Source organism: Saccharothrix sp. BKS2, assembly GCF_047689505.1.
GTDB classification, from domain to species: domain Bacteria; phylum Actinomycetota; class Actinomycetes; order Mycobacteriales; family Pseudonocardiaceae; genus Actinosynnema; species Actinosynnema lopnurensis.
The window spans coordinates 171604-228932 of the sequence record NZ_JAUQOL010000010.1 but is presented as its reverse complement, the minus strand read 5'-3'; the positions used below and the strand labels follow the sequence as shown (position 1 = coordinate 228932).

The 57329-nt window shown below is 74.5% G+C and carries 49 protein-coding genes and 1 pseudogene (1 of these 50 running past the window's edge); 24 read left to right on the top strand and 26 right to left on the bottom strand.

Translation table 11 applies throughout. The annotated features are described in order from the left end of the window. Window positions 1-39 precede the first annotated feature (39 nt). Window positions 40-810 (top strand): helix-turn-helix transcriptional regulator, encoded by a 771-nt coding sequence (locus Q5530_RS22645; protein WP_380633113.1) that lies wholly within the window; start codon window positions 40-42, stop codon window positions 808-810. Here Q5530_RS22645 and Q5530_RS22640 read toward each other — a convergent pair. The 5 genes from Q5530_RS22640 to Q5530_RS22620 form a co-directional block, all read right to left on the bottom strand. Then, window positions 737-1354 carry a hypothetical protein gene (locus Q5530_RS22640; RefSeq protein WP_415364777.1) on the bottom strand — a complete coding sequence of 206 codons (618 nt, stop codon included), beginning with the start codon at window positions 1352-1354 and terminating at the stop codon, window positions 737-739. The two genes, Q5530_RS22645 and Q5530_RS22640, sit on opposite strands and share 74 nt — an antisense overlap. A gap of 29 nt (window positions 1355-1383) precedes the next feature. Next, complete coding sequence (locus Q5530_RS22635) at window positions 1384-2064, bottom strand: hypothetical protein (RefSeq protein WP_415364776.1); 681 nt, start codon at window positions 2062-2064, stop codon at window positions 1384-1386. Beyond that, window positions 2057-2323 (bottom strand): WXG100 family type VII secretion target, encoded by a 267-nt coding sequence (locus Q5530_RS22630; protein WP_415364775.1) that lies wholly within the window; start codon window positions 2321-2323, stop codon window positions 2057-2059. Before Q5530_RS22630 ends, Q5530_RS22635 begins: the two co-directional genes overlap by 8 nt. A gap of 292 nt (window positions 2324-2615) precedes the next feature. Further along, on the bottom strand, window positions 2616-3839 hold the full coding sequence (locus tag Q5530_RS22625; protein ID WP_415364774.1) for a PPE domain-containing protein: 1224 nt from the start codon (window positions 3837-3839) through the stop codon (window positions 2616-2618). Then, window positions 3836-4300, bottom strand: a complete 465-nt coding sequence (locus Q5530_RS22620) for a hypothetical protein (RefSeq protein ID WP_380633103.1) — start codon at window positions 4298-4300, stop codon at window positions 3836-3838. Before Q5530_RS22620 ends, Q5530_RS22625 begins: the two co-directional genes overlap by 4 nt. 133 nt (window positions 4301-4433) lie before the next feature. Here Q5530_RS22620 and Q5530_RS22615 point away from each other — a divergent pair, with 133 nt between their 5' ends. From Q5530_RS22615 to Q5530_RS22605, 3 genes are all read left to right on the top strand, one after another. After that, entirely contained in the window at window positions 4434-5015 is a 582-nt protein-coding gene (locus Q5530_RS22615; RefSeq protein ID WP_415364773.1) for a uridine kinase family protein, read from the top strand. A 28-nt stretch (window positions 5016-5043) separates the two neighbouring features. After that, window positions 5044-5463, top strand: a complete 420-nt coding sequence (locus Q5530_RS22610) for an SRPBCC family protein (protein WP_415364772.1) — start codon at window positions 5044-5046, stop codon at window positions 5461-5463. Window positions 5464-5830: 367 nt separating this feature from the next. After that, a complete protein-coding gene (locus Q5530_RS22605; protein WP_415364771.1) occupies window positions 5831-6943 on the top strand; it encodes a lytic polysaccharide monooxygenase auxiliary activity family 9 protein in 1113 nt (370 codons plus the stop codon). A gap of 173 nt (window positions 6944-7116) precedes the next feature. Here the strand turns inward: Q5530_RS22605 and Q5530_RS22600 are convergent, their stop codons facing one another. Continuing rightward, the gene (locus Q5530_RS22600; RefSeq protein ID WP_415364770.1) at window positions 7117-7965 is read right to left on the bottom strand and encodes an SDR family oxidoreductase; all 849 of its coding nucleotides are present in this window, start codon (window positions 7963-7965) and stop codon (window positions 7117-7119) included. 196 nt (window positions 7966-8161) lie between these two features. On the opposite strand from Q5530_RS22600, the gene Q5530_RS22595 reads away from it, so the two are divergent. From Q5530_RS22595 to Q5530_RS22565, 7 genes are all read left to right on the top strand, one after another. Continuing rightward, window positions 8162-10657 carry a DEAD/DEAH box helicase gene (locus Q5530_RS22595; protein ID WP_415364769.1) on the top strand — a complete coding sequence of 832 codons (2496 nt, stop codon included), beginning with the start codon at window positions 8162-8164 and terminating at the stop codon, window positions 10655-10657. Between the two features lie 46 nt (window positions 10658-10703). Beyond that, a complete protein-coding gene (locus Q5530_RS22590) occupies window positions 10704-13718 on the top strand; it encodes a BTAD domain-containing putative transcriptional regulator (protein WP_415364768.1) in 3015 nt (1004 codons plus the stop codon). Window positions 13719-14040: 322 nt separating this feature from the next. Continuing rightward, window positions 14041-14349, top strand: a complete 309-nt coding sequence (locus Q5530_RS22585; RefSeq protein WP_415364767.1) for a hypothetical protein — start codon at window positions 14041-14043, stop codon at window positions 14347-14349. Window positions 14350-14385: 36 nt separating this feature from the next. Further along, the gene (locus tag Q5530_RS22580) at window positions 14386-15228 is read left to right on the top strand and encodes a LytR/AlgR family response regulator transcription factor (RefSeq protein ID WP_415364766.1); all 843 of its coding nucleotides are present in this window, start codon (window positions 14386-14388) and stop codon (window positions 15226-15228) included. Beyond that, window positions 15225-15608 carry a DUF485 domain-containing protein gene (locus tag Q5530_RS22575; RefSeq protein ID WP_415364765.1) on the top strand — a complete coding sequence of 128 codons (384 nt, stop codon included), beginning with the start codon at window positions 15225-15227 and terminating at the stop codon, window positions 15606-15608. The genes Q5530_RS22580 and Q5530_RS22575 overlap by 4 nt, the downstream gene beginning before the upstream one ends. Then, window positions 15605-17323, top strand: a complete 1719-nt coding sequence (locus tag Q5530_RS22570; RefSeq protein WP_380633090.1) for a cation acetate symporter — start codon at window positions 15605-15607, stop codon at window positions 17321-17323. Before Q5530_RS22575 ends, Q5530_RS22570 begins: the two co-directional genes overlap by 4 nt. After that, window positions 17320-18492, top strand: coding sequence for a histidine kinase (locus tag Q5530_RS22565; protein ID WP_415364764.1), 1173 nt, complete (start codon window positions 17320-17322; stop codon window positions 18490-18492). The genes Q5530_RS22570 and Q5530_RS22565 overlap by 4 nt, the downstream gene beginning before the upstream one ends. Before the next feature lie 15 nt (window positions 18493-18507). Here Q5530_RS22565 and Q5530_RS22560 read toward each other — a convergent pair whose 3' ends face one another. The 3 genes and pseudogenes from Q5530_RS22560 to Q5530_RS22550 all read right to left on the bottom strand — a co-directional run. Then, the gene (locus Q5530_RS22560; RefSeq protein WP_415364763.1) at window positions 18508-19305 is read right to left on the bottom strand and encodes an alpha/beta fold hydrolase; all 798 of its coding nucleotides are present in this window, start codon (window positions 19303-19305) and stop codon (window positions 18508-18510) included. A 163-nt stretch (window positions 19306-19468) separates the two neighbouring features. Next, window positions 19469-19720: a hypothetical protein gene (locus Q5530_RS22555; RefSeq protein WP_415364762.1), complete on the bottom strand. Its 252-nt coding sequence runs from the start codon at window positions 19718-19720 to the stop codon at window positions 19469-19471. Between the two features lie 97 nt (window positions 19721-19817). Then, window positions 19818-20159: pseudogene (locus tag Q5530_RS22550) on the bottom strand (transposase); the annotation flags it as partial. A gap of 415 nt (window positions 20160-20574) precedes the next feature. Here Q5530_RS22550 and Q5530_RS22545 point away from each other — a divergent pair. From Q5530_RS22545 to Q5530_RS22530, 4 genes are read left to right on the top strand one after another with little or no spacing between them, the layout of a single operon-like run. Beyond that, window positions 20575-21420: a metallophosphoesterase family protein gene (locus Q5530_RS22545; RefSeq protein WP_415364761.1), complete on the top strand. Its 846-nt coding sequence runs from the start codon at window positions 20575-20577 to the stop codon at window positions 21418-21420. Next, window positions 21417-22076: a 4'-phosphopantetheinyl transferase family protein gene (locus Q5530_RS22540; RefSeq protein WP_415364760.1), complete on the top strand. Its 660-nt coding sequence runs from the start codon at window positions 21417-21419 to the stop codon at window positions 22074-22076. The genes Q5530_RS22545 and Q5530_RS22540 overlap by 4 nt, the downstream gene beginning before the upstream one ends. Window positions 22077-22098: 22 nt before the next feature. After that, a complete protein-coding gene (locus tag Q5530_RS22535) occupies window positions 22099-23577 on the top strand; it encodes a glutamate-cysteine ligase family protein (RefSeq protein WP_415364759.1) in 1479 nt (492 codons plus the stop codon). Window positions 23578-23618: 41 nt separating this feature from the next. Further along, complete coding sequence (locus Q5530_RS22530) at window positions 23619-24155, top strand: hypothetical protein (protein WP_415364758.1); 537 nt, start codon at window positions 23619-23621, stop codon at window positions 24153-24155. Between the two features lie 39 nt (window positions 24156-24194). On the opposite strand, the gene Q5530_RS22525 is transcribed toward Q5530_RS22530, so the two are convergent. From Q5530_RS22525 to Q5530_RS22515, 3 genes are all read right to left on the bottom strand, one after another. After that, entirely contained in the window at window positions 24195-25748 is a 1554-nt protein-coding gene (locus tag Q5530_RS22525) for a cellulase family glycosylhydrolase (RefSeq protein ID WP_415364757.1), read from the bottom strand. 150 nt (window positions 25749-25898) lie between these two features. Then, entirely contained in the window at window positions 25899-26306 is a 408-nt protein-coding gene (locus Q5530_RS22520) for a hypothetical protein (RefSeq protein WP_415364756.1), read from the bottom strand. A gap of 4 nt (window positions 26307-26310) precedes the next feature. After that, window positions 26311-26859 (bottom strand): TetR/AcrR family transcriptional regulator, encoded by a 549-nt coding sequence (locus Q5530_RS22515; RefSeq protein WP_415364755.1) that lies wholly within the window; start codon window positions 26857-26859, stop codon window positions 26311-26313. Window positions 26860-26904: 45 nt separating this feature from the next. Between Q5530_RS22515 and Q5530_RS22510 the strand changes: the two genes are divergently transcribed. Further along, entirely contained in the window at window positions 26905-28518 is a 1614-nt protein-coding gene (locus Q5530_RS22510) for an AMP-dependent synthetase/ligase (protein WP_415364754.1), read from the top strand. On the opposite strand, the gene Q5530_RS22505 is transcribed toward Q5530_RS22510, so the two are convergent. The 9 genes from Q5530_RS22505 to Q5530_RS22465 all read right to left on the bottom strand — a co-directional run bounded on the left by Q5530_RS22505 (window position 28482) and on the right by Q5530_RS22465 (window position 37721). Beyond that, window positions 28482-29267, bottom strand: a complete 786-nt coding sequence (locus tag Q5530_RS22505; RefSeq protein WP_415364753.1) for a DUF998 domain-containing protein — start codon at window positions 29265-29267, stop codon at window positions 28482-28484. The genes Q5530_RS22510 and Q5530_RS22505 overlap by 37 nt on opposite strands. 40 nt (window positions 29268-29307) lie before the next feature. After that, window positions 29308-29889 carry a DUF305 domain-containing protein gene (locus Q5530_RS22500; RefSeq protein WP_380633070.1) on the bottom strand — a complete coding sequence of 194 codons (582 nt, stop codon included), beginning with the start codon at window positions 29887-29889 and terminating at the stop codon, window positions 29308-29310. A 37-nt stretch (window positions 29890-29926) separates the two neighbouring features. Beyond that, window positions 29927-30940 carry a LacI family DNA-binding transcriptional regulator gene (locus Q5530_RS22495; RefSeq protein WP_380633068.1) on the bottom strand — a complete coding sequence of 338 codons (1014 nt, stop codon included), beginning with the start codon at window positions 30938-30940 and terminating at the stop codon, window positions 29927-29929. A gap of 56 nt (window positions 30941-30996) precedes the next feature. Next, window positions 30997-32700, bottom strand: a complete 1704-nt coding sequence (locus Q5530_RS22490; protein WP_415364752.1) for a discoidin domain-containing protein — start codon at window positions 32698-32700, stop codon at window positions 30997-30999. Beyond that, on the bottom strand, window positions 32697-33509 hold the full coding sequence (locus Q5530_RS22485; RefSeq protein ID WP_415364751.1) for a DUF1996 domain-containing protein: 813 nt from the start codon (window positions 33507-33509) through the stop codon (window positions 32697-32699). The genes Q5530_RS22490 and Q5530_RS22485 overlap by 4 nt, the downstream gene beginning before the upstream one ends. Window positions 33510-33849: 340 nt before the next feature. Then, window positions 33850-34428 carry an isopentenyl-diphosphate Delta-isomerase gene (gene idi, locus Q5530_RS22480; protein ID WP_380633064.1) on the bottom strand — a complete coding sequence of 193 codons (579 nt, stop codon included), beginning with the start codon at window positions 34426-34428 and terminating at the stop codon, window positions 33850-33852. 24 nt (window positions 34429-34452) lie between these two features. After that, a complete protein-coding gene (locus tag Q5530_RS22475; protein WP_415364750.1) occupies window positions 34453-35805 on the bottom strand; it encodes a class I adenylate-forming enzyme family protein in 1353 nt (450 codons plus the stop codon). 6 nt (window positions 35806-35811) lie between these two features. Beyond that, window positions 35812-36885 carry a 3-dehydroquinate synthase II family protein gene (locus Q5530_RS22470; protein ID WP_415364749.1) on the bottom strand — a complete coding sequence of 358 codons (1074 nt, stop codon included), beginning with the start codon at window positions 36883-36885 and terminating at the stop codon, window positions 35812-35814. A gap of 38 nt (window positions 36886-36923) precedes the next feature. Further along, window positions 36924-37721 carry a 2-amino-3,7-dideoxy-D-threo-hept-6-ulosonate synthase gene (locus tag Q5530_RS22465; protein WP_380633060.1) on the bottom strand — a complete coding sequence of 266 codons (798 nt, stop codon included), beginning with the start codon at window positions 37719-37721 and terminating at the stop codon, window positions 36924-36926. Between the two features lie 211 nt (window positions 37722-37932). Between Q5530_RS22465 and Q5530_RS22460 the strand changes: the two genes are divergently transcribed. Further along, window positions 37933-38886 (top strand): LysR family transcriptional regulator, encoded by a 954-nt coding sequence (locus Q5530_RS22460; RefSeq protein ID WP_380633363.1) that lies wholly within the window; start codon window positions 37933-37935, stop codon window positions 38884-38886. A gap of 62 nt (window positions 38887-38948) precedes the next feature. Here the strand turns inward: Q5530_RS22460 and Q5530_RS22455 are convergent, their stop codons facing one another. Next, window positions 38949-39371, bottom strand: coding sequence for a hypothetical protein (locus tag Q5530_RS22455; protein ID WP_415364748.1), 423 nt, complete (start codon window positions 39369-39371; stop codon window positions 38949-38951). Next, window positions 39368-40747, bottom strand: coding sequence for a hypothetical protein (locus Q5530_RS22450; protein WP_415364747.1), 1380 nt, complete (start codon window positions 40745-40747; stop codon window positions 39368-39370). The genes Q5530_RS22455 and Q5530_RS22450 overlap by 4 nt, the downstream gene beginning before the upstream one ends. A gap of 76 nt (window positions 40748-40823) precedes the next feature. Here Q5530_RS22450 and Q5530_RS22445 point away from each other — a divergent pair, with 76 nt between their 5' ends. The 3 genes from Q5530_RS22445 to Q5530_RS22435 all read left to right on the top strand — a co-directional run bounded on the left by Q5530_RS22445 (window position 40824) and on the right by Q5530_RS22435 (window position 45695). Continuing rightward, on the top strand, window positions 40824-42245 hold the full coding sequence (locus tag Q5530_RS22445) for an SDR family NAD(P)-dependent oxidoreductase (RefSeq protein WP_415364746.1): 1422 nt from the start codon (window positions 40824-40826) through the stop codon (window positions 42243-42245). Between the two features lie 235 nt (window positions 42246-42480). Further along, the gene (locus Q5530_RS22440) at window positions 42481-43434 is read left to right on the top strand and encodes a hypothetical protein (RefSeq protein ID WP_415364745.1); all 954 of its coding nucleotides are present in this window, start codon (window positions 42481-42483) and stop codon (window positions 43432-43434) included. Next, entirely contained in the window at window positions 43431-45695 is a 2265-nt protein-coding gene (locus Q5530_RS22435) for a hypothetical protein (protein ID WP_415364744.1), read from the top strand. Before Q5530_RS22440 ends, Q5530_RS22435 begins: the two co-directional genes overlap by 4 nt. Window positions 45696-45866: 171 nt before the next feature. Here the strand turns inward: Q5530_RS22435 and Q5530_RS22430 are convergent, their stop codons facing one another. The 3 genes from Q5530_RS22430 to fxsA form a co-directional block, all read right to left on the bottom strand. Continuing rightward, window positions 45867-46829, bottom strand: coding sequence for a hypothetical protein (locus Q5530_RS22430; protein ID WP_415364743.1), 963 nt, complete (start codon window positions 46827-46829; stop codon window positions 45867-45869). 50 nt (window positions 46830-46879) lie between these two features. Next, window positions 46880-50791, bottom strand: a complete 3912-nt coding sequence (gene fxsT / locus Q5530_RS22425; RefSeq protein WP_415364742.1) for an FxSxx-COOH system tetratricopeptide repeat protein — start codon at window positions 50789-50791, stop codon at window positions 46880-46882. Window positions 50792-50890: 99 nt separating this feature from the next. Next, entirely contained in the window at window positions 50891-51058 is a 168-nt protein-coding gene (gene fxsA, locus Q5530_RS22420; RefSeq protein ID WP_415364741.1) for an FxSxx-COOH cyclophane-containing RiPP peptide, read from the bottom strand. Window positions 51059-51246: 188 nt separating this feature from the next. On the opposite strand from fxsA, the gene Q5530_RS22415 reads away from it, so the two are divergent. The 4 genes from Q5530_RS22415 to Q5530_RS22400 all read left to right on the top strand — a co-directional run. Beyond that, window positions 51247-52368 carry an FxsB family cyclophane-forming radical SAM/SPASM peptide maturase gene (locus Q5530_RS22415; protein ID WP_380633046.1) on the top strand — a complete coding sequence of 374 codons (1122 nt, stop codon included), beginning with the start codon at window positions 51247-51249 and terminating at the stop codon, window positions 52366-52368. Further along, the gene (locus tag Q5530_RS22410; RefSeq protein WP_415364740.1) at window positions 52365-53570 is read left to right on the top strand and encodes an aKG-HExxH-type peptide beta-hydroxylase; all 1206 of its coding nucleotides are present in this window, start codon (window positions 52365-52367) and stop codon (window positions 53568-53570) included. Before Q5530_RS22415 ends, Q5530_RS22410 begins: the two co-directional genes overlap by 4 nt. A gap of 227 nt (window positions 53571-53797) precedes the next feature. Continuing rightward, a complete protein-coding gene (locus Q5530_RS22405) occupies window positions 53798-57256 on the top strand; it encodes a TM0106 family RecB-like putative nuclease (RefSeq protein ID WP_415364739.1) in 3459 nt (1152 codons plus the stop codon). A gap of 71 nt (window positions 57257-57327) precedes the next feature. Next, window positions 57328-57329, top strand: partial view of a snapalysin family zinc-dependent metalloprotease gene (locus Q5530_RS22400; protein ID WP_380633042.1) — a 2-nt sliver only. 544 nt of this gene lie beyond the right edge of the window; a 2-nt sliver of its 546-nt coding sequence is all that appears in the window; only part of the start codon is in view: it crosses the right edge, with 2 bases visible at window positions 57328-57329; the stop codon falls past the right edge of the window.

The window sequence follows — 57329 nt, the reverse complement described above, 5'->3', positions numbered from 1 at the left end:
CGCTGCCCCGAACTCGTGCGGACGGGAGGGGCGACACCGGTGGCTAGGCTGCCGGGCGTGGACGTCGAGGGCGGTTTCCTGACGGTGCGGGCCTCGGGCGCCGCCGCCGCCAAAGCCGCGCTCAACGGGGGTGCGTCGGCGCCCGAGCACCTCCAGCTGCTGCTGCGCTGCACCGTGCCCAAGGGGGTGCCGGCGACCGGGACCGCGCTTCGGTTTCCCGATTGCTCGCTGCACGTGCTGCCGGTGGGCGTGGTGATGCTGACCGTCGCGGAGACCCGGTTGACCATCGGGTTCGGGGAGCTCAAGCCGCTGATGTTCCAGCCGGTGCCGGTGGACGCGGCGCTGCGGTCGGTGTTCTCGGGCGCGGTGGCGCACGTGCTGGCCGCCGCGCACGTGCTGGACCCGCACGGCATGGCGCACCACCTGCTGGGGCTGGCGGAGCTGGTGCTGCGCAGCGCCCTGCGGGCGGAGCTGGACCGGGTCGACTCGCCGGCGGCGCGGCGGCGCGAGGCGCTGGAGTACATGCGCGAGCACCTGGCCGACCCGACCCTGGGCGCGGACCGGATCGCGGAGGCGCTGTTCATCTCGCGCCGGCGGCTCTACCAGCTGTTCGACGACGGGCAGGGCGTGTCCGAGCGCATCCGGGGCCTGCGGATCGACCGGGCCAAGGCGCTGCTGGCGGACCCGGCGAAGGCCGCGCGCGGGATCGGGGAGATCGCCAGGGACTGCGGGTTCGTCAGCGCCGCGCACTTCTCCCGGACGTTCCGCCAGGTGGTCGGCCGGACGCCGAGCGAGTTCCGGGGACGGTGACGCCGAGGCCGGTGACGTCGGTGTCGGTGTCGGTGAGGTCGGTGCCGGAGAGGTCGGTGCCGGAGAGGTCGGGGGCGTCGAACTCCACCCCGGACACGAACCGGCCCGCCACCCCCGCGACGTCGAGCCAGCCGCGGCCGCTCGGCGAGTGCAGGGTGAACACGGCGACGCGCGGGTGGTGGGGGTCGGTCACCACGACCTGGAGCTGCGCGCCGGGCCCGGTCACCGGGATGCGCTCGACGATCACCACCGGGTAGCCGGTGGCGGTCTCGCCCCTGGTCACCTCGCGGATCGCCGGCCCGTCGAGGTGGAAGGCGGGCTCGTCGGGTCCGGCGGGCCGGTCCACCGGCACCACGCCCGCCATCAGCAGCGCCGGGTCAGCGTCCGGGTGCTCGACCACGGCCAGCAGGCCCGCGCCGTGCCGGTGCGCCAGCTCCGCCGCCTGCGTCGCGGACACCTCCAGGCCGGGGTCGCGGGAGCCCTTGAGCCTGCGCAGCACCGCCAGCAGCTCGGCGGCGGTGCGTTCGGGGGTGCCTAGTGCCACCGGGGTCACCCCCGGCACGGGAGCCAGTCTCACCCGAGGCTCGCCCGGAACGCCGCCGCCGCGCCCGCGGAGGGCGCCGGTCGAGGTGGGCCGAGCAGCACGGACGCCAGCTCGGCGGTGAGGGAGGAGAAGCCGGTCAGGGCGTCCGCGACGACGGTCTGGGTGTCCCCGACAGCGGTCCGGGTGCCCGCGACGGCGGTCTGGGGTTCCTCGGCGCGCAGCCGCTCGGCGACCCGCCGGGCCTCCGCGCGGTGGTCCCGCGCGAGCGTCCGGGCCTCGTCGAGCACCTCGTCCAGCCTGGCGCTCAGCTCGTCGTGCCGGGCCACGGCCTCCTGGTGGGCCGCGGCGTGGGAGGGGGTGAAGCGGGCCAGGGCGCCGGTGTGGTCGACCTCGTCGGCGGCGTCGGCCAGCTCGCGCCGCAACCGCACCGCGCGCCGGTCCAGCTCCTCCGCGCGGCGCTGGTTGCCCAGCAGCGTGGTGGCCCAGTCGTCGAGCACCTCGGCCGCCGCCCGCATCGCGCGCCGCACCGCCGTCAGCTCCGACACCACCGCCTCCAACCGGGTCCTGAACCCGTCCGCCGCCGCACCCGTCCACCCCTCCGGCGGCGGTCCGGGGTCGGCGAAGGCCGCCGCGCACCGCTCGCTCGCCGCCGCCACCGCGCCCGCGTGGCCGGGGGTCGGGTCGAACCCCAGGCCGCGGTAGTCAGTCATGACGCCACTCGTCCGCTTCGCGGTAGCTGTCGCCCGCCGCGCGCAGCCCGTCCGCCACCACGTCCAACCCGACACCGCGCAACACCCTCGCCCACTCGGCCACGAGGTGGTCGACCGCCTCGGTGATGCCCTCGGGACCGAGGTCGCCGACCGGATCTTCCAGGGAGGAGGCCGCGGCGCGCACCTCGTCCGCGGTCTCGTCGAGCCGGGCGGCGAAGGCGGTCAGGGTGTCCGGGTCGACCCGGTAGCCGTCGCTCATCCCCGACCGGGCCGGGGATGGGTGGGAGCGGGGGAAACGCGGGTGGGGAGGGCGCGGGTGGAGGGGGTGCGGACGAGGAGGGCGCGGACGAGGAGGGCGCGGCCGGTGGAGTGCTCGCCGGCAGGCTGCCGGCGAGCGAGGTGCCGGCGGGTGGGGTGCCCGCCGGTGGAGTACCCGGCAGGGCGCCCACCGGGCGGGTGAGAGGTGGCGGGACACCGGCCGGCGGGGCGCCCGCCGCCGGCACCGCCCCGGTCACCGGGGCCCGGCCGGTCGCCGAGCCGCTCCAGGTCCCTCATTCGCCGAGCACCGGCGGGTAGGCGGGCGGCAGGTCGTCCAGCAGGTCCAGGCCCAGGTCGTAGCGGTTGCGGTGCTCGCTGTCCTCGGCCCGGTTGGCCGGGGCCATCGGCGGGTGCATGCCGAAACCCTGGGGGCCGCCCGCGCCGGTGACCGGCCCGAAGCCGCCGCGGGCCGCCGCGCCGCCGGGCACCGCGCCGAGCACGCCGGACATGGTGCCGGAGCCCACGGGGCCGAACCCGGCCGCCCCACCCGGACCACCACCGCCGGGACCACCGCCGCCGGCCGCGCCGCCGCCCGTGGGGCCGAACGAGCCGTAGCCGCCGGCCGCGCCGGGCGCGCCCAGGGCGGGCGCACCGGGTTGGCCCACGCCGGCCACGCCCGTGGTGCCGTCCGGGCGCGCGGGCGGCAGCGGTTCGACCACCGGCGGGGGCGGCGGGGGCGTGGGGACCACCGGCAGCACGGGGACCTGCGGCGGGTAGGGAGGACGCACCTCGTGGTTCGGCGGGGTCGGGGGGCAGTTCGGCGGGGTCGGGGGCCGGTGGTCCGGCTGCACGGTCGACGCGCCCTCCGGTGCCTGCTGGAAGACCTCCGGCAGCGACGTGTGCACCGCGCGGCTCGCGTCCTCGAACTCGGTCATCACCCGCACCGCCTCGGCGCGGGCCCGCTGCTGCTCCTTCTTCGACGGCATGTGGTCGTCCAGCAGCTGGTCGAGCATGTACGCGCCCTCGGGCCCGTCCAGCGTGCTCACGTCGCGCCCGTCCTCGAACCAGCGCTCGGCGGTCGGGTGGACCGGCACGGGCATCCGCCGCCGCGCCTCGTCCACGGCCTCGGTGTAGCGCTCCAGGCCGGTGCCCACCTGGTAGGTCCGCTCCGAGGCGTCGGCGGCCCACCTGGTCAGCCGGGTCACCGACTCGGCGGCCACGCCCGCGGACGGGCCGCGCCAGGACATGGCCAGCCGCTGCACCAGGCCCTGCACCCGCGCCGTGGTCTGGTCGACGTCGGCGGCCAGCCGCTGCCAGGCCCAGGTGCGCTGCGACATCACCGCGGCGTCCGAGGACATCACCATGTCCCAGAGGCGGCGGTGCGGGTACGCCTCCCAGTTGATCCGGCCGAAGTTGCGCAGCTCGCGGTTGCGCTCGACCTGGTCCTTGCGCTGGTTCTCCTGCCGGACCCGTCGGGCCTGCCACCGCGCCCGCCGGGCCTGCTCGCGCTCGTTCACGCCAGTCGTCCCATCGTCCGCTTCGCTTCCTCGTCCTCCGCCTGGTGGGTCTTGCCGACCCGGTCCAGGGCCTCGCGCAGCGCGTCCAGCTCCCTCAGGTACGAGCGCAGCGCCACCCGCACGCCGCCGCCGACCTCGCCGGCCCGCAGGCCGAACGCCCGCCGCATGTGCAGCGCGACCGGCCCCTGTCCGTCGCCCAGCGGCTGGTCCACCTCGCCCTCGGCGCGGCGCAGCAGCTCGACCAGCTCGCCGCGCAGCCGTTCGAGCTCGCCGCCGGCGCGGGTGAACTCGTCGAGGTCCAGCTCGATCCGGTCGGCCGCGCCGTCGGCGACCACACCGGCCGCGCCCGCGCCGGTCGGCGCCGCGACGTCCGGGGCGTCGACGGAGCCCCTGCCGCGTTCGTCGTCCTTCAGCTCTTCGCGCAACCGCTGGGCGTCCTCGACGCCGCGCACCCTGACCATGACGCACATGGTGCTGGGTCGCGCGCGCGGTGACCAAGGCCGGGTGCACAGCGGGAGCATCGGCGGTGCACGATCGGACAAGCGTGTGCGAAAATCGTGCCCCGTGCCGTCACCTGCCGTTCACGCGCGCGCCGTGTTGCTCGCCGGCCCCTCCGGTTCGGGCAAGTCCACCCTCGCCGCCCACCTGGGCTGGCCCGTGCTGCGGCTCGACGACTTCTACCGCGAGGGCGACGACCCGCTGCTGCCCCGCGACGAGGCGGGCCGCCCGGACTGGGACGCCGAGGGCTCCTGGAACACCGGGGACGCGCTGGCCGCCGTGGTCGAGTTGGCCACCACCGGCACGGTCGACGCGCCGGTGTACTCGATCGGCGAGGACCGCCGGGTGGGCTGCCGCACGCTGGACGCGCCGGGCTTCTTCATCGCCGAGGGCCTGTTCGCCGACCGGCTGGTGACGGGCTGCCGCGCGGCGGGGGTGCTGGCCGACGCGGTCGTGCTCGCGCCGAACGCCCTGGTCACGTTCGCCCGCCGGTTCGCCCGGGACGTGGCCGAGGCGCGCAAGCCGGTGCCGCTCCTGCTGCGCCGCGGCCTGCGGCTGCTGCGCGAGCACCCCGAGGTGGTGCGCCGGTGCGCGGACGCCGGGATGCGGCCGGTGGCCCCGCACCGGGCCCGCGCGGAGCTGGCCTCGATCGGGGCCGGGCTCCCGGCGGCGGTGTAATCCCGCGCGTCGCGGGTACGGCTGCGGCATGGCTGAGTTCGAGCGTGAGCAGAGGATCCCGGTCGACGCGCGGGTGGTGTTCGACCTCGCCCGGGACGTGAACTCCATGGAGGCGTGGCTGCCGGACGGCCTCCAGGTCGAGTCGAGCGGGCCGGAGCGGGTCACCGGCCGGGTCTCGATCGGTGACGAGATCGACGAGGCCGAGGGCTACCTGGCGGCCGTCCCCGAGCAGCGGCGGCTGGAGTGGGGCGACCTGGAGGGCGACGGCTACTCGGGCTGGCTCCAGGTGGACGAGGACGGGCCGGGCGCGAGCCGCGTGGTGCTGCACCTCGACGTGCGCGGCGAGCACCCCGAGGCGGTGGGCGGCGAGGTCCACGAGCTGACCGACGAGTACCTGGGCCAGGCGCTGGACCGGCTCGCCGCGCTGGCCACCGACGGCGCCGCGTGACCGCGCCACCCGACCGGAACGGATAGGCCACCCCGAGGACCCCGCTCCCCCGGACCTGCTCGGGCCGGAGGAGCGGGGTCTTCGGCGTGCGGGGTCGCCGGAGAGCGGAGTCGCCGGGGAGCGGGGCGTCGGCGTGCGGGGCCCTCGGCGTGCGGCGAGACCTCGCCGATCGGTTCGACGCCCTCTGGGAGCCTTCCCAGACCCGATGCCCGCGTCCGGGGGTAGCGATCTTCCGCTGAAGGGTCGCTCACGTTCGACCACCCGGCTGCACTGGGTAGCTGAAGATTCACAGACCGCTGTGTCCGTGGCTACAGTTGGCCCGATTCCTGGGAGCGTTCCCAGAACCTCAACGAGGAGGTGCACGACGGTGAAGACCCGACGATGGGTCGCGCTGGCCGCGGCCGGCGTGGCCGGTGTGCTGGTCTCAGTGCTCGTGAACGTGGTCAGCACGCCGGCGGCGTCCGCCCACGGCGCCATGATGAAGCCGGGCAGCCGGACCTTCCTGTGCTGGAAGGACGGCCTGTCACCGCAGGGCGACATCCGCCCCCAGAACCCCGCGTGCAGCGCGGCGGTCACCGCGGGCGGCACGAACTCCCTCTACAACTGGTTCGGCGTGCTGCGCTCCGACGGCGGTGGCCGCACCCGCGGCTTCATCCCCGACGGCAAGCTGTGCAGCGGTGGCAACCCGACGTTCTCCGGGTTCGACATCGCCCGCAACGACTACCCCGTGACGCACCTGACCGCGGGTTCGAACATCCGCTGGTCCTACAACATGTGGGCCGCCCACCCGGGCACCTTCCACCTGTACGTCACCAAGGACAGCTGGAGCCCGACCCGGGCGCTGGGCTGGGACGACCTGGAGAGCACCCCGTTCCACAGCGTGACCAACCCGCAGGCGAGCGGCTCGGTGGGCACCGTGGACGGCCAGTACTACTGGAACGCGAACCTGCCCTCGGGCAAGTCGGGCCGCCACATCATCTACTCGGTGTGGACCCGCTCGGACAGCCAGGAGACCTTCTACAACTGCTCGGACGTCGTGTTCGACGGCGGCAACGGGCAGGAGACGGGCGTCGGCGGCGGTGGCGGCACCACGACCACCACCACGACCACGACGGGCACCAGCACCAGCACGACGACGACCACGCCCACCACGACGACGACGAACCCGCCGGGCAACGCGAGCTGCATGGCGAACTACCGGATCACCAGCGCGTGGTCGGGTGGCTTCCAGGGCGAGGTCGAGATCATGAACCACGGCACCAGCGCCTTCAACGGCTGGACCGCCAGGTGGAACCTCGCCAGTGGTCAGGTGGTCAACAGCGTCTGGAACGGCGTGCGGTCCGGCTCCGGGTCCCAGGTGGCCGTGAGCAACGTGGACTGGAACCGCACGGTCGCGCCCTCGGGCACGGCGAAGTTCGGCTTCACCGGCAGCTACAGCGGCACCAACCCGCTGCCCACGGTGACCTGCACCAGCCCCTGAGCCGCACCGGCCCCTGAGCTGAACCGACTCCTGACCGGGCCGGTCCGGCACGGGAGGGGCGGGACCGGACCCCGGTCCCCGACTGAACCCGACGCGGGGGTTCCAGGCCGATGGCACCGGCCTGGAACCCCCGCGTCGCGCTGTTCGCCCCCGATCGGGTGAAGACGGGGACCTCAGCCCTTCACCACGGCGAGGACGGTGTCCCGCATCGGCGTGGTGGGCCGGCCGAGGAGCCGGGACAGCTCGCCCGGGGTGTCGGCGAGCAGGCCGGCGGCGATGTCGGTGTCCATGCGGGCCAGCATCAGCGCCACCTCCTCGGGCAGCCCGACGCCGGCGAGCGTGCGGGTGTAGAGCTCGACGGGCAGGTCCTGGTAGACGACCTCGGTCCCGGAGACCTCGGTGATCATCGCGGCCAGGTCGGCCATGCTCCACGCGGTGTCGCCGGACAGCTCGTGGACGGTGCCCTCGTGGCCCTCACCGGTCAGGACGGCGGCCGCCGCGGCGGCGTAGTCCGCCCGGGAGGCCGAGGCGACGCGCCCGTCGCCGGCCGCGCCGGGGATCACCCCGGTGGCCAGCGCCTGCCTGATCGTCTGCTCGTAGTTCTCGCTGTACCAACCGTTGCGCAGGAAGCTGAAGGGCACGCCCGACGCCCGGACGTACTCCTCGGTCGCCCGGTGCTCCGGCGCCACGGAGACGGTGGTCGTGTCGGCGCGCAGGACGCTGGTGTAGGCCAGCAGCCGCACCCCCGCCGCCTTGGCGGCGTCCACCGCGGCCCGGTGCTGCGGAACGCGCCGGCCGACCTCGTTGCCGGAGATCAGCAGCACCTCCTCCGCGCCCCGGAACGCGCCGGCCAGGGTCCCGGGCCGGTCGTAGTCGGCCTCGCGCACGGTCACGCCGAGGTCCTCGGCCCTCCTCGGGTCGCGTACGGCCGCGACCACCTCGTCGGCGGGCACGCCCCGGTCCAGCAGGGCGGTGACGACGAGGCGGCCGAGCTGACCGGTGGCGCCGGTGACGACGATCATGGTGTGTTCCTCGCGGGTGGTTCGGACGACGGACGTGCGTGGCCGCACGCCCGACCGCCGCCGCGGGCCGCCGCCGCGGGGATCGCCGGGACGGGCGGCCACGCCGGCACCCTAGGGCCGGGACCCGGACCCCACCACTCGGAACGGCAGGTCAGCGGAGCCCATCACCCGGCGTTACCACTATGCTCCGCCTGCGATGACTCTCACCGACCGGCTGCCGGCCACCCCCGACCCCGACCTCCTCTACGACGCGTTCGCCGAGTGGGCGTCCGACCGGGGGCTGTCGCTGTACCCGGCGCAGCAGGAGGCGCTCATCGAGATCGTCTCCGGTTCGAACGTCATCCTCAGCACGCCCACCGGCTCCGGCAAGTCGCTGGTCGCCACCGGCGCGCACTTCGCCTCGCTGGCCCGCCAGCGCGAGGGCGGCGGCGGGCGCACCTTCTACACCGCGCCCATCAAGGCCCTGGTCTCGGAGAAGTTCTTCGCGCTGATCGACGTCTTCGGCGCGGAGAACGTCGGCATGATGACCGGCGACGCGAGCGTCAACGAGACCGCGCCGATCATCTGCTGCACCGCCGAGATCCTGGCCAACATCGCGCTGCGCGACGGGGACCGGGCCGACGTGGGCCAGGTCGTGATGGACGAGTTCCACTTCTACGCCGAGCCCGACCGGGGCTGGGCGTGGCAGGTTCCCCTGGTCGAGATGCCCCAGGCGCAGTTCCTGCTGATGTCGGCGACGCTGGGTGACGTCGCCTTCTTCGAGAAGGACCTCACCCGCCGCACCGGCCGCCCCACCACCACGGTCCGCTCGGCCGAGCGCCCGGTGCCGCTGCACTTCCAGTACGTCACCACGCCGCTGCACGAGACGATCGAGGAGCTGCTGCACGGCCGCGAGGCCCCGGTCTACGTCGTGCACTTCACCCAGGCGTCCGCCCTGGAGCGCGCCCAGTCGCTGATGTCGGTCAACGTCGCCACGCGCGCCCAGAAGGACGACATCGCGGCCATGATCGGCCGGTTCCGGTTCACCTCCGGGTTCGGCAAGACGCTGTCCCGGCTGGTCCGGCACGGCATCGGCGTGCACCACGCGGGGATGCTGCCCAAGTACCGGCGCCTGGTCGAGCAGCTGGCGCAGGCCGGCCTGCTGAAGGTGATCTGCGGCACCGACACCCTGGGCGTGGGCATCAACGTGCCGATCCGCACGGTGGTGTTCACCGCGCTGTCCAAGTACGACGGCCAGCGCACCCGCCACCTCAAGGCGCGCGAGTTCCACCAGATCGCGGGCCGGGCCGGCCGCGCCGGCTACGACACCGTGGGCACGGTCGTGGTCCAGGCGCCCGACCACGTGGTGGAGAACGAGAAGGCGCTGGCCAAGGCGGGCGACGACCCGAAGAAGCGGCGCAAGGTGGTGCGCAAGAAGGCGCCCGAGGGCTTCGTGTCCTGGAGCGACCAGACGTTCGAGCGGCTCAAGAACGCCGAGCCCGAGCCGCTCACGTCGAGCTTCCAGGTCAGCCACGCCATGCTGCTCAACGTCATCGGCCGCCCCGGCAACGCCTTCGCCGCGATGCGGCACCTGCTGGAGGACAACCACGAGGACCGGCCGTCGCAGCGCAGGCACGTCCTGCGCGCCATCTCGATGTACCGGGGCCTGCTGGCCGCGGGCGTGGTGGAGCGGCAGGGCGACGACATCCGGCTCACCGTCGACCTCCAGGTGAACTTCGCGCTCAACCAGCCCCTGTCGCCGTTCGCGCTGGCCGCGGTCGAGCTGCTGGACCGCGAGTCGCCGTCGTACGCGCTCGACGTGCTGTCGGTGGTCGAGTCCACCCTGGACGACCCGCGCCAGGTGCTGTCCGCGCAGGAGCACAAGGCGCGCGGCGACGCGATCGGCGCGATGAAGTCCGAGGGCATCGAGTACGAGGAGCGGATGGCGCTGCTGGAGGACGTGACGCACCCGAAGCCGCTCGCCGAGCTGCTGGAGGCCGCGTTCGCCACCTACCGGCGCGGGCACCCCTGGGTCGCCGACCACCACCTGTCGCCGAAGTCGGTCGTGCGGGACATGTTCGAGCGGGCGATGACCTTCGCCGAGTACGTCTCGCACTACCAGCTGGCCCGCTCCGAGGGCCTGGTCCTGCGGTACCTGGCCGACGCGTACAAGGCGCTGCGGCAGACCGTGCCCGAGGACGCCAAGACCGAGGAGCTCAGCGACCTCCAGGAGTGGCTGGGCGAGCTGGTCCGCCAGGTCGACTCCAGCCTGCTCGACGAGTGGGAGAAGCTGCGCAACCCCGCCCAGGAGGCCGAGGCGGCGCTCACCGACGTGCCGCCCGCGGTCACCCGCAACGTGCGCGCGTTCCGGGTGCTGGTGCGCAACGCGCTGTTCCGGCGGGTGGAGCTGGCGGCCCGGCGCAACTACTACGAGCTGGGCCAGCTCGACGGCGGCGCGGGCTGGTCGGCCGAGGACTGGCAGGACGCGCTGGAGCCGTACTTCGAGGACCACGGCGACATCGGCACCGGCCCGGACGCGCGCGGCCCCGCCATGCTGGTGATCAGCGAGGAGTCGGGGCGCTGGGTGGTGCGCCAGATCTTCGACGACCCGGCGCGCGACCACGACTGGGGCTTCACCGCCGAGATCGACCTGGCCGAGTCCGACGAGACCGGCACGGCCGCGGTGCGGGTCACCGAAGTCGGCCGGCTGTAGGTCCGGGGCCATCCGGTGGTACTCCGGTCCGGACCGGAGTACGACCATGGTCGAAGTCGACTTCCAGATCGGAGGCGGGGCGCTGTCGCGGGACGAGTTCGGCGTGCTGGGGCCCCTGGTGGTCCGCCGCGACGGCCGGACGGTCGAGGTCACCGCGGCCAAGCACCGGATCGTCCTGGCCACCCTGCTGCTGGGCGCGAACCGGTCGGTGCCCCCGGCCGAGCTGGTCCGCCGGGTGTGGGGCGAGGCGCCGCCGGACCGCGCCGCGCAGACGCTGCCCGTGTACGTGATGCGGTTGCGGCGCGCGCTCGGCGAGCCGCAGCTGATCCGCACCACCCCCACCGGGTACCGGATCGACCTGCCGCCCGACGCGCTGGACCTGCACCGGTTCGAGGCGCTGGCCGCGCGGGGCGCGGAGCTGGTCCGGGCGGGCGACCCGGCCGCGGCGGTCGAGGTGTACGAGCGGGCGCTGGCGTGCTGGCGGGGCGTGCCGCTGGCGGACGTGCCGTCGGAGTCGCTGCACGAGGTCGAGGCGCCCTGCCTGGTCGAGCGGCGGCTGCTGGTGACCTCGGAGCTGGTGGACGTGCGGCTGGAGCTGGGCCGGTGCGAGGAGGTGATCGCCGACCTGCGCAGGCTGACCGCGCGGCACCCGCTGCGCGAGCGGTTCTGGTCGCAGCTGATGGTGGCGCTGCACCGGGCGGACCGGCAGGCCGACGCGCTGGACGCCTACCGGCAGGCGGCCACGGTGCTGGCCCGCGAGCTGGGCGTGGACCCGGGCGAGCCGCTGCGCGCGGTGCACCGCGCGATCCTGGCCGGTGACCAGGCGCCGCCCCGGCCGGTCGAGCCCGCGTGGTCGTCCGCGGCGCAGCTGCCCGCGCCGGTGGGGAACTTCGTGGGGCGGGCGGCGGAGCTGACCCGGGTGGCCGGCCGGCTCGCCCGGTCCGGGGCGGCCGTGGTGGTGTGCGGGCCGCCGGGCGTGGGCAAGACGGCGTTCGCGGTGGCGGCGGGGCACGCGGCGCGCGAGCGGTACCCGGACGGGCAGCTGTACGTGGACCTGCGCGGGCACTCGACCTCGCCGCCGCTGCCCACCCCTGTGGTGCTGGCGCGGTTCCTGCGGGCCCTGGGCGTGCGGGCCGACCACATCCCGGTGGGCGAGGACGAGCTGGTCCGCGGCTACCGGGCGCGGCTGCGCGGGCGGCGGGTGCTGATCACGCTGGACAACGCGGCGTCGGTCGGGCAGGTGCTGCCGCTGCTGCCCGAGGGGGTCGGGCACCGGGAACCCGGGCCCGGCGATCCCGGCTGCTCGGTGCTGATCACCAGCCGCAACGAGCTGCGCCACCCGCTGCGTGCGACGACCGTGCGGCTGGACGTGCTGCGCGGCGACGAGGCGTGGAAGCTGCTGGCGCGGTCGGTGGGCCCGGAGGCCGCGGCGTCGCAGTTCGACGCGCTGGCCGAGCTGGCGCGGCTGTGCGGGTACCTGCCGCTGGCGCTGCGGATCGCGCTGGGCAACCTGGTCGGCTCGCCGCACGGGGACATCGCCTCCTACGTGGCGGAGCTGCGCGGCGGCGACCGGCTGACCGCGCTGGCCGTGGACAACGACGACACCGCGGCGGTGCGGCGGGCGTTCGACCTGTCGTACGCGGCGCTGGCGCCGGCCGCGGCGCGGCTGTTCCGGCTGGTGGCCGTGCTGCCGGGGTCGGACTTCGGCGCGGGCGGCGCGGCGGCGCTGCTGGACGCGCCCGAGGAGGTGGCGCGGGGGCTGCTGGACGACCTGGCGTCGGCGCACCTCGTGCAGCGGGTGGGCGTGGACCGGTTCGCGCCGCACGACCTGATCCGGGACTACGCGGCCGACCGGGCCGCGGTGGAGGGCGAGGACCTCGGGTCGGCGCGGCGGCGCCTGTTCGACTGGTACCTGCGCACGGCCGTCGAGGTGGGCGACGTGCTGTACCCGGAGCTGGGCCGGTCCGGGCCGCCGCGGCTGGGCCCGGACGAGGCGCGGGCGTGGCTGGAGGCCGAGCGGCCGAACGTGCTGGCGGCGACCGAGCACTGCGCCGCGCACGGCCCGCGCGAGCTGTCGTGGCGGCTGATCGACGCGGTCAGCGGGTACTTCGGCTCGCACGGCCACCACGTGGAGTTCCTGCACGCGGTCAACGCGGCGCTGGGCGCGGCGCGCGCGGCGGGCGACCGGGACGCGGAGGCGACCACGCTGGTGTGGCTGGCCACCGAGCACCGCAACCTGGGCAACCCCCGGGTGGCGCTGCGGCACCTGGCGCTGGTCCGCCCGAACGGCCTGCTGAGGTGGCTGCACGCCGGCCTGGACGGCGTCGTGCGCATGGAGCTGGGCGAGCTGGCGGCGGCCGGGGCCGCGTTCGACCGGGTGGCGGCCCTCGCGGGCGAGGACTGGGCGCCGCCGCACGTGCGGATCGGGGCGCTCGCCGGGCACGGCGCGCTGCGGCTGATGCGCGGCGACGCGGCGGGGGCGGCGGAGCTGCTGGCGGAGGGCCTGGCGCTGGCCCGCGCCGCGGACGGGTCCAACGTGGAGGCGACGTGCGCGGGCCTGCTCGCGCGCTGCCGCACGGCGCAGGGCGACTACCCGGCGGCGGTCGAGCTGCTGCGGCACGCGGAGGCGTCCTGGTACCGGACCGGGGTGCGACCCGCGCGGGCCGAGGCGCTGGCGCACCTGGCGGTGGCGCTGTGCCTGGGCGGTGACCGCGTGGAGGCGCTGCGGACGGCGCAGCGGGCCCTGGGGCTGGTCCACGAGCTGGGCGGCTACCCGCGCGTCGAGGCGGAGGTGCAGAACGCGCTGGGACTGGTGGTGCGGCACCTGGGCAAGCCGGGTCCCGCCGTGGCGGCCCACCTGCGGGCGCTGGAGCTGGCGGCGTCCACGGAGTACCTGTTCGGGGTGGCCCAGTCGCACGGGCACCTGGTGACGGCGCTGGTGGCGGACGGGCGGCGGGCGGAGGCGCTGCGGCACGCCCGCGCGCTGGCCGACCTGGCCGAGCGCGGTGGGTTCACGGTGTTCGAGCGGGTGGCGGCGGCGGCGTTGGCGGAACCGGGCTGAGCGAGGGGGCTGAGCGGGGCGGGCGACGCGGGGCGGGCAGCCGGGCAGGCGGGCCGGGCGGGGCAGAGCGGGCCGGGCGGGGCAGAGCGGGCCGGGCGGGGCAGAGCGCGCCCAGAGCCTCATCGCGCAGCACCCCCGCCGCCCAGCGCCCCCACCGCGCCCACCAGGCCGAACGCCACACCTCCGGGCGGTGTGCTCCCCTCCGCCGGCGGCGCGGCCCGGGGCACCAATCAAGACCACTCCCCCAGGTCGTTGACCTCCCCGCCCACGGGGCGGAGCATCGGGTTCCGGTGCACGAGCGGCTCACGACCGGGGGGTTGGCATGGCTTTCGATCCGCACGTCGAGCCGGCGCGGATCCCCGCCGGGCCGCCGAGCACCCCCGCCGAGCTGGTCTCCGCGCTCACCGAGCTCGCGCGGCTGGCCAACCGGTGGTCCGAGGTGGTCCGGGGTCTCCAGGAGCCGACCCGGCGGTTCGTGGGCAGCGCGGCGGCGGCCTCGGTGTCGCTGGCGGCGCGGCGGGCGGAGGAGGCGTTCCTCGAACTGGAGGTCACCCTGGGCGACGCCGCGGCCGCGCGGCGGTCGTTGCCCTCGGTCGCCTCAAGGAGCGAGGATGGGCGTCCGGTGGTCTAATCGCCGTCGCCGTCGACCGCACCGCATTGGAAGCTGATGACCTCAGGACTGCCCTGTCCCCTCTGCGAGGGCCCGGAGCGCCGAGGGGCACTCGACCGGACGCTGCGGGTGCTCGCGGTGGACGACGAGGCCCCCGCCCTGGAGGACCTCGTCTACCTGCTGCGCTCCGACCCGCGCGTGGGCCACGTGGAGGCGGTGACCGACGCGACCAAGGCGCTGCGCACGCTGCACCGCGCCATGGACGCCGGGCAGCCGGTGGACGCGGTGTTCCTGGACATCCGGATGCCCGGCCTGGACGGGCTGGACCTGGCCCGCGTGCTGTCCCGGTTCGCCCAGCCGCCGCCGATCGTGTTCGTCACCGCCCACCAGGAGCCCGCGGTCGAGGCGTTCGAGCTCAAGGCGCTGGACTACCTGCTCAAGCCCGTGCGCGCGGAGCGGCTCGCCGAGTCGGTGCACCGGATCGTGCACGAGGTGCTGGACTCCAAGACCGCCGAACCGGTCCCCGCCGCGGCGCCCGCGGAGAAGCCGCCGGACGTGGGCGACGAGGTCATCCCGGTCGAGCTGGGCGGGATCACCCGGTTCATCAGGCTGGCCGACATCCGCTACGTCGAGGCGCACGGCGACTACGCCCGGCTGCACACCGCCACCGGCAGCGGGCTGGTGCGCGCCGCGCTCAACGGCCTGGAGGAGCGCTGGCGGTCGGCCGGGTTCGTGCGCATCCACCGCAGCCACCTGGTGTCGCTCGGGCACATCGACGAGCTGCGCCTGGAGGACGGCCACCTGAGCGTCAACATCGGCGGCGCGGTGCTCCCGGTCAGCCGGCGGCACGCCCGGCAGCTGCGGCAGCTGCTGGTGCGCCGCAACCGGCAGCCGTCGTGACGGGACCGCAGCCGCCGCGTCAGCGCGTGGTGGTGACGAGCCCGCGCACCCGCGCGCCGCGCGCACCCCGCCCCTACCCCGCCTCGCGGGAGATCGACGAGCAGAGCGAGCTGGGCGCGGTCTACATGCGCTCGCTGATCCGCACCCAGCGCCGGCTCGGGCTGCTGCTGTGCGCGGTGGTGTGCGGGAGCGTGGCGGCGCTGCCGCTGCTGTTCACGCTCGTGCCCTCGGTCGGCGCGCAGCGGCTGCTGGGCGTGCCGCTGCCGTGGCTGCTGCTGGGCGTGCTGGTGTTCCCCGTGTTCGTCCTGGCGGGCTGGTTCTACGTGCGGCAGGCCGAGCGCGGTGAACGCGAGTTCGCCGAGCTGGTGGAACGGTCGTGAGCAGCACCTACGGCATCATCGCGGTGCTGGCGGTGGCGATCGGGACGGTGCTGGTCGGCGCCTACGGCCTGCGGATCTCGCGCACCACCTCGGACTTCTTCGTCGCCTCGCGCACCGTCTCGCCGTGGTGGAACGCCTCGGCCATCGGCGGCGAGTACCTGTCGGCCGCGTCGTTCGTCGGCATCGCGGGCCTGGTGTTCGCGCACGGACCGGACATGCTGTGGTTCCCGGTCGGCTACACGGCCGGCTACCTGGTGCTGCTCGCGCTGGTCGCCGCGCCGCTGCGGCGCAGCGGGGCGTACACGCTGCCGGACTTCGCCGAGGCCCGGTTCGGCTCGCCGACCGTGCGGGCGGTCGCGGCGGCGTTCGCGCTGGGCATCGGCTGGCTGTACCTGCTGCCGCAGCTCCAGGGCGCGGGGCTGACCCTGCACACGGTCACCGGCGCGCCGGACTGGGTGGGCGCGCTGGTGGTGGCGGTGGTGGTCACGCTGAACGTGGCCTCCGGCGGGATGCGCAGCATCACCTTCGTCCAGGCGTTCCAGTACTGGCTCAAGCTGACCGCGATCGCGGTGCCGGTGGTGTTCCTGGTGGTGGCCTGGCACGCGCACGGCGCGAAGGGGCTGACCGGGCCGGAGTACCCCGAGTTCACCGCCCAGACCACGGTGACCTTCGACGGCGCCGCCTCGTTCCACGTGCCGGAGACCATCCCCTACACCGGCACCGGCGTGGTGGACGGGCACCGGGTGGACGGCCTCGGCGAACTGGCCCCCGGCGACCACACCGCGGCCGCGGGCTCGCGGCTGACGTTCCCCGGCGGCGCGGCCGTGCCGCACGTCAGCTCGATCCCGGCGAACACCAACGAGACCTGGGCGATGCCCATGCGCGGCGGCGAGCGGTTCCCGCTGTACGCGGTGTACTCGCTGATCATCGCCACGTTCCTGGGCACCATGGGCCTGCCGCACGTGATCGTGCGCTTCTACACCAACCCCAACGGGCGCGCGGCGCGGCGGACGACGCTGATCGTGCTGGGCCTGCTGGGGGTGTTCTACCTGGTGCCGCCGATCTACGGCGCGCTCGGCCGGCTCTACACGCCGGAGCTGCTGATGACCGGCAACACCGACGCGGTGGTGCTGGTGCTGCCCAGCCGGGTGGTCGACGGGCTGGGCGGGCAGCTGCTGGGCGCGCTGGTGGCGGGCGGCGCGTTCGCCGCGTTCCTGTCCACGTCCTCGGGGCTGATGGTGTCGCTGGCCGGGGTGCTGAGCCGGGACGTGCTGCGGTTGCGCGGGGTCAGCGGGTTCCGGGTGTCGACGGTGCCCGCCGTGCTGGTGCCGCTGGGCATGACCTGGCTGGTGGGCAAGGTTCCGGTGGCGGACATGGTCGGGCTGGCGTTCGCGGTGGCGGCCTCGTCGCTGTGCCCGCTGCTGGTGCTGGGCATCTGGAGCACCCGGATCACCACGGCGGGCGCGGTCGCCGGGATGCTCGCGGGCGGGCTGCCCGCGCTGGTGGCCGGGCTGGTCACGATCAGCGGCGGCGCCGGTTCGTGGTACCACGTGTTCCTGGCCCGGCCCGCCGCCTGGACCGTGCCGCTCGGCTTCGTCGTGATGTACGTGGTGTCGCTGCTGACGCCGCGTCGGGTGCCACCGGGGGTGAACCACGTGATGGTGCGCTTGCACGCGCCGGAGAACCTGGGCCTGCGCAGCCAGGACCGGTTGTGACCGCGGTGTGGACGGTCGGCGCGATACTGCTGGTCGGTCTCGCGGTGGTGATCACGCTGTGGTGGACCTCGCGCACCCGCAACGACTTCCTGACCCAGGAGCAGCGGATCACGTTCGAGACGCTGCACACGGCGTGGTCGGCCGCGCCGCCGCTGCGCGCCGGGCTGGTGCCGGACGCGGCGAAGAAGTCGGCCAAGCACCTGCGCACGCTGCTCGGCACGCCGGCGCTGGCGCTGACCGACGAGACCGAGGTGGTGGCCTGGGAGGGCGAGGGCGCCCACCACGCGGCCGAGGCGATGGACCTGGCGGCGGACGTGTTCGGCACCGGGCGCACCAGGGCGTTCGACATCACCTGCGCGCGCCCCGACTGCCCGGTGCACACGGCGGTGCTCGCGCCGCTGACCGTGGAGGGCCGGGTGGTGGGCGTGCTCGCCGCCTACAGCCGGGAGGCGTCGGCGGGGCTGGTGCGGGCCACGAACGAGGTGGCCAGGTGGGCGTCCGGGCAGCTGGAGCTGGCCGAGCTGGACCGGTCGCGGACCCGGCTGGTGGAGGCGGAGGTGCGGGCGCTGCGGGCGCAGATCTCGCCGCACTTCATCTACAACTCGCTGTCCGCGATCGCCTCCTACGTGCGCACGGACCCCGAGCGCGCCCGCACGCTGCTGCTGGACTTCGCCGACTTCACCCGCTACTCGTTCCGCCGGGCCGGTGACTTCACCACGCTGTCGGAGGAGCTCAAGTCGATCGACCAGTACCTGGCGCTGGAGCGCGCCCGGTTCGGCGAGCGGTTGCAGGTGACGCTCCAGATCGCGCCCGAGGTGCTGCCGGTGACCGTGCCGTTCCTGTGCCTCCAGCCGCTGGTGGAGAACGCGGTGCGGCACGGGATGGAGGGCAAGGTGGGCCCCGGGCGCATCTCGATCCTGGCGGCGGACGCGGGCGAGGAAGCGCACATCACCATCGAGGACGACGGCATCGGCATGGACCCCGAGGCGCTGCGCCGGACCCTGGCCGGTCAGGTCGGCGAGACGGCGGGCATCGGGCTGGGGAACGTCGACGAGCGCCTGCGCCGCTGCTACGGCGACGACTACGGGCTGGTGGTGGAGACGGAGCGGGGGCTGGGCACGAAGGTCAGCGTGCGGGTGCCGAAGTACTCGGCCGGCGTGCACGCCTGAGGCCGGGCCGCCCGGCTAGGCGTCCGCCCGCGCCCACAGCGCCTCCAGCGCCGCGTTCACCTGCTCCGCCCGCTGCACGTGCGGGTAGTAGCCGGGCACGGTGAGCAGTTCCGCGCCCACCCGCCAGGCGATCTCGCCACCGGCGGCGATCAGCGGCTCGCCGGCCAGCCGCCGGTACCGCGCGGGTGCCCCCGTCCAGTCGCCCAGCACCACCAGGACCGGCCACCCGGCGGCGGCCAGCGGCTCCAGCGGCACGTCGGCGTCCCAGCACGGCCGTTCGCCCATGGTGGCGCGGGCCGCGCGCAGCCGGTGCGGCGTGGGCTCCGGCGCGGGCAGGCCGACGGCGTCGGTGGACAGCCTCAGGTAGTCCTCGGGGGTCAGGTCGGGCATGGCGGCCGTGGCCGCGCGGGCACGGGCGAGGGCGTCGGCGACCACCGGGTGGCCCTCGGCGGGACGCAGCGCACCGGGCTGGACCAGGCACAGCGAGCGGACCAGGTCGGGGCGCGCCGCGGCGGCGAGCATCGCGGCCACCGCGCCGTACGAGTGCCCGACCAGGTGAGCGCCGTCGCCCAGCAGAGGGATGACGTCCTCCGCGTCCACCACGTAGTCGCTGCGGTGCGGGCCGTCGAGGTCGGGGCTGTCGCCGTAGCCCCGGCGGTCCACCAGGAGCAGCCGCCGGCACGCGGCCAGCGGGCGCTGGTTGCCGAAGCCGTAGACCTCGTCGTCGCCCCAGCTGAGCACGCCGTGCAGGAACACGGCGGGTGGTGCGCCGGTGGGGCCTTCGACGACGGTCGCGTGCACCGGGGGCGTCATGAACCCAGTCAAGCGAATCCCGGCCGGGTGAGCACCCGGCGAACGGCTGGCGGTCGGGTCGGCTTCAGGCTGCCGGCAGGACCGGCTCAGGCCACCGGCACGGCCGACAGGCCACCGGCAGGGCCGGTCTCAGGCCACGCCTCGGCCCACCAGAGGGCCGGTCTCAGGCCACCAGCAAGGCCGACCCCAGCGCCGCCGCGCCCGCCTCGGTCAGGCAGGCCGCGGCCCACTGGCCCGGCGCCACCGGCACGACCGGCCGGATCAGGCCCGCGTGCACCAGCCCCCGCGCGGTGACCGGGTCGCAGAACGGCAGCGCGTCCACCCGCACGTCGGGCTCCTCGCTCCCGGTCAGCTCGACCCGGTGGGCGTCGGTCGCGCGCAGCAGGGCGACCTCGCGTCTGGACAACTCCGGCATCATCATCGCCACCTCCGGGGGACAGCGGTCGCGCGGACCTCTTCGGTGGGACGCCCGCGCGCCGGCCGCCGTTCCCCTGCTCGAACTACCCCGCGGCTCGTGCGCCGCGCCGTTCCGCCGCGTCCAGGACCAGCCCGAGCCACTCGGCCTCGTCCACCGCGCCGTCCACCGCCACCCGCCGCAGCCGCAGCCACAGGCCCGCCTCGGTCCACTCCTGGAACCGCCGGTGCACCGTGGGCACGGTCACACCGAACGTGGGCGGCAGGTGCCGCCACGCGCAACCGCTGGTCAGCACGAACACGATCGCGGTGAAGATCGCCCGGTCCGACACCCGGCCCCGGCCGCCGCCCTGGCGGCGCACCTTGGCCGGCGGGATGAGCGGTTCGACCACCGCCCACAGCGACGGCGGCACCAGGCGCGCGGCCAGCTGCTCGATCACGTCGGCGTGCGGGGGTCGGGGCGGCGCCTCGGGCGCCCGGCGCACCCACGGCTCCTGCCGCTGGGCGTCGCCGCGCTGGCGGGCGCGCAGCAACGTGGCCAGGGCGGCGTCGTCGGCGCGCCGCGGCGCGGCCACCGGGTACGCGTGCTGCTGCACCTGCCGGGCGATCTCCGCACCGACCGTTCGGCCGAACGGTTGCGCGGGTCGTACTTGGTTGGTCATCGGGTCCTCCGCCCAGGACGTCGTGATACCCATCACGCTAGGAACACCGGCGCCCCCTGGTAAGACGACGCGCGACGAACGGGAGCGGTGCAGCGTCACGCGGCCACCCGGGCGCCGCCGAACGGGCCCCCGCGAGCGACGAGCGGATGAGCGGTCACTCCCCGAGTCGCCCCGCCGGCGATACGCTCGGGAGGTGACCACCCCGCCCCGCCTGCTCGCCACCAGCGACCTGCACGTGACCTACCAGCAGAACCGGCAGTTCGTCGACGCGATCCACCCGCACTCCCCCGACGACTGGCTCATCGTGGCCGGCGACGTGGCGGAGAAGTTCGACGACGTCGAGTGGGCGCTGGGCCTCCTGCGCCGGAGGTTCTCCCGGGTGGTCTGGTCGCCGGGCAACCACGAGCTCTGGACGACGAAGGACGACTCGGTGCAGGCGCGCGGCGAGGTGCGCTACAAGCAGCTCGTGGAGCTGTGCCGCAGCATCGACGTGCTGACGCCCGAGGACGCGTTCGCGGTGTTCGAGGGCGCGGGCGGGCCGGTCGCGGTGGCGCCGCTGTTCACGCTCTACGACTACACGTTCCGGCCCGCCGGGACGACGGACAAGGCGTCGGCGCTGGCCGCGGCCCAGAACGCCGGGGTCGTCTGCACCGACGAGTACTTCCTGCACCCGGACCCCTACCCGAGCCGCGAGGCGTGGTGCGCCGCCCGGGTCGCGGAGAGCGAGCGGCGGCTGGCGGCCGTCGACCCGTCGCTGCGCACGGTGCTGATCAACCACTGGCCGCTCGTCCGGGACCCCACGTTCGTGCTGCGCTACCCCGAGTTCGCCCTGTGGTGCGGCACGGAGCGCACCGCGGACTGGCACCTGCGGTTCCGGGCGGCCGTCGCCGTCTACGGCCACCTGCACATCCCGCGCACCATCCGGAAGGACGGCGTGCGCTTCGACGAGGTGTCGCTGGGCTACCCGAGGGAGTGGCAGCCCCGGGGCTGGACCGCGGCGCCGCTGCTCGACGTGCTGCGCGAGGGGGACGCCCGATGATCACGGACCTGCTCGCACCGCCGGTCTCGGCGTTCGACGTCTTCGGCGACCCCGACGGGGTGGTGCTGTTCCCCGAGGAGGAGCAGCACGTGGCCAGGGCGGTGGACAAGAGGCGCCGCGAGTTCGCCACCGGGCGGCACTGCGCGCGCACCGCGCTGGCGGCCCTCGGCTTCCCGCCCGCGCCGCTGGTGCCCATGCCCTCGCGCGAGCCCGCGTGGCCCGACGGGGTGGTCGGCAGCATCACGCACTGCAAGGGCTACCGGGCGGCGGCCGTGGGCCGGACCGACCAGGTGCGCACGATCGGGATCGACGCCGAGCCGAACGAACCGACGCCGGACGGGGTGCTGGGCGCCATCGCGCTGCCCGCCGAGCTGGCGCGGATGGACGGGCTGCGGGACGCGAGCGACAAGGTCGCCTGGGACCGGCTGCTGTTCAGCGCCAAGGAGACGGTCTACAAGGCGTGGTACCCGCTGGCCCGGCGGTGGCTGGGGTTCGAGGACGCGGAGGTGACCATCCACCCGGACGACGGCACGTTCAGCGCCCGCATCCTGGTGGAGCCGCCGGTCGTGGACGGTGTCGCCGTCACCGGGTTCACCGGGCGCTGGCTGGCCCGCGAGGGGTTTGTGGTGACCGCGATCGCGGTACCCGCGCGCTGATCCACCGGCTGGGAGGCGGGCAATGGGCGACGACGTCGGGCGGCACGAGTTCACCCGGGAGGACCGCACGCGGTACCGCACGAAGGTGCGTCGCTGCCTCGACGTGTTCGCCCGGATGCTGAGCGAGTCGCGGTTCGAGGTGGACCGGCCCATGACCGGGCTGGAGATCGAGCTGAACCTCGTGGACGACGCCGGCGACCCGGCGATGCGCAACGCCGAGGCGCTGGAGGCCATCGCCGACCCGGACTTCGTCACCGAGCTCGGCCAGTGGAACCTGGAGATCAACGTCGCGCCGCGGCAGCTGACCGCGGGCGGGATCACCGAGTTCGAGTCGGTGGTGCGGGACTCGCTCAACGAGGCCGACCGCAAGGCGCGCGAGGTCGACGCGCACATGGTGATGATCGGCATCCTGCCGACGCTCCAGGCCAAGCACATGGCCGAGGAGGCGCTGTCGGGCAACCCCCGGTACGCGCTGCTCAACGAACAGGTGCTGGCGGCGCGCGGCGAGGACATCCAGATCTCCGTCGACGGCGTCGAGCGGTTGCAGATGACGGCCGACTCGATCGTGCCCGAGGCGGCGTGCACGTCGACGCAGTTCCACCTCCAGGTGTCGCCGGACGCGTTCGCGCCCTACTGGAACGCGGCCCAGGCGATCGCCGGCGTGCAGGTGGCGGTGGGCGCGAACTCGCCGTTCCTGCTCGGCAAGGAGCTGTGGCGGGAGACCCGGATCGCGCTGTTCCAGCAGGCCACCGACACCCGCAGCGACGAGCTGAAGGAGCAGGGCGTCCGGCCGCGGGTGTGGTTCGGGGAGCGGTGGATCACGTCCATCTTCGACCTGTTCGAGGAGAACGTGCGCTACTTCCCGGCGCTGCTGCCGATCTGCGACCCCGAGGACCCGGTGCAGGTGCTGGAGCGGGGCGACACGCCGTCGCTGGCCGAGCTGCGGCTGCACAACGGCACGATCTACCGCTGGAACCGCCCGGTGTACGACGTGGTGCGGGACAAGCCGCACCTGCGGGTGGAGAACCGGACGCTGCCCGCCGGGCCGACGGTCGTGGACACCCTGGCGAACGGGGCGTTCTACTACGGGCTGGTGCGGGTGCTGGCCGAGGAGGAGCGGCCGCTGTGGTCGCAGATGTCGTTCAGCGCGGCGGAGGAGAACTTCACCGCCGGGGCGCGCAACGGCATCGACGCACAGGTCTACTGGCCGGGGCTGGGAACGGTGCCGGTGGTGGAGCTGGTCCTGCGGCGGCTGCTGCCGATGGCGCACGAGGGCCTGGTGAAGATGAAGGTGGAGGCCGCCGAGCGCGACCGGCTGCTGGGGATCATCGAGCAGCGCTGCCTGACCGGGGTGAACGGGGCGACGTGGCAGGCGCGGGCGTTCCACCGGCACTACGACCACACGGCGCTGGACCGGCCGGAGGCGCTGCGGCGGATGCTGCGGACGTACCGGGACCTGATGCACTCGAACGAACCGGTGCACACCTGGCCGGTGAGCTGAGCGGCGGGTCTTCCGACCGGCGTGCGGCCTCCGGGCGGAGGGTGGAGCAGCAGCTGGACCGCGCCAGGGCCGACCGGCTGACCGCGCTGCGCGTGGCGCACGCGGCCACGGCGAAGGTGCGGGCGCTGGAGGCCGAGCCGCGCGGCGGCGCGGGTGCTCACGGGTCGTCGCCTGGGACGGCCGATCCCGGGATCGCCCCGGACACCATCGACGCGTACCTGGCGGAGCAGGGCGCGCGTCCGGACCGGCTCACCGAAGCGCTCGGCGAACTGCGCGTCCCCACGGCGAGCGCGTTCGACGGCACCACGCGGCGGATGCTCACGACGTCCCTGGTCCGCGCCCTCGTCCGGCTGCCCAGCCTGTCCGACGCGGCCGGCCGGGGCCTGGCCACCAGGCTGCTCGCCGACCAGCTGGGCGTCCCGCTGCCCCTGGTGTTCCTCGAACGCATCGCCCTCGCGGCGGGGTCGGAACTCGCGGACGGGCTGCGCCGGTGGAACGACCGGCACGCCGGGCGCCTCGGCCTCGGCGCCGAACTCACCGCCGTCCGCGCCGGCCTGCTCTCCGACCACGCCGCGTGACGAGCGGCGGGACGGTCCCCGCCGCTCGTCACCGGTCGATCAGCTCGTCGGGAAGTCGTCCGGCGTGCGCATCCGCTCGCGGATCCACTGGCCCGCCGGCTTCAGCACGGACGTGCCCGAGAACGAGTTCCCGGCGCAGGTGCCCTCCTTGAACACCGCCCCCGACCGGAAGTCGTCGGAGAAGTTCCAGTTCGTCCAGCCGATCTTGTTGGCCGCCAGGAAGTCCAGGTACTTCTGGCTGTACGCGAAGTCGTTGGCCCCGTCGCCGGTGTAGGTCTGGGTGCCGAACTCGGTCACGAAGATCGGCAGCCGGGCCGCCGCGCGGGTCAGGGCGTTGAAGTACTCGTCCTGGTGCGAGGCCGCGTAGAAGTGGAACGTGTACATGAAGTTCGTGGCGTTGATCGGGTTGTTGACGATGTCCTGCTCCGACCGGCCGTCGGAGATGCCCAGCGAGCCCCAGCCGTGGGTGCCGACGAACACCACGCCGTCCGGGTCCTGGGCCCGGATGACCGGGATCATCTGCTCGGCGTAGGACTTGATGCCCGACCACGCCACGCCGTTGGGCTCGTTGGCGATGTCGTAGATGATGTTGGTCTTGTCGCGGTGCCGCGAGGCGACCTCGGTGAAGAACGTGCGGGCCAGGGCGAGGTTGGCGTTCGGGTCGCCCGGCGACAGCTGGTGCCAGTCCACCAGCGCGTACAGGCCGCGGCGGGTGGCCTCCTCGATGTAGCCGTGCACCAGGTCGGTGAACTTGCGCGGGTTGGTCTCGTACCCGCCCTCCTGCACGTACATCGAGATCCGCAGGATGTCGGCGCCCCAGTCCGAGGCCAGGGCGTCCAGGGACGCGGGCTTGACGCACTGCGCGTACCACTGGATGCCGTGCGTGCTCATGCCGCGCAGCTGGACCGGCTTGCCGTACCGGTTGCACAGCTTGGTCCCGCACACGCGCAGCTGCCCGTTCACGTCGGCGGGGCGGCCGGGCGCCGGGGCGTCGGCGGTGACGTCGAGCCGGTCGAGGTTGGGGCCGCCCGCGGCGGTGGTGGCGGTGGCCCGGACGCGGTTGACGCCCGCCGCCAGGGTGACGGGCACCGTCGCGGTGCGCCAGGTGCTCCACGCGCCGGTGCCGGCGAACGCCACGCCGCTCGCCTGGGCCGTCCCGTTGACCGAGATGGTCATCGGGCGGTTGGTGGTCGTGCCGTTGGCGTACCGGAGGGCCAGGGTGGCCGGGCCGGCCTGCGCCGTGACGGTGAACTCGACCGAGCTGCCGGAGGCGTTGTCGTAGTTGACGAACCCGCCGCCGGTGTAGCCGGCGTGGTTGGACTCGACCACGCCCAGGGAGATCGCCGCGCCTTCGGCCTGGTGCTCGACGGCGGCCGCGGTGGGCTGCGCCGGGGCGGACCGGGCTGCGGCGGAGCGCGCCGCGGCGGATCGGGCCGCGTCGGGCTGGGCCGCGTTGGACTGGACTGTGTCGGACCGGGCTGCGTCTGATTCCGCTGCGCCGGGCTGCGCCGAGGCGGTCTGCGCCCAGGGCGCCGGTACGGCCAGCAGAGCGGCCGCGGCGACGGTCGCGAGCCATCGGGGACGGGGTGCCACGGGGGTGCCTCCCACGGGTCTCGGGGGGATGAACACGGCGGCGGCGGAACAGTTAGGAAACTTTCCTATCTGTTGTCGGGGATCACAGCATCCCCGCACGTCCGCTGTCAACGCCCCGGCGCGCCCCGATCGGTCGTGAGACCGGCCCCGTCAGTAGTCGTCGCCCCCGAAGAAGGTCTCCTCCAGCCGGTCCGCGGTCCCCGCGAGCAGCGCCAGCGGCTCGGTGAACTCGTGGATGTCCAGGTGCGAGAGGGGCAGCGAGTGCCGCAGCACCACGTGCTCGCCCATGACCGCCGCGCCGCAGGCGATGGTCGAGTTGCCGACCTCGGCGAGGAACGCCTTCAGGTCCACGTCGGCGGCCAGGCCGATGGGCGAGGCGATCTGCACCCACTCGTGCTGCCGGTCGAGCACCTCGCGGACCAGGATGATCACCTGGGTGCGCTCGTCGTCCTCGTCGAACTGCTCGAAGTTGAACAGGATGCGGATCTCGTCCTCCTTCTCCGAGATGACGTCGTAGGTGTCGTGGACGTACGCGGCGAGGTCTCCCCAAGTGGCCATGTGATCACCCTACGGGCGCGACCGCCCCCCACACGGCGTCGGCCACGAGCCGCACCGCGGCCCCCAGGTCGAACCCGTGCAGCAGGTACCGCCGGGCGCACTCGTGCGCGGGACCCATCACCACCGGGTCCAGCGCCCACAGCGGCACCGCGCGCAGCTCCCCCGCCGCCATCCGGTCCGCGAACCAGCGCGCGACCGGCTCGAACGCGGCGAGCTTCACCGCGGGGTCGGCCGACCGCGGCGCGGCGTAGAGGAACCGCGCCCGCCCGGGGTTCCCGACCACCCAGCCCAGGTACCGCGCCACCACCGCGCGCACCGCCTGCTCCGCGTCCCCGGCCCCCAGCGCGGGCGTCAGGGCGTCCACGCAGTGCGCGAAGCTCTCCCCGTACAGCACCGCGAACAGCCCCGCCCGGCTGCCGAAGTGGTGGTAGACGCTGCCGTTCGACACCCCGGAGCGGGCCGTCAGCGCGCTGATCGTGACCGCGCCCAGCCCGCCCTCGGCGACCAGTTCGAGCGCCGCGTCCAGCACGGCCTGCCGACTGGTCGGTCCCATGTGGTTAGAGTACCGCTCTAGAGCGCCGCTCCAGAGGAGGACACCGTGGCCCGCTCCATCCCCGACCTGCTGCGCGAACGGGTGCGCGCCACCCCCGACCGCGAGGCCCTGCGCCGGCGCGACGGCGACACGTGGACCTCCATGACGTGGGCCGAGGTCGGGGAGGAGGTGCGCCGGCGCGCCCTGGGGTTCCGGCAGCTGGGCGTGCGCGACGAGGCCCGCGTGGCGATCATGGCCGCGACGAGCGCCGACTGGGTGCTGACCGACCTGGCCGTGCTCGCGGCGGGCGGCGTCACCACCACCATCTACCCGAGCAGCACGCGGGAGGTCGTCGCCCACATCGTCCGGGACTCCGGCAGCGTCCTGGTGGTCGCCGACCCCGGGCTGGCGGGCACGGTCGACGCGGAGGTGATCACCCCCGACTGGGTCCCGGACGGGGAACCCGCGGGCGACTACGACGCCATGGTCGACGAGCTGACCCCGGACCGGCTGGCCACGCTCATCTACACCTCCGGCACCACGGGCACGCCCAAGGGCGTGGAGCTGACCCACGACAACTGGCTGCACACCGCCGAGGCGATCGACGAGCTGGGCGTCCTGGGCCCGGACGAGCTGCACTTCCTGTGGCTGCCGATGTCCCACGCGTTCGGCAAGGTCCTCCAGGTCGGCATGATCGCCACCGGCACGCCCACCGCCGTGGACGGGGACGTCGACCGGATCGCGGCCAACCTCGCCGAGCTGCGCCCGACCGTGGTGGCCGCCGCGCCGCGCATCTTCGAGAAGATCCACCAGAGGGTGGTCGCCTCGATGCGCGAGGCGGGCGGCGTGAAGGAGAAGCTGTTCGAGTGGGCGCTCGACGTCGCCGAGCAACCGGACCGGAAGCTGAGCAACAAGATCGCCGACAGGCTGGTGTTCAGCAAGCTCCGGGACCGCGTGGGCGGCCGGATCAAGTACTTCATCTCCGGCTCCGCGCCGCTGTCCCTGCCGGTCGCGCGGTTCTTCGCCAAGGCGGGCATCACCATCCTGGAGGGCTACGGCCTCACCGAGTCCTCCGCCGCCTCCTTCGTCAACCGACCGGAGTCGAACGAGCTCGGCACGGTCGGCCGGCCCCTCGCGGGCACCGAGGTGCGGCTGGCCGACGACGGCGAGGTGCTCATCGGCGGGCGCGGGATCATGCGCGGCTACCACAACCTGCCCGAGGAGACCGCCGAGGCGCTGGTGGACGGCTGGCTGCACACCGGTGACGTGGGCGAGCTGGACGGGGAGGGCAGGCTCCGGCTCACCGACCGCAAGAAGGAGCTGATCAAGACCTCCGGCGGCAAGTACGTGGCGCCGCAGGCGGTGGAGGGCCTGATCAAGTCCAACAGCCCGTACATCGGCAACGTGCTGGTGCACGGCGACCAGCGCAACTACTGCGTCGCGCTGGTCACCCTGGACCCCGACACCGCGCCCGCCGGCCTGGACGCGGACGCCGAGGTCGGCCGCGCCGTCGAGGCCGCGAACGCCGGGCTGGCCCGGCACGAGGCGATCAAGAAGTTCGCCGTGCTGCCGGAGGACTTCAGCGTCGAGGACGGCACCCTCACCGCCAGCCTGAAGATGCGCCGCAAGGAGATCGAGACCCGCTACCGGGACGTCCTGGACGGGCTGTACTCGGGCTGAGCGGCGGACCGGGGCGCGGGTTCGGGGGCTGGGTCGGGCGCGGGGTCGAGCGGGGGTTCGGGCGTGGGCGTCGAGGTCCGCGCCGCCGCCCCGCACGCGACCGCCCACACCCCGGCGACCAGCACCGCGACCACCTCGGTGAGCACCAGCACGCGTTCGACGTAGCCGAGCGGGAACACGCGCCACCAGGACCTGCCGGTGACGGCGTTGACCAGGATCGCGTACAGCAGCGGGGTGAAGGTGAGCGCGGACAGCAGGCCGAAGCGCGACGTCCAGCGCGCGTAGGCGCCCCACGCGGCGTCACGCACCCACGGCCGGGCCAGCAGCACCATCGCGATCGGCAGGCTGGTGAACGCGAGCAGGCTGCCGAAGCGGTGGATGCTGCCGCTCACGCTCGGGCCGATCGACCAGTCGTTCTTCGGGAAGACCACCACCAGGGCCAGGCCGACCGACCACGCGGCGAACGCCAGCGCCCCCACCGAGCGCCACCTGGCCATCCCCCTCCTGACCAGCACCGCGAGGATCGCCAGCGAGCCGAGCACCAGCAGCAGCACCCCGGTGTCGAACACCCAGCGGTACGGCCCGAGGGCGTACTCGCTGATGGTGCGGCGCAGGTGGTAGGTGGACTCGGTCAGCCGGAGCAGGTCGAGCCCGCCGATGAGGGCGACGGTCAGCACGACGGCGGCGACCCCGGCGAGGGCGGCGTAGCGGGCCGGGGAGCGGGTCGGCGCGGGGTCAGCGGTCAGCACACCGGACGAAACGGACGGTGACCGGCGGGTGTTCCGGGGTTCAGGGAATCGACAGCTTCGACAGGTAGTCCGCGCGCGACTCCGTCAGGTCGCGGGTCAACGCCAGCAGCCCGGCGTCGGTCCCCGCCTCCAGCTCCGACCTGGCCACCGCGACGGACTCCTCGAAGTGCTTCCGCAGCAGCACGCGGGCCTCGGCGTCGAACTCCGCGCCGGTCAGCCGGTCGGCCGCCTGGTACTCGTCCCGGGTGATCATGCCGGGCATGTCGTGGGCCTCGTGCTCGCCCAGGTAGGTCAGGCCGGCCCGGGTGAGCACGCCGTGCAGGTCGGTCAGCTCGCCGCGGTGGCCGACCCCCGCGCGGGCGGCCAGCTCGGCCAGCGCCGGGTCCTGCGCCCGCGCCCGCACCGCGTCCAGCAGCGGCAGCGCCGACTCGGCCTGCGGGATGGCCAGCTGCACGTAGGCCGCGTCGGTCGGGCTCAGGCCGCCGACCGCGGAGGGCGTCGTGGGCGTCGTCGTGGGCGGTGGTGGCGCGGTGGTGGTCGGCGCCGGCGCCGGTTCGGCTCCGCACGCGCCCACCACGAGGACCAGGCTGACCAGGGACAACAGGACCGACAACCGACGCACGAGCGCTCCAGGGGGGACGGTGGCGCGTGGGGACGGGTCAGCCGGAGTGGCGGACCACCAGGGTCGGGGCGAACACGACGGAGCTGATCGGGCGGTCCGGTCGCTCGACGCGCTCCACGAGCAACCGGGCCATCTCGGCCGCCATGTCCTCCACGGGTTGCCGCACCGTGGTCAGGGGCGGGTCGCACTCGACCGCGGGGCTGCTGTCGTCGAACCCGACCACCTTCACGTCCTCGGGCACCCGCAGGCCCCGGTTGCGCAGCACCGGCAGCGCGCCCGTGGCCATCAGGTCGGAGGCGACGAACAGGCCGTCGAACCCCTCCCCCCGCGGCTCCCGGGTCGCCAGCAGCCGGCGGGCCGCCGCGGCGCCGCCCTCGCGGGAGAAGTCGCCCTCGACGACCACGGGGTCGGGCAGGCCGTGCCGGGACACCGCGTCGCGGAAGCCGCGCAGCCGGTCCTGGCCGGCGGGCACCTCCAGCGGTCCGGTGATGGTGGCCACCCGGCGGCACCCGCGCGCCACCAGGTGGTCGACGGCCAGCCCCGCGCCCGCGGCCTGGTCGACGTCGACGTAGGTGATCGACATCGGCCGGACCGGGCGCGCGGCCAGCACGACCGGCAGGTTCGAGTCGGTGAGCAGGCGCGGCAGCGGGTCCGCGCCGTGCGTGTGGATCAGGATCACGCCGTCCAGCCTGCGCTGCCGGACGTCGTCGACCACCTCCTGGTGGCCGCCCGCGTCGGTGGTGGTCAGCACCAGCTGGACGCCCAGCGGGCGGATCACCGGCAGCACGCCGCTGACCACCCGACCGAAGTAGGGGTCGTGCAGCGTGCGCCCCTCGTCCGGGAGGACGAGGCCGATCGCGCCCGCCCGCCGGGTGACGAGCGAACGCGCCGCGCGGTTGGGGGTGTACCCGGTCGTGGAGATCGCTCTCTCCACCACCTGGCGCAGCTCCCGGTCCACCGTGGCGACCCCGTTGACCACCCGGGACACCGTGGCCCGGGACACCCCCGCGACCCGCGCGACCTCCTCCAACGTGACTGGTCTGCGGTCCACGTGAGCCTTTATACCGGGAGGTGCGGTCCCACCTCCGTGGAACCGCACCCCCGGGCTCACTGGTACACGCGGACGTAGTCGACCAACATGCGCTGCGGGAAGACCGTGGTGGCGTCCGGGGGACCGGGCCAGTCACCGCCCACCGCGTTGTTGAGCAGGATGAAGAAGGGCTTGTCGAACACCCACGGCCCGCGGGTCGCCTCCACCGTCGCCTTGTCGATGGTGAGGACCGTCACGCCGTCGATGCTGAACGTGATGCCCCGGCTGTTCCAGTCGGCCCGGAACAGGTGGAACGCGTTCGCGTAGTCCTGGCCGATGTCGCGCATCGCGCCGATCCCGCCCCCGCCGAAGTAGGCCGGGCCGTGGATGGTCTGGTACGCGGTGTTGGGCTCGCGACCGAGGTGCTCCATGATGTCGATCTCACCGCTCGCGGGCCACGGGGTGCCCCGGAAGATGTCGGTGCCGAGCATCCAGAACGCGGGCCACAGGCCCTTGGAGCCGGACACCTTGATCGACGCCTCGAAGCGCCCGTAGGTCCAGGACGCCTTGCCCTCGGTGATGATGCGCGCCGAGGTGTACTGGCACGTGCCGCTGCCGCTGACCGGGTCCACCGGGCACGCCGAACCCGGCGTGACCTCCCGCCTCGCCTCCAGCACCATGTTGCCGTTGCCGTCGGTGGAGGCGTTGCGGTTGTCGGTGTAGTACTGGAGCTCCGCGTTCTGCCCGGTGCCGACCTCCGGACGCCACTTGCTCGCGTCCGGCCGCGTGCCCGCGGGCGCGTTGAACTCGTCGCTCCACACCAGGCGCAGCGGGTTGCCCGGGTCCGGGGCCTGCGCCGGCGGCGACGTGGGGCTGCCACCGGTGCCGTAGACCTGGAACTCCCACAGCGAGTACCCGTAGGGGCCGCTGCGCTTGGTGAGGTTGACCCGGACGTACCGACCGGTGCCCGTGACGTTCAGGGTCTGCTTGAAACCCGTGCCCGTCGTGGTGGTGTGGATCGTGGTCCAGCCCGACGCGTTCTCGGAGGTCTGGACCTGGAACCCGGTGGCGTACGCCGGGTCCCACTGGAGCACGACCCTGGTGATGCGGGCGGTCGCGCCCAGGTCGACCTGGATCCAACCCGGGTCGACCCAGCCGGTGGTGGTGCTCGTGGCCCACCGGGTGGCCGGGTTGTAGTCCGTCACCTTGGCCGGCGTGCAGCCCGGACACGCCCCGTCGTCCTGGAACGACGAGGCGGTGGCGGGCTTGTTGTAGGACAGCAGCCGCTCGGAACCGCCCGGGTCCCCGCCGCCGGTCTCGATGCGGACGGCGAACTCCCACAGGGACACGCCGTACTGCGTGGCGCGCGCCGTGGTGTTCAGGCGGATGTAGCGACCGGTGCCGGTGAAGGAGGGGTTCTGCACCCCTCCCGCGCCGGTGGTGGTGGAGAACACCGTGGTCCAGGCGTTGCCGTCGGCGGAGACCTGGATCTGGTAGGCCGTCGCGTAGGCGGCCTCCCAGGTCAGCGTCGCGCCGCAGACCTGGCGGCTGGTGCCCAGGTCCACCCGCAGCCACTGCGGGTCGGAGAACCCGCTGGACCAGCGGGTGCCCGGGTTCCCGTCCACCGCGGAGGCGGCGGTGAACGGGCCCTCCACCGACGACGCCGTCACCGGTGCGTTGAGCGCCGCGTTGGCCGTGCCGCACTCGGCCGCCTGCGCGGTGACCGGGAGGAACAGCGGCAGGGCCAGCGCGGCCACCGCGATCAGGGACTTGAGCTTCACGACGGGCGGCCGTCCGCGCCGCACTTGATGACCGGGTTGATGCAGTCGCGCACCCGACGGGCCAGTTCGGCCTCCGGCCACGCGTTGAAGAAGTCGCCGTGCATGGTGTAGCCGGGTCCCGAGGCCAGTCGGAAGCCGGCCGGGTTGCCGCTCGCCGGGTAGCGCAGCACCTGGCGGAGCTTCGGCACCGGCACCGGGTGGCTCGACGGGCAGCCGCCGGCGACCGGGTAGGACATGTGGGACTTGTGGTCGGCCGAGTCCAGGTCACGACCGTTCCAGCACTGCGGGAAGTCCAGGTAGGACTCCAGCATCGTGCCGGACGGGCAGTTGACGAAGTCCTTGGACGAGCCCACGTGGCCCGCGTGCAGGCAGGACCACCGGGCGTTGGAGCTGGGGTCGTTCACGCCGGTGGCCTTGGCGTTGCCCGCGATCATGCGCAGGCCCAGCGGGAACGGCTGGATGCGCGCGGTGACGTCCGGGTTCACGCCCTCGCCGAGGTAGTAGAACGTGGTGCCGGTCGGCTCCACGGGCTGGTTGTTCACGTACAGGGTGGGGACCCAGTACGAGGACAGGTCGATGCCCGGGTTGCAGCTGCTCGTGCCCGCGAGCAGGGACTGCGTGGTGCTGCGGGCGTTGGTGCTCCGGTTGCCGAAGAAGCTGTGCATGTGCGAGGCACCGGGCAGGTTGGGGAAGACGATCGGGTCGTCGGGCAGGCGGTGGGTGTAGGGGCATTCCGCGAGGAACTCGGCGACCCGCACGACGTTGGCCCCGACCTCCCCCTGGGGTGCGGCGGATCCGGGCACGGTCACGAGGGCGAGACCGCACACGGCTGCCGCGGCTGCGGCAAGGGCCGTGACCATACGACGCCATCGGCGAATGGTGGGGATCACGACTCCCCTTTCGTAGAGTTACGAGTGGGTTTCGGGAGAGCGCTCTCACAACGGAACGTAAGCTCGCCCCCTGTATCAGTCAAGGAAAGAACCCAGTTCCGGTCGGACCGGAACCGCCGTTCAGAGAGCGCTCTCTCGTCCGAACGCCGAACTCGGGGGTCGCGAACGTACGACACACCCGCCGCGAACGTACGACTCGCGCGCGAGTCGTACGTTCAGGCCGCGCGAGTCGTACGTTCAGGACGGGTGAGTTCTTTACTTACGAGTAGGTCAGGGCTGACGGGAGGGTGGCCGGGGAGGCGATGGGCCAGGTCAGGGGGTCGGGGCCCAGTTCCCACAGCTCGGCCACCTGGAGGGCGCACCAGGGTGAGATCGGGCGCACGCCCGCGAGGACGGCCGGGGCGAAGTCCGCCCAGGGCACCCACTCGACGGAGTCGACCTCGTCCGGGTTGGGCACCGGGTCGGCGGTGACCAGGCCGCGCAGGACCGGGCACATCTCGTTCTCCACGACGCCGTTCTCCATCACCGCCCGGTAGCGGAACGCGGGCAGCACCAGGTCCAGCGAGACCTCCGGCAGGCCCAGTTCGTCGTGCAGGCGGCGGGTGACGGCGGGCACCAGCGCCTCACCCGGCGCCGGGTGACCGCAGCACGAGTTGGTCCAGACCCCCGGCCACGTCTTCTTGTGCAGCGCGCGCCTGGTCAGCAGCAGCCGCCCGGCGGGGTCGAACAGGTAGGAGGAGAACGCCAGGTGCAGCGGGGTGGACGCGTGGTGCACGGAAGCCTTGTCGGCGACGCCGATGCCGGTCCCGCGCTCGTCCAGGAGCACGACTTGTTCCACACGCCCACCCTGCCACAACGGGGGTCACCGCGCGCCCGCGAGCACCCCCGGGTCACGCGCCAGCTTGCCGCCGGACGTGCGGGGCAGCGCCCGCCGCACCCGGACCCGCTCCGGCAGCTTGAACTCGGCCAGCCGCCCCGCGCACCACGCCCGGACCTCCTCGGCCGTCACCCCGCCCGACGGCGCGCCCACGTACGCCGTGACCACCCCGTCGAGCACCGCGACCGCCTCGGTCACCAGCGGGTGCGCCCGCAGCGCCGCCTCCACCTCGGTGAGGTCCACGTTGAAGCCGCGCACCATCACCAGCGAGTCCGACCGGCCGAGCAGCCGCAGGTTGCCGTGCGCGTCGAACTCGCCCCGGTCACCGGTGCGGAACCACCCGTCGGCGAACCGCGAGGGATCGTCCCCGACCAGGTAGGGCGACTCGTCGAGCGCCACCTCCACCAGCCCGTCGCGCACCCGGATGCCGGTGTCGGGCAGCGGCCGGCCCACCGACGGCCGGGACGTGCCCGCGGCGTCCATGGTCAGCGCGCCGGTCTCGGTGGTGCCGAAGCACTCGCCCACCCGGAACCCGTAGGCGGCGGCGAACCGCTCGGCCACCTCCACCGGCATCATCTCGCCGCCGGAGAACGCCGCGCGCACCGAGCGCAGCGCCGACCGGTCGGCGACGTCGGCCAGCAGCCCGAAGTGGTACGGCTGACCGCTGATGAAGTGCGCCTGGTGCCGCTCCGCCGCCTTGAGCACGTCCTCGGCCAGGTGCCGCCCGGAGAACACGACCTCCACCCCGACGGCCAGCGAGTGCAGCAGCCCGCCCATCAGGCCGAAGCTGTAGGCGGGGTTGTTGAGCAGCAGCAACCGCTCGCCGCGCCGCGTCATGCCCTCGGCCGCGCCGAACCGCAGCACCTCGCGGATGATCGACCCGGTGCCGCGCCCGACGACCTTGGGCCGCCCGGTCGAGCCGGAGGTGAACTGGACCAGCCGGTGCCCGGTCGCGGCGGGCACGCCGTCCGGCCGCAGCTCGGTGACCAGCTCGTAGCGCTCGCGGAAGCTGTCGCCGGCGGGCGTGGCGGCGCGCACGAAGTGCTGGGGCTCGGTCAGCCCCACCAGCACCCCCACCTCGGTGGGGGTGAGCCGGTGGTCGACCGGGATGACCCTGGCGCCGAGCGTCCACAGCGCCAGGACCACCTCGAACTGGGTGAAGCTCGGGGGCACCTGGAGCATCACCGAGCTGCCCTCCCCCACCCCCGCGGCGGCCAGCAGGCCCGCCTCGGCGGCGACGGAGGCGCGCAGGGCGCCGCGGGTCACGGTGTGCTCGTGGGTGAACACCGGCACGTCGTCGCCGTGTCGGCGCAACAGGTCGGTGACGAACTCTCGCATGGGTGTTCAGGACTCCTTGCAGAACTCGCCGATGGGGATGCCCACGTGCCGCTGCTCGGTCGCGATGTAGCCGAGCAGCTCGTCACCGCGCTGGAGCTCGGTGACGTTGCGGACCTTCCCGCCGGGGCCGAGCACGCGCACGTGCCAGTCGTCCTGCACGGTCAGGCTCACCTCGACGCCCTCGGGCGAGTGCGCGGTGATGGTCAGGATCGGGCGCGACTCCAGCTTGGCCCGGCCGACGGTGAGCTTGCGCGTGCGGCCCTCGGAGTTCACCGCGAGCACCGTGCTGCCCGAGCGCAGCTCGGACAGGTAGTTGGTGCGGTTGTCCGGGCCGAGCACGTAGGAGTGCAGGGCGCCGGCGTTGACCCGGAACGGCCGGGTCGGCATGTAGGGCAGCGGGTGGGTCTCGCTGCAGCAGAGGATGAAGCCGGAGGAGAACGAGCCGACGAGGATGCCCTCGTCCTCCTGGAAGTGGGACGCGGTGTCCACGCAGACCCGGTCGCCCAGGCCGTTGTGGGCGATGCGGTCGACGGTGAGCGTGGTCAGCTCCAGCGGCGGGGTGTTCGCCTCCAGCAGCCTGGCCAGCTGGAACACCTCGGTGGCGTCGCGCGGCGCCATGAGCACGCCGTCCGAGCCGTGCTCCAGCACGTCGAGCACGATGGCCGCCTCCTCCAGGTCGGCGACGACCGTGACCAGCTTGCCGGGCGCGCCGTCGGCGGCCGCGATGACGATCTCCAACGGGATCTTCGTCGGGTCGGTGAACCCGACGATCGTGTGGCCGAGCCGGACCGCCGCGGTGCACGCGAGCTTGAGCGTGCGGTCGTCGCTCACCTGCACGAACGCCGCGTCGGCGGCGAGCCGGTCGAGCCGGTCCTCGTCGTCGACGACCACGACGACCAGGTGCGGGCTCTCCACCGGAGCCTCGGCGACGAGGACCCGGTCGATCGTCGGGGGCAGGGTGTCCAGCAGCGCCGGGTCGTCGGACACGACGCCGGCGAGGCGGGCGTGCACGGCGGCGTCGACGACGGCTTCGCGCTGCGCCTCGGGCACGGCGCGCAGGTCGATCCAGGCGAACTTCAACGGTGCTCCAAAAGGTGTCGGACCCGGGGCGGCGCGGGTCAGGACGAGGCCACGACGCCGGTCACGGCGCGGACCAGGTCCGCCCGGGGGTCCTCGTGGACGATCGACGCCAGTTCCGCGACCAGCGGCATCGGCGAGGGCGAGGTGAACACGCGGCGGCCGACGGCCAGGCCCGAGCAGCCCACCGCCATCGCGGTGCGGGCGTGGTCGACCAGGCTGCCGCCGGTCGCCGGACCGCCCGCCACCAGCACCGGGATCGGGCAGCTGGCCACGACCTCGGCCATCCGCTCGGTGGGCAGCGCGAGGTTGGTCTTGACGATGTCGGCGCCCAGGTCGACCGCGATGTTGACCACGTGCGCGAGCAGCTCGGGGTCGTTCGGGTCGGCGATGCGCGGCCCGCGCGGGTAGACCATGGCGATCAGCGGCACGTTCCAGTCGTCGCACGCCTTGGCGACCACGCCGAAGTCCGTGAGCTGCCGCCCCTCCGTGTCCGAGCCGATGTTGACGTGCACGCTGACCGCGTCGGCGCCCAGCCGGACCGCCTCCTCGACGTCGCCGACGAGCACCTTGGCGTTGGCGTCGACCATGTGCGCGGTGCCCGCGCTCAAGTGGACGACCAGCGCGCACCCGCCCAGCACGGCCGGGTCGATGGTCCGGACACGTCCCTTGTGGACGATGATGCCGTCCGCGCCGCCCACCACGACGGAGTCGACCAGGTCGGTCCACCGGTCGCGCGGCACCACCGGCCCGTCGGAAACGCTGTGGTCGAGCGGGACGAAGAGGTACCTGTCGTCACGCGGGCGGGAAAGCCGTCGCAGCCGCAACGCTTTCCTCATTCGCTCACACCTCCCGATTATTGCGGCGATGGCCATGGAGCAGGGTGGTGTAGCCGGCGAGCGCGGCGGGAGGTGTGAACTGGCGATAACTCCCCAGTTATGCACCTGTTGGAGCAACGCCGTTCCGGCATCCTGAACAGAGCGTCATGCCCCGACACTCGCGCGGTCGGTGTTTGCCGTCATCCGATTGCCCTAGGCTGCGTCGGTGCACATGGAGCTCAGGCATCTCCACGTCGTGCTGACCGTCGCCGAGGCGGGCAGCATCAGCCGGGCCGCCTCGCTGCTCAAGATCGCGCAGGCGGGGCTGACCGCCCAGCTGCGCCGCATCGAACGCGGGTTCGGGGGTCCGCTGTTCCTGCGCCGGAGCGACGGGGTCGAGCTGACCGAGCTGGGTCGGCACGTCGTGCTGCGGTCGCGCGACCTGGTGGAACGCTTCGACGACCTGCTCGTCACGACGCGCAAGCTGGCCGCGGAGCACCCCGGGACGGGCATCCGGCTCGGCGGCGTGGCCGGGTCGCTCACGCCCCTGCTGGTCGGGGTGGTGCGGTCGCTGCTGCCCACGCACCCGCAGACCACGCACATCGAGCGCAGCGGTGACGCGGTGCTGGAGCTGGTGCGCACGGCCAAGGTGGACCTGGCCCTGGTGACCGAGTTCCCCCAGAGCCCTCTGCGGATTCCCGAAGAGGTGGACTACCGGACCGTCGTCACCGAACCGATGCTGGTCGGGATCGCCAGCGGGCACCGGTTGGCCGGGCGGGGCGAGGTGCGGCTGTCCGAACTGGCCGACGAGGAGTGGGCCGTGCTCGACGAGTGCTACGGCGGCGGGCGGCTGAACCTCCAGCTGGCGTGCGAGGCCGCCGGGTTCACGCCGCGCTGCGCGCACTTCGGGGTGGACCCGGTGTCGGCCGCGGAGCTGGTGCGGTCCGCGCACACCGTGGCGTGCTTCTTCCCCAGCGGCAACGACTTACCGGGCGTGGTGCTGAAACCGATCGTGGGCAACCCCGTGCACCGGTGCGTCATGCTCGTGTGGCAGCGGGACTGCGAGGCCGCCGAGTACGTCGAGGACGTCTACGCGGCCCTGCTGCGCGCCTACCAGGAACGGACGTGGGGCCACGGGCGGTCGGCGAAGCTGGCCGCGACCGGGCTGACCGTGGCGGCCAGCTGACGTCGCCCGACCGGACGTGGTCGCCGTTGCGGAATCCGCGAGGTGGTCCCGGCGGCTTTTTTTCACAGCGGCTGGTCCGAATGCCGCAGCACGCTCTCCGCTTCGGTCCGGAACGCCTCCACGCCGTCCCGGCCCTCCGGCGCGCCGTGGGCCTGGAGCAGGTGGAGCAGCGCGCCGCCGTGGGCGGAGCGCCGCGACAGGGCGCGGAAGGAGAACGCGGCCTCGTAGGTGGCGACCGCGCCGGCCAGGGCCGCCGCCGCGGTGGCCAGGAACGCCCACTGCGCGCGGCGCGGCCCGTCCGCCACCGCGACCGCGCCCAGGGCGGCGGCGGCCGTGAACAGCAGCACGGTGGTGGCGGTGGTCCAGCGGCGGGCGGTCGTGTAGCGGGCGCGGTCCCGCTCGAAGGCGGCGAGCCGGTCGCCCACCCGGTGGCGCAGGTAGGCGCGCAGGAACTGCTCGCGGTGGTCGTCGGGGGTGGTCGTCATGCCCGGCTCACCGGTTCGTGCCGGTGGCGCGCCACGGCCGCCGACAGCTCACGGGCGCGTTCCTCGCGCTCGGCGTCGTCGGCGGCGGGTGGCGCGGCCAGGTGGTCGAAGTACAGGGTGCGCAGCCGCTCGGCGCGCAGGCGGGCGTCGGGGTCCTCGCCGTGGCGGGCCACGACCGCCAGCACCGCCGCCACCGCGCCCGACGCGGCCAGCAGCACCCCGGGCCACGGGACGTCCCGCAGCCAGACCTGGAGGGCGGCGAAGAGGGTGGTGGCGAACCCGGCCGCGATGGCGAGGGCGACCAGGAGGCGGGCGCGCTCGCGGGCCCGGAGGGCGGCCACCTCGCACTCGTGCAGGGCGGGGGCGACCAGCTGGTTGGCCTCGTGGATCGCGTCGGCGAGCCGGGGGTAGTCCAGCACGTAGCCGGGGTCGACCACGGGGTGCGGGTCGGGCGGGCGGAAGCGCGGGCGGGGCCAGATCGTGGCGGGCGGGGCCGTGTGGCCGACCTCGGCGCCCGGCCGGCCGGTCAGCACCCGGACCAGGACGGCGACCACCTTGTCCGGGCCCTCGTCCACGTGGACCACGGCTACCTGCCCGCTGCGCACGAGGACGGCCAGGTCGTCGGGCCTGGCGGTGGGGGGTGGCCTGGTGGGGGGTGGTGCGGCGGCGGTGGGGTCCTCCTCCGCCACGACCTGCCCGGTCACCGCCCGTTCAACCCCGACTCGTTCAACCCCGACCCGGTCCTCCCCGACCGCATCGACCACCTCACCGCCACCCGCGGCGAGGTGACCGTGCACGATCTCGTCGGCCAGGCCGCCCGTGCCCGCGAGCACCAGCAGCGGCCGATCGCGCCCCAGGTGCTCCACCAGCGCGGCGCGCGTCACCTCGTCCCCGCCGACCAGCAGCGCGAGCGCCGGGCGCTTGGCCCCCGCCACCGCGTCCACCACCCGGAACAGCGCGGGCAGCTCCTCGCCCCACCGCGAGCCCGGCACCAGCACCGCCGTGTCGTGGTTGGCGTTGAGCCGGACCTCCTCGCCGGTCGGCTCGGCGTCCTCGGCCGCCACCCGGCCGGACGGCGCGACGCCGACCAGCCTCGGCCACCGCCCGTCCAGCGCCTCGGCGGCCAACCCGACCAGGTGCGCCACCCCCGCGTCCGCGCCCGCGGTGACCACGGTGACACCGGTGCGGGCCGCGGCGGCGAGCACCGCGCGCAGCACCGGCAGCACGGTCGCGGCCAGGTCGGTGCCCGGGTCGTCCCCCGCGCCGAGCACCACCAGGACGGGGTGGGACCGGGGCAACCCGAGGGCACGCGCCCGGATGTCGGCGTCGGGGTGCGCCAACCGCCGCACCCGCGGACCAGCACCCGCTGTAGGCATGCCGGGCACCATATCCGGGGTTCACGCGAAACTCACCCGTCCAGGTGGGATTTTTCGCGCGGGTAGAGTACGGCGCGTGTCGATTGACCCCGCTGAACTGGAGATCGCCCTGAAGGTGCTCGCCCAGGTGGACGAACTGGACACCGAGCACCCCGACGCGGTCGCCGTCCGCCGGGCCACCGCCGGGATCTGGAAGAGCCTCCGCAAGCGCCGCAAGGCCGATCGCCGCGCGTCCATCACCGCCGCCGACCGCGCGGTGACCGAGGCCACCGCGACCGGCTCCCCGTCCCGCATCGACGACGAGACCCGCGGCGTGCTGCTGGCCGAGCCCGAACCGGGCGCGAGGGCGGGCACCCTGCTGCGCGCCCGCTCCTGCTACACGTGCAAGAGCCGGTACACCGAGGTAGACGCCTTCTACCACCAGCTGTGCCCGGCCTGCGCGGCGCTCAACCGCGCCAAGCGCGACCAGCGCGTGGACCTGACCGGCAAGCGCGCCCTGCTCACCGGCGGCCGGGCCAAGATCGGCATGTACATCGCGCTGCGGCTGCTCCGCGACGGCGCGCACACCACCGTGACCACCCGGTTCCCGCACGACGCGGCGCGCCGGTTCGCGTCCATGCCCGACAGCGCCGACTGGCTGCACCGGCTGCGCGTGGTGGGCATCGACCTGCGCGACCCCGGCCAGGTGGTCCGGCTCGCCGACTCGGTGGCCGCCGCCGGGCCGCTGGACATCCTGATCAACAACGCCGCGCAGACCGTGCGCCGCTCGCCGGGGGCATACGCGCCGCTCGTCGCGGCCGAGTCGGTGCCCCTGCCGTCCGGGCCGATGCCCGAGCTGATCACCTTCGGCCGCACCGCCGAGGCGCACCCGGCGGCGCTCACCAGCGGCCTCGACGGCGATCCCGGCAGCGGCCTGGCCGGGGCTCCCGGGGCCACGCCGGCGGTGACCGCGCTGGCCCTGGTCGCCGGGTCGAAGGAGATCGACGCGGGCGGCCTCGTCCCGGACGAGGCGCCGGTCAACAGCTGGGTGCAGCGGGTGGAGGAGGTCGACCCGGTGGAGCTGCTGGAGGTGCAGCTCTGCAACAGCACCGCGCCGTTCATCCTGATCTCCCGCCTGCGCGCGGCGATGGCCGCCGCGCCCTCGCGGCGCAAGTACGTGGTGAACGTCTCCGCGATGGAGGGCCAGTTCAGCCGCGCGTACAAGGGGCCGGGCCACCCGCACACGAACATGGCCAAGGCCGCGCTGAACATGCTCACCCGCACCAGCGCCACCGAGATGCTGGAGACCGACGGCATCCTGATGACCGCCGTCGACACCGGCTGGATCACCGACGAGCGACCGCACCCGACCAAGCAGCGCCTGGCCGCCGAGGGCTTCCACGCGCCGCTGGACCTGGTCGACGGCGCGGCCCGGGTGTACGACCCGATCGTGCGCGGCGAGCTGGGCGAGGACCTGCACGGGTGTTTCCTGAAGGACTACGCGCCGTCCCCGTGGTGACCCAGCGGAAGTGATCGACGCCACGACGGCTCGTCCCACTTCCGGCAGCAGCAACGGCGATGCGCCGTTCGGGTAGCACGTCCGGAGAACGCGGCACGGTGTGCGACCGTCCCTCGGTATGGTGAGGCTTTCGGCGGGCCGCCGCGGGGGCGACGGGGGTGGGCACGGGGGTGGGCATGGACGGCGATCGGGCCGGTCCGGCCTGCGCGCCGCCGGGACGCGCGGGGCGCTCGTCGTGACCGCGCCCCGCCGACAGGTCAACCCGTTCCCCCTGCCCGGCTGGGAGCGCACGCCGATGCGGCCGCTGCGCCCGTTCGACCGGGACGCCCACCGCGACTACTACGTGCCCGTGGACGGCGCCGAGCAGGCGTTCGAGGCGTTCCAGCACGAGATGGGCGACCTGACCGGCCTGCTGGAGGACGGCCGGCTGGTGCTGGTCACCGGCGAGTCCGGCTGCGGCAAGACGGCGCTGGTCAACCGGTGCGCGGACTGGGTGGTGCGGCGGCTGGGCGAGCGGGGGCTGCGCGGCGTCGTGCTGGACGTGACCGGCTGCCTGCCCACCGACCAGGAGCTGTCCATCGACCAGCGCACCACCGAGGTGTGCGACCAGCTGTTCGACCTGCTGGTGGACCACGACGCGCTGCGCCCGGAGGCGGAGGAGCAGCTGCGCGAGGTCCGGGACGTGCCGCGCCGCGTGTTCCCCCGGCTCGGCCGGGCGCTGCGGGAGGACACCACGCTCGTCGTGCTGCTGCCGAGCCCGAACGAGCTGGTCGACGAGGTGATCCGCTACGCGCGGGTGCTGCGCAGCGCCAAGGTGCTGTTCCTGACCGAGTCCGCGTTCCTGGGCCCGGACGACGTGGCGGACCTGGTGCGCCGGCTGGAGACCTGGGTGCCGCCGGTGACGCTGTGCGTCGGGCTGCTCGACGAGGGCGACGCGCAGCGGTTCGCGGCGGACCGGCTCAGCCGGCACGCGGAAGCGGGGAGTTATCCGCGGATGAGTGATGAAGCGGTCGAATTGGTGGCGAAGCTGTGCCAATCGGTCGCCATGCTCCAAAGATTCCTGCACGGCACCTACGAGCACAAACTCGAATCGGGGCTAAGCTACACCGAAGCCGACCTGGTCTCCGTCGAGGACATCAGGGCGTTCTTCAACACGAGGTCCCGGAATGGACTGGGGATTGGGCCATGAGCGGCAGCAGCGAACCCCCGCCCCCGCGGAAGAACCCCTTCTCGCCCATGGCGGTCGCCCGGATCACGGACTTCGGCGCGACCCCGGACGCGGTCGACGTGGCCATCACCACCGACGCGACCAGGCAGGCGCTCGCCCACCTCGACGCCTACCTCGACGAACGGCCATCGCGCGGTGACCGCACCGGCACCGTGGTGGCCGTGCTCGGCGACTACGGCACCGGGAAGACCCACCTCGCGGTCCTGCTGGTGCGGCACGCCCGGCAGGTGCTGGCCGACCCGACCCACGCCCTGTACCTCGACGCGACCGCGGACAGCTTCATCGAGCTGTACCGCCGGTTCATGCGCAAGCTCGGCCGCGAGGGCGTGCGCGCGCAGGTCAGCGAGTACTACGCGGACATCGTCGCGGACTCGCTCCAGTCCTCGGGCCTGACCAGCGACATGCTGGACTGGCTGGGCAGCCGGAAGCTGGAGCCGCAGGAGGTCGTGGAGCGGCTGGGCCTGATGGAGAGCGCGTTGCTGCGCGAGGTCCAGGACACGCTGCGCGAGGTCACCAACAACAAGGACTTCGGCACCGCGCTCACCCTGCTGCTGCGGCCGGGGTTCGAGCACTCGGTGTGGTCGTGGCTGCTCGGCGGCGCGCCGGACCAGGTGCTGGTGGAGCGCGGCATCACCACGCCCATCGACGACGAGGTCGCGGCGCTGGAGGCCATGGGCGTGTTCGCCCTGCTGTTCGGCGGCAGGCAGCGGCGGTTCGTGCTGGCCGTGGACGAGCTGGACAAGATCTTCTCCGCGGACAGCAGGCCGCAGAAGCGGACCATGGCGGCGTTCCAGACGCTGTTGCAGGTGTTCGCCAAGGCCGGCGCGTGCCTGGTGCTGTGCGGGCTGCCCGACTTCAAGTCCGTGCTGCCGCCCGCGGTGCGGCAGCGCATCCCCTACACCGTGGTGATGTCCGGGCTGAGCCAGGCGGAGGTGCGGGAGTTCGTCGAGCTGGCGCAGGAGCCGCTGTTCGGGCGGGGGCGGCTCGCGCCGTTCACCGTGCCCGTGATCCGCTACCTGCGGGACATCGCCCGCGGCAACGCGCGCAACGTGATCCGGTTGTGCCACCGGGTGTTCCGGGTGGCCGACGACGCGGAGCGCGCGGGCGGCGAGTTCCTGGTCACCGAGGACGCGGTGCGGCAGGCGGCGCGCGAGCTGTTCGGGTCGCTGAGCGCGGACGACGTCGAGGGCGTGGTGCGGCGGCTGCTGGACGCCGACGGGTACGACCACCTGCACCGGCACCTGCTGGGCGTGGGCGGGGAGTCGATGGCCGACTTCTGGGTCACCTTCCCGGACCGGACCGGCGGGTGCGCCGTGCTGCTGACCAGGTCGCTGCTGGACAACGCGGACCTGGACGCGGTGATGCGGCGGGTCACCGCGGTGCGCGAGGCCGACCCGGGCGCCGAGCAGGTCCTGCTGGTCAACGGCGTGGTGGCGGACGGGGTGGCGATCCAGCTGCGCGAGCTGCTGGGCCGCGAGCCGCTGGTGTACGTGGAGCGGACGTTCCCGGAGGACTTCAGGGCGCTGATCGGCGCGGCGGGCAAGCGGCTGGGCGGCGGGGGCGACGACCCGCTGACCGCGCTGCGGGTGCAGGTGGAGCGGCTGGCGCGGCAGCAGTCGAGCGTCTACGGGTTCGTCGAGCGGCTGGCCGAGCACGTGGACGGCGTGCGCACCTCGGCGGACCGGCAGCTCGGCGCGATCCAGCGGCAGCTGGGGGCGCTGGCGGGTGACGCGGCGCTGCGCGCCCCGGCGGACCGGCTGCCCGGCGAGGTGGAGCAGCTGTTCCGGGACGCGGTGGACGCGCTGGACGACCTGACGCAGGTCGACGCGATGTTCGGGGAGGCGTTCGAGCACGCGCCGACCGCGACGCAGGAGGCGGTGCACCGGCGGCTGCGGATGCCGGAGTTCACCCGGGCGGCGGCGCAGGCGCTGATGATGCAGCGGGCCGTGCAGGCGTTCCGGGCGGCGGTGTCGCAGTGGTACCGGTCGGCGGGCGACCCGGACGCGGAGGACCGGCTGGAGGCGCTGTGCGTGATCTACGACGACATCGCCGAGTTCCTGCCGCTGTTCACCCTGGAGCCGCTGTTCAGCCTGCCGCCGTGGTCGGCGCGGGCGGGCAACCTCGTGACCGGGGTGAATCAGGGTGCCCGCCGCACCCGCGTGCACCACGCCCTGCGCAACCTGAGCCCGCGCGTGCGCCGCGCCGTGGACCGGTCGACCTGACCCGCGAACCTACTCGCGAGTGAAGAACTCACCCGTCCTGAACGTACGACTCGCGCGGCCTGAGCGTACGACTCGCGCGGCCTGAGCGTACGACTCGCGCGCGAGTCGTACGTTCGTGACCGGCGTGTCGTACGTTCGCGAACCCCGAGTTCAGCGTTCGGAAGTCCGGGCTCAAGGACCGGACGGGGTGAGTTCCGCGCTCAAGCCGGACATCCGGGCATCCGCCGAACTCACCCGCGACTGGTCGATCGTCACGCCCACCAGGTACTCCCCGGCGCGCTGCCGGTAGTAGTAGACCGCGCCCATCTCGACGTCCAGCACGAGCCGCACCAGCAGCCCGCCGACGACCGGGGCCACGGCCCGGTTCAGCCTGGTCGCCAGCGCGCCCAGCTCGGGCAGGAACCCCTGGTAGAACCGCCGCCGCGCCTCCACGGTGACCTGCTTGAAGAACGGCGCCAGCGACACGTCGCCCAGGCAGTCGACCAGGGCGCGCACCTCGCCGTCGACCACGTGCGCCACCACGTGCAGGTCCCGCACCCGCACCGCCGACAGGCACGACGCCGGCGGCTCCTCCCCCACGGTCACGTGCGGCTCCGCCTCGTCGCGCGCGGGCAGGGCCGCCACGGCACCCGCGCCCTCCCACCCGCCGGGGTTGAGCGAGCCCAGGCTCAGCTCGGCGCGCAGCCGGGTGGCGAGCCCGGCCACCGCCCGGTCCGCCTCGTCCACCGCCGGGTGCCCGAACAGCGGCCCCGCGCCCGCGTGGTCGAGCACCAGGCCCACCACGTGCTCGGTCGGCACGACGGAGTCGCAGAACAGCGCGCCCTCCTCGGTGTGCAGCACGAGGCGGATCAGCCGGCCGGTCCGCACCTCCTGCAACGACCGGTCGAGCGCGGACGCCTGGAACGTCAGGTGCCTGCCGAGCCGCTTGAGGTCCTCGCGGCGGGTGCCGCCGGGCAGCGCGCCGGGCGGCGCGGGCGGGTCGCCGAGCACGTCGACGCCGAAGTCGAACACCCCGCTGCTGTAGTGGGCGAGGTAGTGCAGCGCGGGGCTGGTGCGGATCGCCGCCCGGCAGGCGCGCCGGGTCGTGTCGAACTCGGGGCCGAGGTGCTCGGCCTCCTCCTCGTACAGCTCCACGCTGCCTCCTCCGGCAGGTCGGGTGTGCGGGGTGTCGGGTGTGCGGGGCGTCAGGTGTGCGGGATGTCGACGTCGCACTCCCGCCAGTCCTGGTCCGCGGGGTGCGCGGCCAGTCGCAGGTTGTGCGCCGCGACGGCGGTGTGCGGGTGGTCGGGGCCCAGGAACTCCACGCAGTCGGTGTGCGCCTCGGCGATCAGCTCGGCCGCCCGGTCCACCTCGCCCGCGGTCAGCAGCACCCGCGCCTCGTCCACGGCCGCGGCCAGCGTCCACGGGTGCGTGTCGCCGAGCCGGTCCCGCAGGGTCGCCACGGCGGTCCCGACGTGGCCCACCGCGCCGGCCGGGTCGCCCGCCGCGCGCAGCGCCAGCCCGAGGCCCAGCTCGCACAGCGCCACGAACGGGTGGTGCTCGCGCAGCCCCACGTGCCGCCGGAAGCCGTCCAGCGCGGACCGCGCCAGCTCCACGGCCAGCTCCGGGTCGCCGCCCACGCGCCGGTGGTCGGCGGCGAAGCTCAGCGCGCACCCCAGCGTGTAGGGGTGGTGCGGGCCGATGACCTCGCGGTAGTCCCGCAGGGCCTTGCCGGTGCGCTCCTTGGCGGCCCTGGTCCGGCCGACCAGGCGCAGCGCGATGGCGTAGTTCCAGTGCACGCCGACCTGGGTCTGGTTCAGCTCCGGCCGCAGCGCCTGGAGCTGCTGGGAGGCGGTCAGCAGCGACTCCAGCGCCTCCGGGTAGCGGCCCAGTTCCCGCTGGTAGAGCCCCACCTGGGCGAGCGTGGTCCAGGTCCGCGCGTCACCCGGCCCGAACAGCCGCTTCCGCCGGCGGTGGTTGTCCTCCTCGACGGCGAGCGCGCCCGCCGCGTCGCCGGACAGGAACATCGAGGACGCCAGGTTGTTCGCCGCCCGGCGGGTGTCGGGGTGGTCGTCGCCGAGCACCGAGCGCAGGCCCTCCCAGGTGGCCTGGTCCTCGGCCAGCGCCTCGGCGAACAGACCCAGCCCGCGCAGGTCACCCGCCCGGCCCCGGGCGGTGATCAGCGGCCGCGGGTGGGTGAGGTCCAGCGCGCGCCGCTGCTGGGCCAGCGCCAGGTCGTCCAGGCGCAGCGCCTCGACCGGTTCGCCGAGCACGCGGTGGACGTTGGCCAGCTCCGCGGCCAGCCGGTTGCGCAGCGGGTCGGCGGCGCCGAACCGCTCGGTCCACGAGTCCAGCAGCGCGCGGCCGGGCCCCAGCGCGGCCCGCCGCACGCCCGCGCCGCCGTCGGTGAACAGGAACCGCACCTGGTTGACCAGCCAGCGGCGGACCTCCGGGTCGTCGCCGCCCATCGCGCCGGAGGGGAAGACGTGCCGCTGGAGCTCGGTGAACCGGGCGCGGCGGGTGGGCGAGTTGTCCTCCACCTCGGTCGGCGCGAGCGCGGCCAGCGCGGCGAGCACGTCCGCCTGCCGCGCGTCCCGCTCGGCGGGCGGCATGGCCTCGCGCAGCGCGCGCTGGACCACGCGGTGCATCCGCAGCGTGTACTGGTCGCCCCAGTCGACGCGGAACAGGCCGTGCCGCGCGCCGTGCCAGAGCACCCGGTCGACCTCGCCCGCGTCCAGCCGCAGCGGCTCGGCGTCCACCCCGCCCGCCGCGACCAGGCGGTCCAGGAACGCCCGCGAGCGCACCAGCCCGAGGTCCGCGCCCTCCGGCGAGAGGAACGCGCACAGCTGCGCGACCAGCACGGCGAGGCGGCCGGTGGCGTTGTCCCGCAACGAGTCCACGGCGACGCCGACCACCCGGGCCACGCCGTCCGCTCGGACCACGTTGTCCGCTCGGGCCGCGTTGTCCGCTGGGGCCACGCCGCCTGTCTGGGCCACAGCATCCGCTGGGGCCACGCCGCCTGTCTGGGCCACGCCGTCCGCTCGGGCCGCACCGTCCACCGACGCCGCACCACCCGCCCCGGCCTCACCGTCCACTTCGGACGTTTCGACCACCTCGGACCGGTCGAGCTGCTCCAGCAGGGTGCGGGTGGCCCACGCGGCGGCGTCCGCGTCGCGGGAGCCCGCGCCCAGCTCGGCCCGCGCGGTCTCCCCCAGCCACGACGACACCAGGTCCAGCGACAGCGGCAGGTGGTCCACGGCGTCGGCGACGCGACGCGCGTCCTCCACGGTCAGGCCCGGCACCCGGTCCAGCAGCAGCCGCGCGCTGTCGTCGGCGCGCATCGGCACCAGCTCCAGCCCGGCTCCCCCGTCGGTCGCGGAGGTGATCAGCACGTGCCCGGTGACGCCGGCCGGCAGCAGGTCCGCCACCAGGTCGAGGTCGTCGGCGTTGTCGTAGACCAGCAGGAACCGGGCGTAGGCGGGGTCGCCGGCGAGCCGCTCCAGCGCGGCCAGCGTGCCGTAGTCGGTGGACCCGGGCTGGCGCAGCCGGGCCGCCAGGTCGGCCAGCGCGCCGAGCAGGACCTGCCGGTCGTGCGCGGGCAGCCACCACACCGCCGAGTAGTCCGACGAGAACCGGTAGGCGTACTCCAGCGCCAGCTCGCTCTTGCCGACGCCGGACACGCCGCCGACGGTCACCTCGGCCCGGTCGTCACCCGCCTCCAGCAGCCGGTCGCGCAACGCCTCCAGGTCCTCGTCCCGGCCGGTGAACGCGGGGTGGCGCGGCGGCAGGCCGAACACGTGCGGGTGCGCGCCGGGCACCCTCATGCCGGGCTCGTGCTCCGTGCCGGGCCGGTCGATCAGGCCGAAGTGACCGAGCAGCCGGGCGCTCAGCGTCTCCGGGGTGTGCTCGTGCACGGACAGGCCCTCGTCGAGCGGGTCGTCCTCGGCCAGCGCCAGCCGCAGCACGGTCAGCGGCCGGTCGGGCAGCCGCACCGGCCCCAGGTGCGGCGAGGCCAGCACCACCACGCCCGGCGGCTGCTCGGCGGCCAACCACGAGCGCGCGTCGGCCAGCGACCGGACCCGCGCGCCCGCGTGCTCCAGCTGGCCGCGCACCCAGTCGAACCACGGGCGGTCGCGCGGCGCGTAGGCCACCACCACCCGGTCCGGCTCGGCGGTCGACGCCAGGCCGAACACCCGCCGGTAGCGGGCGCGCAGCACCGGGGACACCGGCGGCGGCTCGGTGACCGCGCCGGCGGTCACGGCCGCGGCCAGCCTGCCGTACTGGGTCTCCAGCGCGCCGCTGCCCGGCTCCTCGACCAGGATCGCCAGCAGCGGGTCGAACGCGTCGTACGGCCGGTAGGGGATCTCGACCGCGCCGCCGTCGGGCACCCGCTTCGGCTGCCCGGCCAGCAGTTCGGCGAACGCGGCGTGGATGGCCGAGCGGATGCGCCGCGCGCGGGACTGCTCGTCCGCGTCGTCGAACAGCGTCGCCACGGGCACCACGTCGATCCGGATCGGCGCGCGCTTGCGCAGCCGGGACGCCAGGTCGGCCGCGTCCGCGATGGCCCGCGGGCGGGGCCGGAAGCACACCACGGCCAGCTCGCACAGCGTCGCCACGAGGGTCAGGGACTCCTCGCCCGCGCCGGTCGGCGCGTCGATCAGCACCTGGTCGTAGTCCGTCTCGGCCAGCCTGGCGCGCAGCTCGGCGATCGCGCCGGCGTCGCCGTGGCTGGTCTCCGGCCGCGGCCTGCCCGCCGGGTCGGTCGCCATCGGGGACACCACGTCGACGTGACCCCCGGCCCCGGCCTCGCCGGCGGGCGGGGCGAACCGCTCCACCGCGGGCAGCGGGTCCTCGTCGCCCGGGGGTTCCGCCCGGTACGCGGCGAGCAGGCCGCGCGCCAGGGCGTCGGGTAAGCCCCGGCGGGCCACCAGGAACGGTTCCAGGTACTCGCGGACGCGCGGCACCTCCGAGCCCCAGTCGACCACCAGCACGCGCCGGCCGGCGGTGGCCAGGACCCAGGCCAGGTTGGCCACCGCGCTGGTGCGCCCCGTGCCGCCGGTCGCCGACAGGAAGGCGGTGACCGCGGGGTGGTGCGGGGTGGTGCGCGGGCTGCTCATGTGCTGCTCCAGGGCGGCGGGGGACCGGGGGGCGGGATCGCGGGCACGCGCCCGCCCGTCAGCCGCCGTTCACCCGGACGGCCGGGATCGCGGGTGCGCTCACAGCGAGCTCTCGAACGCGGCGAACCTGGTGGGCAGCTCGGCGTTCTCCGCGAGGATGCGGTGCAGCGCGGCGCGCAGCGCGGTGTCCGGCAGGTCGGCCAGTCGGGCCGGGTCGATGCCCGTGACGTCCAGCAGCTCGGACTCCAGGACGGGTTCCTCAGCCATCTCCGGCATGCCCCCTCACCGCAATGCTGCGGGTTTGTCCGCTCGCTCACCCGAATGCCGGTCGGACCGGCGGGCGCGGTTCCATCGTAGTGAAGTGCGGGGAAAAGCGTCGCGAATCCTCCGATCGGCGGAAGTAGCGGGCGGTGAGCTGTGTTTGATTGCTCCGGGGGACCGGAATCGGGGGGTTGATGAAAGCGCTGCCGTTCCGCCAGTTCGTGGTGAAGGTGCACGGTCGGTGCAACCTGGCGTGCGACTACTGCTACGTCTACGAACTGGCCGACCAGCGGTGGCGGTCACGGCCGCGGGCGATGTCGCCGGACGTCGTCGCGCACACCGCCGAACGGGTGGCGGAGCACGTGCGGTCGCACGGGTTGACCGAGGTGGAAGTGGTGCTGCACGGCGGGGAACCGCTGCTCGCGGGCCGTGCCGCGATCGCCGCGCTGGTGGCGCGGTTCCGCGCCGAGGTGCCCGCGGAGGTCCGGTTCACCGCGCAGACGAACGGCACCCTGCTGGACCGGGAATTCGCGGTGTTGTTCGACTCGCTGGGTGTTCGGGTCGGGGTGAGCGTGGACGGCTCGCCGGAACAGCACGACCGGCACCGCAAGCGCCCGGACGGCACCGGCAGCGGGGCGGCGGTGCGTTCGGCGCTGGAGTTGCTGCGCGGGTTTCCGGGGGTGTACGGCGGGCTGCTGTGCGTGGTGGACGTGCGCAACGACCCGGTGCGCACCTACGAGTCGCTGGTGGAATTCTCGCCGCCCGCCATCGATTTCCTGTTGCCGCACGGCAACTGGTCCGCGCCGCCGCCGGGACGGGCGGCCGGCGCGCCCGGGACGCCTTATGCGGAGTGGCTGATCGCGGTGTTCGACCGCTGGTACGAACGGCCGGTGACGGGGGTGCGGCTGTTCGAGGAGCTGCTGAACGTGCTGCTGGGCGGCGGGTCCGGGGTGGAGGGCATCGGGCTGAACCCGCCCGCCCAGGTGGTGGTCGAGACGGACGGGTCGATCGAGGTCTCGGACATCCTGGCGTCGTCCTCCCCCGCCGCGGCGGCGACCGGGTTGAACGTGGCGCGCGACCCGTTCGACGCGGCGGTGGAGCTGGCACCGGTGCGGGCGGCGCGGGAGGGGTTGGCCGGGTTGTCGGGGGTGTGCCGGAGGTGCCCGGTGGTGCGGGTGTGCGGTGGCGGGTTGCGGGCGCACCGGTACCTGGCGGGCGCGGGGTTCGACCGGCCCTCGGTGTACTGCCCCGACCTGGCCCGGTTGATCGGGCACGTGCGGTCGAGGGTGGCGGCGGACCTCGCGGAGCTGGCGTGAACGCGGGGCCGGCGGGCGCGGGATCGGCGGGCGCGGCGTCGGCGGGCGCGGCGTCGGCGGGTGGTGGCTCCCCTGGCGACTCCCCCGCCGTCGAGCCCTTCCGGTTGTCCGGGGCGGACTTCACCGCGCTGGCCCGGGGCGGCGGCGGGTCGGCGCTGCGGGTGCTGCGGCTGGCCCGGCGCAGCCGGACCCTGCTGATGATCCGGTCCATCGCGTCCGCCCCCGAGGCGCGCCCCGCCTACGAACTGCTCTGCGAGGCCCACCGGGCGAACCCCGACGCGGTGGCGCGGGTGCTCGACCACCCGTCGGTCGGGGTGTGGGCGACGCGGACGGCCGCGGGGCGCGGGCGGGCCGGTGAGCTGGCGTTCACCGCGGCCGCGGCGGCGGTGCGCGCCGGGGTGCCGGTGGACCTGGGGTTCCCGCCGGCGGAGGTGGTCGAGCTGCCCTCGCTGGGGGTCGTGGTCGGGCCCGGCCTGCGCCACGAGCCGCTGCCCGAGGTCGCGCTGGGTCCCGCCGTGCTCCAGGTGGACCTGTGGGCGGGCGGCGGGGTGCCCGACGGGCTGCCGGTGGACACCGCGCCGGACCTGCCGCGGCTGCGGGAGCAGGTCGGGGCGGCGTGGGAGCTGCTGGCGCGGGACCACCCGGCGGTCGCCGCGGAGGTGGCCGAGGTCGTGGCGGTGCTGACGCCGATGCCGCCGCCGCCCTCGGGCACCAGCAGCGCGACCGTGGCGGACGCCTACGGCTGCGTGTTCCTGTCGCCCGCGCCGGACGCCGAAGCGGTCGCGGTGACGCTGGCGCACGAGGTCCAGCACAGCAAGCTGGCGGCGTTGATGGACCTGTTCGCGCTGGTCGAGCCCGACCGGCGGGAGCTGTTCTACGCGCCGTGGCGGGAGGACCCGCGGCCGGCGGCCGGGCTGCTGCACGGGACGTACGCGCACCTGGGCGTGGCGGGCTTCTGGCGGGACCGGCCGGGCGCGGCGGCGCGGGTGGAGTACGCGCGCTGGCGGTCGGCCGCGCTGACCGCCGCGGAGACGCTGCTGGACAGCGGCGCGCTGACGCCGATTGGCGTGCGGTTCACCGCGGAGGTGGCGGCCGTGCTGCGCGCGTGGTGCGCCGAACCGCTGCCCGCCGCCGCGCTGGCCGAGGCCGAGGCGGAGGCCGCCGCGCACCGGGGCCGCTGGGAGGCCGCCCGGTCCGGCTGAGCGCCCCGGGTGGTGAACGCCCCAGGTGGTCTGCGCCCTAGGTGGTCTGCGCCCTAGGTGGTAGTGCCCTGGGTGGTGAGCGCACCCGAGTGGAGAGCGCCAGGTGGTGACCACCCCGGGTGGTGTGCGCCGCAGGTGGCGAGCACCCCGGGTGGCGAGCGTCGCAGTCCGCGACGCGCCGGGGGCGGTCCTCGGACCGGGGGCGTCCGGCGGCGATACTGCGCGCCATGCTCAACGCCGACGGCCACCTGGTGCACTCCCCGTCGGACCTGGTGGACCTGCTGGAGTGCGAGCACCGCAGCCGGCTGTCGCTGGCCCTGTCGCGCGGGGTGCCCGGCGCGCCCGTGCCGGAGGAGCAGCGCGGCACCCTGGCCGCCCGCCACGGCCTGGCGCACGAGCAGGCCGTGCTGGAGCGGTTCCGGGCGCGGGGCGAGGTGGTCGAGATCCCCCAGCCCGCACCCACCCACGAGGCGCTGGTGGCCGCCGCCGCGCGGACCGCCGCCGCCATCGCCGACCGGGCCCCGGTGATCTACCAGGCCGTCTTCTACGCGGACGGCTTCCACGGGCGCGCCGACTTCCTCGTCGCGGGCGAGCACGACGGCGCGCACTGCTACGAGCCGCACGACGCGAAGCTCGCCCGCCACGCCACCCCGGCCGCCGTGGTGCAGCTGACCGCCTACGCGGACGCCCTGGGACCGCACGCCGGCCCCCGGATGCACCTGCTGCTCGGCGACGACACCACCCGCACGTTCCGGGTGGCCGACTTCCGGCCGCTGGTCCGCGACCTCACCGCCCGGCTGCGGGTCCGGCTGGCCGAACCCGCGGTCCTGCCCGCCCGGCTCTGGGACGACGAGCGGCCCGCCTGCGCGACCTGCCGCTTCGCCCGCCACTGCGCCGGCGGTCGCGAGCGGGACCGGGACCTGTCGCTGGTCGCGGGCATCCGCGCCGACCAGCGCCGCAAACTCACCGCCGCCGGGCTCGGCACGATCGACGCGCTGGCGGTCGCCGGCCAGGCCGACCGGCCCTCCACCATGTCCGCCGCGACCTTCGCCGGGCTGCGCTCCCAGGCCGCGCTCCAGGTGGTCCAGGACCGCTCCCGCACCGAGGCGAACCCGACCGGCGAGGTGGCGTTCGAGGTGGTCGCGCCCGAGGCGCTGGCCACGCTGCCCGTGCCCGACCCGGGCGACCTGTTCTTCGACATGGAGGGCGACCCGTTCGCGCTCGACGGCGAGGGGCTGGAGTACCTGTTCGGCGTGGTCGACGCCGAGGGCGCGTTCACGCCGTTCTGGGCGCACAACCGCAGGCTGGAGAAGCTCGCGTTCGAGCGGTTCGTGGACTTCGCGGTGGGGCGGTTGGAGGCCAACCCCGGCGCGCACGTCTACCACTACGCGCCCTACGAGGTGAACGCCCTCAAGAAGCTCGCCGCGCTGCACGGCACCCGGGAGGAGGCCGTGGACCACCTGCTGCGCTCCGGCGCGCTGGTGGACCTGTACTCGGTGGTGCGCAAGGCGTTGCGGGTGTCGCAGCGGTCGTACTCGATCAAGTACCTGGAACCCCTGTACATGCCCGCCCGCACCGGCGAGGTCACCAACGCGCTCTCCGGCATCGAGGCGTACGAGCAGTACCTGGCGCTGCGCGGCGCGGACCCGGCGCGCGCCGAGGAGGTCCTGGCCGGCATCGCCGACTACAACGCCGCCGACTGCGTCTCCGCGCTGCGGCTGTACCGGTTCCTGGTCGACGTCCGCGCCGAGGCCGGCGTCCAGCCCCACGTGCCGGAGCCGTCGTTCACCCAGGAGATCGAGGACGAGCTGGCCGCGCAGCGCCGGGCCGAGCGGGCGGCGCGGCTGGCGGCCGTGGTCGACCCGCTGGTGGAGGGGCTGCCGGACAACCCGGCCGAGGCGGACGACGACCAGCGCGCTCGGGCGCTGCTGGCCGCCGCCGTCGGCTACCACCGGCGCGAGACCAACCCGGCGTGGTGGGACTTCTTCCGGCAGATGGGCGCGCCGCTGTCGGAGCTGGAGTCGGACGGCGCGTGCGCGGTGCCGGTGTCGGTTCGCGCCGAGGACTGGGTGATGCCCTCCGGGCGGGTCCGCAAGGCCAAGCGCGAGGTGCGCGCGTGGTGCGACCCGGAGCGCCCGCACCCGTTCGCGGCCGGCGACCAGGTGCGGCTGCTCTACAAGGGCGCGCCCAACCGATCGCGGGACGCCGTCGTGGTGGCCGAGTCGGCCGAGGACGTCGTGCTGCTGGAGAGCACCTCGCCGGACGACGTGGACGGCGAGCAGCCCATCGCGGTGCTGCCCGGCAGCCCGGTGCGGCCCACGCCGAAGGACGAGGCGGTCTACGACCTGGCCGCGGCGGTCGTGGACGCCCTGCCCGAGCTGCCGCCGCACCCCGGCGTGGACCTGGTGCGGCGCACGCCGCCGCGGCTGCGCGTCGGGGCGCTGCCGCGCTCGGACGACCTGATCGCCGACGTGATCGCGGCCGTGGACGCGCTGGACGGCTCCGCGCTGGCCGTGCAGGGGCCGCCGGGGGCGGGCAAGACCTACCTGGCGGGCCGGCTGATCGCGCACCTCATCCGGGGCGGGCGCAGCGTCGGCGTGACGTCCACCAGCCACAAGGCGGTGGAGAACGTGCTCTCGGCGGCCCTGGCGGCGGGGCGGGAGCTGGGCGTGCCGATCCCGACCGCGAAGCGGGCGAAGGGCGCGCCGGCGAAGGACTGCGCCTGGGAGCAGCCGCGCGACAACCCGGCGCTGGTGCGGTGGCGGACGGACCAGGGCGGCGGTCACCTGGTCGGCGGCACGGCGTGGACGTTCGCCAACACCGCGCTGCGCGAGCAGCCGTTCGACGTGCTGATCGTGGACGAGGCCGGGCAGTTCGCGCTGGCCGACGCGCTGGCCGTGTCGACGTGCGCGCGCAACCTCGTGCTGCTGGGCGACCCGCAGCAGCTGCCGCAGGTCGTGCAGGGCACGCACCCGGCGGGCGCGGAGGCGTCGGCGCTGGGGCACCTGATCGGCGACGCGGACGTGATCCCGCCCGAGCTGGGCTACTTCCTGGACCAGACGCGGCGGCTGCACCCGGCGGTGTGCGAGCCGGTGTCGAACCTGTCCTACGCCGGGCTGCTGCGGGCCCACCCCAGCGCGGCCGAACGCGCCGTCGCGGGCGTGCGGCCGGGCGTCCACCTGCACTCGGTGGAGCACTCGGGCAACACCACGTCGTCGGCCGAGGAGGCGGCGGCCGTGGTGGACGTGGTGCGGTCGCTGATGGGCAGGCTGTGGGTCGACGGGCCGGGCGCGCGGGCGCTGGACGAGGACGACTTCCTGGTGGTGGCGCCGTACAACCTCCAGGTGCGGCTGGTGCGGCGGGAGCTGGAGAAGCACGGGTACGGGCACGTGCGGGTCGGCACGGTGGACCGGTTCCAGGGCCAGGAGGCGCCGGTGGTGGTCACCACCATGACCTCGTCGGCGGCCGTGGACCTGCCGCGCGGCCTGGACTTCCTGCTGTCGCGCAACAGGGTGAACGTGGCGCTGTCCCGGGCGCAGGCGGTGGCGGTGGTGGTGTGCTCGCCACGCCTGGTGGAGGCCGACGTCCGCGACGTCGACCAGTTGCGGCTGGTCTCGGGCATGGTGGGGTTGATGGCGGACGCGCTGCCGTGGGGCATCAGCGGCATCTATGACCAAGACCTATGACCCCGGCCGTTCCCCTGCTCTTAATGTCGTGACACACGAGAACCTTCCACCCCTGCACCGAAGGAGATCGTGT

Bases quoted from the DNA above. Each gene is read 5' to 3' on its own strand.
- Q5530_RS22635 (WP_415364776.1), bottom strand. From the start codon at position 2,064: ATGACTGACTACCGCGGCCTGGGGTTCGACCCGACCCCCGGCCACGCG.
- Q5530_RS22630 (WP_415364775.1), bottom strand. From the start codon at position 2,323: ATGAGCGACGGCTACCGGGTCGACCCGGACACCCTGACCGCCTTCGCC.
- Q5530_RS22620 (WP_380633103.1), bottom strand. From the start codon at position 4,300: ATGGTCAGGGTGCGCGGCGTCGAGGACGCCCAGCGGTTGCGCGAAGAG.
- Q5530_RS22610 (WP_415364772.1), top strand. From the start codon at position 5,044: ATGGCTGAGTTCGAGCGTGAGCAGAGGATCCCGGTCGACGCGCGGGTG.
- Q5530_RS22600 (WP_415364770.1), bottom strand. From the start codon at position 7,965: ATGATCGTCGTCACCGGCGCCACCGGTCAGCTCGGCCGCCTCGTCGTC.
- Q5530_RS22595 (WP_415364769.1), top strand. From the start codon at position 8,162: ATGACTCTCACCGACCGGCTGCCGGCCACCCCCGACCCCGACCTCCTC.
- Q5530_RS22590 (WP_415364768.1), top strand. From the start codon at position 10,704: ATGGTCGAAGTCGACTTCCAGATCGGAGGCGGGGCGCTGTCGCGGGAC.
- Q5530_RS22585 (WP_415364767.1), top strand. From the start codon at position 14,041: ATGGCTTTCGATCCGCACGTCGAGCCGGCGCGGATCCCCGCCGGGCCG.
- Q5530_RS22580 (WP_415364766.1), top strand. From the start codon at position 14,386: ATGACCTCAGGACTGCCCTGTCCCCTCTGCGAGGGCCCGGAGCGCCGA.
- Q5530_RS22560 (WP_415364763.1), bottom strand. From the start codon at position 19,305: ATGACGCCCCCGGTGCACGCGACCGTCGTCGAAGGCCCCACCGGCGCA.
- Q5530_RS22555 (WP_415364762.1), bottom strand. From the start codon at position 19,720: ATGCCGGAGTTGTCCAGACGCGAGGTCGCCCTGCTGCGCGCGACCGAC.
- Q5530_RS22540 (WP_415364760.1), top strand. From the start codon at position 21,417: ATGATCACGGACCTGCTCGCACCGCCGGTCTCGGCGTTCGACGTCTTC.
- Q5530_RS22535 (WP_415364759.1), top strand. From the start codon at position 22,099: ATGGGCGACGACGTCGGGCGGCACGAGTTCACCCGGGAGGACCGCACG.
- Q5530_RS22520 (WP_415364756.1), bottom strand. From the start codon at position 26,306: ATGGCCACTTGGGGAGACCTCGCCGCGTACGTCCACGACACCTACGAC.
- Q5530_RS22515 (WP_415364755.1), bottom strand. From the start codon at position 26,859: ATGGGACCGACCAGTCGGCAGGCCGTGCTGGACGCGGCGCTCGAACTG.
- Q5530_RS22475 (WP_415364750.1), bottom strand. From the start codon at position 35,805: ATGCGAGAGTTCGTCACCGACCTGTTGCGCCGACACGGCGACGACGTG.
- Q5530_RS22465 (WP_380633060.1), bottom strand. From the start codon at position 37,721: ATGAGGAAAGCGTTGCGGCTGCGACGGCTTTCCCGCCCGCGTGACGAC.
- Q5530_RS22460 (WP_380633363.1), top strand. From the start codon at position 37,933: ATGGAGCTCAGGCATCTCCACGTCGTGCTGACCGTCGCCGAGGCGGGC.
- Q5530_RS22455 (WP_415364748.1), bottom strand. From the start codon at position 39,371: ATGACGACCACCCCCGACGACCACCGCGAGCAGTTCCTGCGCGCCTAC.
- Q5530_RS22450 (WP_415364747.1), bottom strand. From the start codon at position 40,747: ATGCCTACAGCGGGTGCTGGTCCGCGGGTGCGGCGGTTGGCGCACCCC.
- Q5530_RS22435 (WP_415364744.1), top strand. From the start codon at position 43,431: ATGAGCGGCAGCAGCGAACCCCCGCCCCCGCGGAAGAACCCCTTCTCG.
- fxsT (WP_415364742.1), bottom strand. From the start codon at position 50,791: ATGAGCAGCCCGCGCACCACCCCGCACCACCCCGCGGTCACCGCCTTC.
- fxsA (WP_415364741.1), bottom strand. From the start codon at position 51,058: ATGGCTGAGGAACCCGTCCTGGAGTCCGAGCTGCTGGACGTCACGGGC.
- Q5530_RS22415 (WP_380633046.1), top strand. From the start codon at position 51,247: ATGAAAGCGCTGCCGTTCCGCCAGTTCGTGGTGAAGGTGCACGGTCGG.
- Q5530_RS22405 (WP_415364739.1), top strand. From the start codon at position 53,798: ATGCTCAACGCCGACGGCCACCTGGTGCACTCCCCGTCGGACCTGGTG.